This is a genomic window from Williamsia sp. 1138 (genome assembly GCF_002095435.2).
Classification (GTDB): Bacteria; Actinomycetota; Actinomycetes; order Mycobacteriales; family Mycobacteriaceae; genus Williamsia.
Genome location: NZ_MJEJ02000049.1, coordinates 56711 through 113031 on the forward strand (window position 1 = coordinate 56711; position 56321 = coordinate 113031).

The 56321-nt window shown below is 64.2% G+C and carries 60 protein-coding genes (1 of these 60 cut by a window edge); 27 read left to right on the forward strand and 33 right to left on the reverse strand.

Features of this window, described 5'->3' with window-relative positions; all coding sequences use genetic code 11:
* Positions 1-178 precede the first annotated feature (178 nt).
* From BH683_RS19940 to BH683_RS19960, 5 genes are all read right to left on the reverse strand, one after another.
* On the reverse strand, positions 179-1324 hold the full coding sequence (locus BH683_RS19940) for an FAD-dependent oxidoreductase (protein WP_084838020.1): 1146 nt from the start codon (positions 1322-1324) through the stop codon (positions 179-181).
* Positions 1321-2202, reverse strand: a complete 882-nt coding sequence (locus BH683_RS19945) for a DUF1295 domain-containing protein (protein WP_084838021.1) — start codon at positions 2200-2202, stop codon at positions 1321-1323. The genes BH683_RS19940 and BH683_RS19945 overlap by 4 nt, the downstream gene beginning before the upstream one ends.
* A 69-nt stretch (positions 2203-2271) precedes the next feature.
* Positions 2272-2538, reverse strand: coding sequence for a DUF1905 domain-containing protein (locus BH683_RS19950; RefSeq protein WP_084838197.1), 267 nt, complete (start codon positions 2536-2538; stop codon positions 2272-2274).
* Between the two features lie 75 nt (positions 2539-2613).
* Positions 2614-3531: a UbiA family prenyltransferase gene (locus BH683_RS19955; RefSeq protein WP_084838022.1), complete on the reverse strand. Its 918-nt coding sequence runs from the start codon at positions 3529-3531 to the stop codon at positions 2614-2616.
* A 197-nt stretch (positions 3532-3728) separates the two neighbouring features.
* The gene (locus BH683_RS19960) at positions 3729-4415 is read right to left on the reverse strand and encodes a VOC family protein (protein WP_084838023.1); all 687 of its coding nucleotides are present in this window, start codon (positions 4413-4415) and stop codon (positions 3729-3731) included.
* Between the two features lie 44 nt (positions 4416-4459).
* On the opposite strand from BH683_RS19960, the gene BH683_RS19965 reads away from it, so the two are divergent.
* A complete protein-coding gene (locus tag BH683_RS19965) occupies positions 4460-5260 on the forward strand; it encodes a DUF2470 domain-containing protein (RefSeq protein WP_084838024.1) in 801 nt (266 codons plus the stop codon).
* Between the two features lie 10 nt (positions 5261-5270).
* On the opposite strand, the gene BH683_RS19970 is transcribed toward BH683_RS19965, so the two are convergent.
* Entirely contained in the window at positions 5271-5702 is a 432-nt protein-coding gene (locus BH683_RS19970) for a DUF309 domain-containing protein (RefSeq protein ID WP_084838025.1), read from the reverse strand.
* Positions 5703-5996: 294 nt separating this feature from the next.
* Entirely contained in the window at positions 5997-6491 is a 495-nt protein-coding gene (locus BH683_RS19975) for a hypothetical protein (protein ID WP_084838026.1), read from the reverse strand.
* Positions 6492-6919: 428 nt separating this feature from the next.
* Between BH683_RS19975 and BH683_RS19980 the strand changes: the two genes are divergently transcribed.
* The 6 genes from BH683_RS19980 (at position 6920) to BH683_RS20005 (ending at position 12168) form a co-directional block, all read left to right on the forward strand.
* Positions 6920-8014: a dihydrodipicolinate reductase gene (locus tag BH683_RS19980; RefSeq protein ID WP_084838198.1), complete on the forward strand. Its 1095-nt coding sequence runs from the start codon at positions 6920-6922 to the stop codon at positions 8012-8014.
* The gene (locus tag BH683_RS19985) at positions 8011-8490 is read left to right on the forward strand and encodes a carboxymuconolactone decarboxylase family protein (RefSeq protein ID WP_084838027.1); all 480 of its coding nucleotides are present in this window, start codon (positions 8011-8013) and stop codon (positions 8488-8490) included. The genes BH683_RS19980 and BH683_RS19985 overlap by 4 nt, the downstream gene beginning before the upstream one ends.
* A gap of 153 nt (positions 8491-8643) precedes the next feature.
* Positions 8644-10002: a hypothetical protein gene (locus tag BH683_RS19990; RefSeq protein WP_084838028.1), complete on the forward strand. Its 1359-nt coding sequence runs from the start codon at positions 8644-8646 to the stop codon at positions 10000-10002.
* Position 10003: 1 nt separating this feature from the next.
* Complete coding sequence (locus BH683_RS19995) at positions 10004-10393, forward strand: DUF732 domain-containing protein (protein ID WP_084838029.1); 390 nt, start codon at positions 10004-10006, stop codon at positions 10391-10393.
* Positions 10394-10457: 64 nt separating this feature from the next.
* A complete protein-coding gene (locus tag BH683_RS20000; RefSeq protein ID WP_084838030.1) occupies positions 10458-11669 on the forward strand; it encodes a cation:proton antiporter in 1212 nt (403 codons plus the stop codon).
* A 43-nt stretch (positions 11670-11712) separates the two neighbouring features.
* A complete protein-coding gene (locus BH683_RS20005; protein ID WP_084838031.1) occupies positions 11713-12168 on the forward strand; it encodes an SRPBCC family protein in 456 nt (151 codons plus the stop codon).
* 1 nt (position 12169) lies between these two features.
* On the opposite strand, the gene BH683_RS20010 is transcribed toward BH683_RS20005, so the two are convergent.
* From BH683_RS20010 to BH683_RS20025, 4 genes are read right to left on the reverse strand one after another with little or no spacing between them, the layout of a single operon-like run.
* Positions 12170-13012 (reverse strand): hypothetical protein, encoded by an 843-nt coding sequence (locus BH683_RS20010; RefSeq protein ID WP_084838032.1) that lies wholly within the window; start codon positions 13010-13012, stop codon positions 12170-12172.
* Between the two features lie 16 nt (positions 13013-13028).
* Positions 13029-13508 carry a nitroreductase family deazaflavin-dependent oxidoreductase gene (locus BH683_RS20015; RefSeq protein WP_168187087.1) on the reverse strand — a complete coding sequence of 160 codons (480 nt, stop codon included), beginning with the start codon at positions 13506-13508 and terminating at the stop codon, positions 13029-13031.
* Positions 13509-13561: 53 nt separating this feature from the next.
* A complete protein-coding gene (locus tag BH683_RS20020) occupies positions 13562-14839 on the reverse strand; it encodes a low temperature requirement protein A (protein ID WP_084838033.1) in 1278 nt (425 codons plus the stop codon).
* 40 nt (positions 14840-14879) lie between these two features.
* Positions 14880-15341: a DoxX family protein gene (locus BH683_RS20025; RefSeq protein WP_084838034.1), complete on the reverse strand. Its 462-nt coding sequence runs from the start codon at positions 15339-15341 to the stop codon at positions 14880-14882.
* A 114-nt stretch (positions 15342-15455) separates the two neighbouring features.
* Here BH683_RS20025 and BH683_RS20030 point away from each other — a divergent pair, with 114 nt between their 5' ends.
* A complete protein-coding gene (locus tag BH683_RS20030) occupies positions 15456-15926 on the forward strand; it encodes a MarR family transcriptional regulator (RefSeq protein ID WP_084838035.1) in 471 nt (156 codons plus the stop codon).
* 22 nt (positions 15927-15948) lie between these two features.
* On the opposite strand, the gene BH683_RS20035 is transcribed toward BH683_RS20030, so the two are convergent.
* Positions 15949-17064, reverse strand: a complete 1116-nt coding sequence (locus BH683_RS20035; RefSeq protein ID WP_084838036.1) for a hypothetical protein — start codon at positions 17062-17064, stop codon at positions 15949-15951.
* Positions 17061-18197, reverse strand: coding sequence for a phosphotransferase family protein (locus tag BH683_RS20040; protein ID WP_094647609.1), 1137 nt, complete (start codon positions 18195-18197; stop codon positions 17061-17063). Before BH683_RS20040 ends, BH683_RS20035 begins: the two co-directional genes overlap by 4 nt.
* 97 nt (positions 18198-18294) lie before the next feature.
* Between BH683_RS20040 and BH683_RS20045 the strand changes: the two genes are divergently transcribed.
* Positions 18295-18924 carry a TetR/AcrR family transcriptional regulator gene (locus BH683_RS20045; protein ID WP_084838038.1) on the forward strand — a complete coding sequence of 210 codons (630 nt, stop codon included), beginning with the start codon at positions 18295-18297 and terminating at the stop codon, positions 18922-18924.
* Positions 18925-18927: 3 nt separating this feature from the next.
* Complete coding sequence (locus tag BH683_RS20050; RefSeq protein ID WP_084838039.1) at positions 18928-19953, forward strand: LLM class flavin-dependent oxidoreductase; 1026 nt, start codon at positions 18928-18930, stop codon at positions 19951-19953.
* A 70-nt stretch (positions 19954-20023) separates the two neighbouring features.
* Here BH683_RS20050 and BH683_RS20055 read toward each other — a convergent pair whose 3' ends face one another.
* Positions 20024-20965 (reverse strand): WYL domain-containing protein, encoded by a 942-nt coding sequence (locus BH683_RS20055; protein ID WP_084838040.1) that lies wholly within the window; start codon positions 20963-20965, stop codon positions 20024-20026.
* Positions 20966-21026: 61 nt separating this feature from the next.
* Here BH683_RS20055 and BH683_RS20060 point away from each other — a divergent pair, with 61 nt between their 5' ends.
* The 4 genes from BH683_RS20060 to BH683_RS20075 all read left to right on the forward strand — a co-directional run bounded on the left by BH683_RS20060 (position 21027) and on the right by BH683_RS20075 (position 24049).
* Positions 21027-21431 (forward strand): RidA family protein, encoded by a 405-nt coding sequence (locus BH683_RS20060; RefSeq protein WP_084838041.1) that lies wholly within the window; start codon positions 21027-21029, stop codon positions 21429-21431.
* Entirely contained in the window at positions 21428-21853 is a 426-nt protein-coding gene (locus tag BH683_RS20065) for an SRPBCC domain-containing protein (protein WP_084838042.1), read from the forward strand. Before BH683_RS20060 ends, BH683_RS20065 begins: the two co-directional genes overlap by 4 nt.
* A 258-nt stretch (positions 21854-22111) precedes the next feature.
* Entirely contained in the window at positions 22112-23581 is a 1470-nt protein-coding gene (locus tag BH683_RS20070) for an alkaline phosphatase D family protein (protein ID WP_246833504.1), read from the forward strand.
* A gap of 63 nt (positions 23582-23644) precedes the next feature.
* Entirely contained in the window at positions 23645-24049 is a 405-nt protein-coding gene (locus BH683_RS20075) for an SgcJ/EcaC family oxidoreductase (protein ID WP_084838043.1), read from the forward strand.
* A 396-nt stretch (positions 24050-24445) separates the two neighbouring features.
* Here BH683_RS20075 and BH683_RS20085 read toward each other — a convergent pair whose 3' ends face one another.
* From BH683_RS20085 to BH683_RS20100, 4 genes are all read right to left on the reverse strand, one after another.
* Entirely contained in the window at positions 24446-26398 is a 1953-nt protein-coding gene (locus BH683_RS20085) for an ABC transporter ATP-binding protein (RefSeq protein WP_084838045.1), read from the reverse strand.
* Positions 26395-28128 (reverse strand): ABC transporter ATP-binding protein, encoded by a 1734-nt coding sequence (locus BH683_RS20090; protein ID WP_084838046.1) that lies wholly within the window; start codon positions 28126-28128, stop codon positions 26395-26397. The genes BH683_RS20085 and BH683_RS20090 overlap by 4 nt, the downstream gene beginning before the upstream one ends.
* A gap of 96 nt (positions 28129-28224) precedes the next feature.
* Positions 28225-29691, reverse strand: coding sequence for an FAD-binding oxidoreductase (locus tag BH683_RS20095; protein WP_084838047.1), 1467 nt, complete (start codon positions 29689-29691; stop codon positions 28225-28227).
* A gap of 107 nt (positions 29692-29798) precedes the next feature.
* On the reverse strand, positions 29799-30170 hold the full coding sequence (locus tag BH683_RS20100) for a cupin domain-containing protein (RefSeq protein ID WP_084838048.1): 372 nt from the start codon (positions 30168-30170) through the stop codon (positions 29799-29801).
* Positions 30171-30247: 77 nt separating this feature from the next.
* Between BH683_RS20100 and BH683_RS20105 the strand changes: the two genes are divergently transcribed.
* Positions 30248-30691, forward strand: coding sequence for a MarR family winged helix-turn-helix transcriptional regulator (locus tag BH683_RS20105; RefSeq protein WP_084838049.1), 444 nt, complete (start codon positions 30248-30250; stop codon positions 30689-30691).
* A 3-nt stretch (positions 30692-30694) separates the two neighbouring features.
* Here BH683_RS20105 and BH683_RS20110 read toward each other — a convergent pair whose 3' ends face one another.
* The gene (locus BH683_RS20110) at positions 30695-31555 is read right to left on the reverse strand and encodes an alpha/beta fold hydrolase (protein ID WP_084838050.1); all 861 of its coding nucleotides are present in this window, start codon (positions 31553-31555) and stop codon (positions 30695-30697) included.
* A 236-nt stretch (positions 31556-31791) separates the two neighbouring features.
* Here BH683_RS20110 and BH683_RS20115 point away from each other — a divergent pair, with 236 nt between their 5' ends.
* A complete protein-coding gene (locus BH683_RS20115) occupies positions 31792-32076 on the forward strand; it encodes an antibiotic biosynthesis monooxygenase family protein (RefSeq protein ID WP_084838051.1) in 285 nt (94 codons plus the stop codon).
* Between the two features lie 75 nt (positions 32077-32151).
* Here the strand turns inward: BH683_RS20115 and BH683_RS20120 are convergent, their stop codons facing one another.
* The 4 genes from BH683_RS20120 to BH683_RS20135 form a co-directional block, all read right to left on the reverse strand.
* Complete coding sequence (locus BH683_RS20120; RefSeq protein WP_094647623.1) at positions 32152-33699, reverse strand: MDR family MFS transporter; 1548 nt, start codon at positions 33697-33699, stop codon at positions 32152-32154.
* 37 nt (positions 33700-33736) lie between these two features.
* Complete coding sequence (locus BH683_RS20125) at positions 33737-34234, reverse strand: MarR family transcriptional regulator (RefSeq protein ID WP_084838201.1); 498 nt, start codon at positions 34232-34234, stop codon at positions 33737-33739.
* 113 nt (positions 34235-34347) lie between these two features.
* The gene (locus tag BH683_RS20130; protein WP_084838053.1) at positions 34348-34839 is read right to left on the reverse strand and encodes an SRPBCC family protein; all 492 of its coding nucleotides are present in this window, start codon (positions 34837-34839) and stop codon (positions 34348-34350) included.
* 56 nt (positions 34840-34895) lie between these two features.
* Entirely contained in the window at positions 34896-35984 is a 1089-nt protein-coding gene (locus BH683_RS20135) for a beta-mannosidase (protein ID WP_084838054.1), read from the reverse strand.
* 142 nt (positions 35985-36126) lie between these two features.
* Between BH683_RS20135 and BH683_RS20140 the strand changes: the two genes are divergently transcribed.
* Positions 36127-37605, forward strand: coding sequence for an NAD(P)/FAD-dependent oxidoreductase (locus BH683_RS20140; protein ID WP_084838055.1), 1479 nt, complete (start codon positions 36127-36129; stop codon positions 37603-37605).
* A gap of 9 nt (positions 37606-37614) precedes the next feature.
* Here the strand turns inward: BH683_RS20140 and BH683_RS20145 are convergent, their stop codons facing one another.
* Complete coding sequence (locus BH683_RS20145) at positions 37615-38853, reverse strand: alpha/beta hydrolase (protein ID WP_084838056.1); 1239 nt, start codon at positions 38851-38853, stop codon at positions 37615-37617.
* A 112-nt stretch (positions 38854-38965) separates the two neighbouring features.
* On the opposite strand from BH683_RS20145, the gene BH683_RS20150 reads away from it, so the two are divergent.
* The gene (locus BH683_RS20150; protein WP_084838057.1) at positions 38966-40396 is read left to right on the forward strand and encodes an MFS transporter; all 1431 of its coding nucleotides are present in this window, start codon (positions 38966-38968) and stop codon (positions 40394-40396) included.
* 83 nt (positions 40397-40479) lie between these two features.
* The gene (locus BH683_RS20155; protein WP_084838058.1) at positions 40480-40764 is read left to right on the forward strand and encodes a 4a-hydroxytetrahydrobiopterin dehydratase; all 285 of its coding nucleotides are present in this window, start codon (positions 40480-40482) and stop codon (positions 40762-40764) included.
* A 3-nt stretch (positions 40765-40767) separates the two neighbouring features.
* On the opposite strand, the gene BH683_RS20160 is transcribed toward BH683_RS20155, so the two are convergent.
* Both BH683_RS20160 and BH683_RS20165 read right to left on the reverse strand, forming a co-directional pair.
* Positions 40768-41913: an acyl-CoA dehydrogenase family protein gene (locus tag BH683_RS20160; RefSeq protein ID WP_084838059.1), complete on the reverse strand. Its 1146-nt coding sequence runs from the start codon at positions 41911-41913 to the stop codon at positions 40768-40770.
* Entirely contained in the window at positions 41913-43145 is a 1233-nt protein-coding gene (locus BH683_RS20165) for an acyl-CoA dehydrogenase family protein (protein WP_084838202.1), read from the reverse strand. The genes BH683_RS20160 and BH683_RS20165 overlap by 1 nt, the downstream gene beginning before the upstream one ends.
* Positions 43146-43206: 61 nt before the next feature.
* Here BH683_RS20165 and BH683_RS20170 point away from each other — a divergent pair, with 61 nt between their 5' ends.
* The 6 genes from BH683_RS20170 (at position 43207) to BH683_RS20195 (ending at position 47914) form a co-directional block, all read left to right on the forward strand.
* Positions 43207-43824, forward strand: a complete 618-nt coding sequence (locus tag BH683_RS20170; protein WP_084838060.1) for a QsdR family transcriptional regulator — start codon at positions 43207-43209, stop codon at positions 43822-43824.
* A gap of 18 nt (positions 43825-43842) precedes the next feature.
* The gene (locus BH683_RS20175; RefSeq protein ID WP_084838061.1) at positions 43843-44562 is read left to right on the forward strand and encodes a rhomboid-like protein; all 720 of its coding nucleotides are present in this window, start codon (positions 43843-43845) and stop codon (positions 44560-44562) included.
* Positions 44559-45248, forward strand: a complete 690-nt coding sequence (locus tag BH683_RS20180; protein WP_084838062.1) for an HAD family hydrolase — start codon at positions 44559-44561, stop codon at positions 45246-45248. Before BH683_RS20175 ends, BH683_RS20180 begins: the two co-directional genes overlap by 4 nt.
* Before the next feature lie 102 nt (positions 45249-45350).
* Positions 45351-45545: a hypothetical protein gene (locus BH683_RS20185; protein ID WP_084838203.1), complete on the forward strand. Its 195-nt coding sequence runs from the start codon at positions 45351-45353 to the stop codon at positions 45543-45545.
* Between the two features lie 192 nt (positions 45546-45737).
* Positions 45738-46931: a polysaccharide deacetylase gene (locus tag BH683_RS20190; RefSeq protein ID WP_246833490.1), complete on the forward strand. Its 1194-nt coding sequence runs from the start codon at positions 45738-45740 to the stop codon at positions 46929-46931.
* 20 nt (positions 46932-46951) lie between these two features.
* The gene (locus BH683_RS20195; protein ID WP_084838063.1) at positions 46952-47914 is read left to right on the forward strand and encodes an alpha/beta fold hydrolase; all 963 of its coding nucleotides are present in this window, start codon (positions 46952-46954) and stop codon (positions 47912-47914) included.
* 12 nt (positions 47915-47926) lie between these two features.
* Here BH683_RS20195 and BH683_RS20200 read toward each other — a convergent pair whose 3' ends face one another.
* Entirely contained in the window at positions 47927-48748 is an 822-nt protein-coding gene (locus BH683_RS20200) for a class I SAM-dependent methyltransferase (protein ID WP_084838064.1), read from the reverse strand.
* A gap of 167 nt (positions 48749-48915) precedes the next feature.
* Here BH683_RS20200 and BH683_RS20205 point away from each other — a divergent pair, with 167 nt between their 5' ends.
* A complete protein-coding gene (locus BH683_RS20205) occupies positions 48916-49590 on the forward strand; it encodes a helix-turn-helix domain-containing protein (RefSeq protein WP_084838065.1) in 675 nt (224 codons plus the stop codon).
* A 6-nt stretch (positions 49591-49596) separates the two neighbouring features.
* Here BH683_RS20205 and BH683_RS20210 read toward each other — a convergent pair whose 3' ends face one another.
* From BH683_RS20210 to BH683_RS20230, 5 genes are all read right to left on the reverse strand, one after another.
* Positions 49597-50628 carry a phosphotransferase family protein gene (locus BH683_RS20210; RefSeq protein ID WP_084838066.1) on the reverse strand — a complete coding sequence of 344 codons (1032 nt, stop codon included), beginning with the start codon at positions 50626-50628 and terminating at the stop codon, positions 49597-49599.
* Entirely contained in the window at positions 50625-51848 is a 1224-nt protein-coding gene (locus tag BH683_RS20215; RefSeq protein WP_084838067.1) for an acyl-CoA dehydrogenase family protein, read from the reverse strand. The genes BH683_RS20210 and BH683_RS20215 overlap by 4 nt, the downstream gene beginning before the upstream one ends.
* A 39-nt stretch (positions 51849-51887) precedes the next feature.
* On the reverse strand, positions 51888-52706 hold the full coding sequence (locus BH683_RS20220) for an SDR family oxidoreductase (protein WP_084838205.1): 819 nt from the start codon (positions 52704-52706) through the stop codon (positions 51888-51890).
* Between the two features lie 66 nt (positions 52707-52772).
* Positions 52773-53231: a cupin domain-containing protein gene (locus BH683_RS20225; protein WP_084838068.1), complete on the reverse strand. Its 459-nt coding sequence runs from the start codon at positions 53229-53231 to the stop codon at positions 52773-52775.
* Between the two features lie 40 nt (positions 53232-53271).
* Positions 53272-53949 carry a class I SAM-dependent methyltransferase gene (locus tag BH683_RS20230; RefSeq protein WP_084838069.1) on the reverse strand — a complete coding sequence of 226 codons (678 nt, stop codon included), beginning with the start codon at positions 53947-53949 and terminating at the stop codon, positions 53272-53274.
* A 203-nt stretch (positions 53950-54152) separates the two neighbouring features.
* On the opposite strand from BH683_RS20230, the gene BH683_RS20235 reads away from it, so the two are divergent.
* Complete coding sequence (locus BH683_RS20235; RefSeq protein ID WP_246833505.1) at positions 54153-55208, forward strand: hypothetical protein; 1056 nt, start codon at positions 54153-54155, stop codon at positions 55206-55208.
* A gap of 10 nt (positions 55209-55218) precedes the next feature.
* On the opposite strand, the gene BH683_RS20240 is transcribed toward BH683_RS20235, so the two are convergent.
* Positions 55219-56321 carry the 3' portion of an FAD-binding dehydrogenase gene (locus tag BH683_RS20240; RefSeq protein ID WP_084838071.1) on the reverse strand. Its footprint extends 559 nt past the window's final position, so 1103 of the gene's 1662 nt are visible here — the last part of the coding sequence; the start codon falls outside the window, past its right edge; the stop codon is at positions 55219-55221.

Sequence of the window (56321 nt, forward strand, 5' to 3'; positions counted from 1 at the left end):
TTTTCTCAATACGAATCCATGGGCTGTCGAAGTGCTGAGCTTCTTCCTGGCCGGATTGCCGTGACGATCGCCGGGTCGCGGTGACTGCGTGCACCCATCTGCGCGCACGCAGTCACCGTCCCGGCACACCGCCTCGCCATGACGCCGTCCATCGCGGCGTCGTGGCAGGTTTCGTCTCTCACCGCGGTGGTGTGGCTCGTACTCCCCCGTAAATTCCCCATCTCACGATCAGGGGTTGCAGCACGCGCTCGACCGACCACGACGGAAACCGGAACACGCGACCGTTCGGGGCGAATACCTCGAGACCGTCAGCCTGTGCACCGAGCACGGAGCCCCAGAGCGCCTGCCTCCCGCGGTAGTCACGAAGTCGCCGGCCTTCCAGATCTGCCCGTATGTTCCGGGCGAGCAACTTGTCGGCCCGGTTGCGGGCAGACGTCCGGAACTCGTCGGTGGCCGCGACATCTCCGACGGCGAACACGTGTTGATGTCCCCGCACGCGGAGGTCAGCCGAGACACGGACATATCCAGCCTCATCGAGAATGTCGGCGGGTAACCAGCCGGTGTTGGGAACGACGCGGCCTATCGCCCACAGAACAGCGTCTGCCACCGCCGGCTTCTGACCTGTTGTCCACTCCACCGTCCCGCTCGTCAGATGGTCGGCGATCGAGCCACTGCTGCCCGCGGGCGCCGGCCCGGCCCAGGTCACAGCTCGGTGATCCGGATGACAGGTGACTCCGAGGTCGTCCAGCCGTTTCTTCACTCGCTGCCACACCCGGGGGTGATGGCGCGGTAACGCTCTGGCGTGCGGAAAATAGAGGTCGATGCGCTTGTCGGGCCATCGGGCGGCGAGATTGGCCGCGCTGCTCACCGCTGCCGCCCCTCCCCCGACGACGATCACCGACTCGGCGTCGGCCAGTCGATCGTGTGCACAGCGAAGCTCCGCAGCCACCTCTGCCTCGGACTGCATCGTCGGTCGGCGCCAGAACCCGTTGGTCACCCCTGTCGAGATGACCAGGGTGTCGTACTCGAGTGCCGACTCGGAATTGTCGTCGTGCAGGACCTTGACCACCCGCGCCGCGAGATCGACGCCCGTCAGTTCTCCATGAACAATGTGAACTCGATCGAGTCGACGAAAGCGCTCGAACGACGTCCAGTAGTCCCGGCTCCAGTCATCGGGGCGCGACAGCCGGACCCCTAGCTCCTGACCGCTGACGAGCCCGGGTTTGACCGAGATCCCGACGACGTCGGCGTGCCTCGCGAGATGCATCGCAGTGAGTACTCCCGTGTCGCCCAGACCTGCGACCACGACGCGTGCACGTCTCACGCCGTCACCTTGCGCGGCGGCCGGGGCACGAATCGCGACACCCGGTCGATGACCGCCTGGTAGTCGGGCCGACGGTCGAGGCTGCGCTGCTCCATCATCGGGATACTGGCCCCGAGGAACATCGCCAGCATCGCTGCAGCGCCTGCGAACAGCCACCACGCGTCGGCGGGAGCCGCGGCGACCCCGAAGAGCGCCAGGGAGAACCAGAAGCCGAACTCGCCGAAGTAGTTGGGATGACGAGACCAACTCCACAGACCTTGATCCATCACCTGCCCTGGACGTCGATCGCGGACGAACCGATGCATCTGCGCATCGGCGACGTATTCGAGGAGCACGGCCCCCGTCCCGACGACGAAAGCGAGGCCCGCAAGCCAGATCAGCTGATCGCCCGTTCGGGTCACGGCAACGTAGACCGGGAGCATCCCGAGGAACACCTGCAGCGTGGGAATCAGATGGATGGCGGCAAGATCGGTGAGGAACTCCCAGCGCCCGGCACGGTCCCGGAGCATTCCATAGCGCCAGTCCTCGTGATGGAGACCGGGAAAGGCGTACGCCCAGTTCGCCGTCAATCGAACTGCCCACAGGACGACCACGACGAGTATCAACCAGCAGTGCACCGCGTCGAGCCCGACATCGCCGGCCACCCACCAATAGATCATCAGGACCGGTGGCACCACGCTCCAGTACGCATCGTAGAAGCTCGAGTTCTTGTGTAACCGACTGAAAGTGAAGATCACCAGCGTTGCCAGCAGGTCTGCGATGAGGGTGTCGAGCCACAGCCAGGACGTGTCGGGGCCAACCGTCAGCCACACCGCCGCCACGAGAAAGGCCAGGAGGTAGGCGACGCCGACACGGACGAAGGAAGCGTTCTTGGTCACGACTCCTGATACTGCCAGCTGCTCACCGTTTTTCGCGGCGCCTTCGCAGGCGTGCTCGCCGCGGAGGGCTCAGAGCCGTTCCGTCAGATGGACGGTCACCGTAGCTCCGGCCTCCTTGCCGAGTACAGCGCGGAGGTCAGCTCTGATAGGCAGCTTGTGGCGGCCATCCCCCAACGCCATGAACGAACTCGTGAACGGGTGACCATCGACGGTGCCTCGCACCTTCACCAATCCGCGGGTTCCGAAGAAGGCTGCCGAGTCCGGCCAGACGACGTAGGTCCAACCGCCTTTGGCCGGACTCTTCTGCAGCGTCTCGGTGAATGTCTTGTCAAGCATGGTGACCTCCGTATCGAAGCTGGTCTCCATCAGACCACCGGGACCGCCCGATCTAATCGGTCGAGCACACGGGGTTCACGACAGGAGGAGCACGGCGCATCCGACGAGCACAACATGGACGAAGCTGTACAACTTGTACGCCAGCCGATTTCGCGAGTACGTGTCGCGCACACCCGTCAGGACCGCGGTAGGCCAGCAGAGCGCCGCCATGAGAGCGGCCGCGGTGAGGGCGGCCGCGCTCGAGGCCCCGCTGCCCTGGAACAAGAGCAGGTACGCCACGACCGGCCACACTGCCATCATCACGACGAACCAACGTCGGACCGGCGCAGCACCGTAACGCAGCGGATAGGTCACCCGTCCGGACTGTTCATCGCCCGCCATGTCACGCACGTCCTCGATCGGCAGCGGGATGATGAACATCGTCGCGATCACCACCGTCCAGTACCACCCGACATCATCAAGTGGGTGTGCAATGGCCCACGCACCTGCGAGCTGGGCGATCGCCCCGACCCAGGTGGTCACCGGCTTCCAGAATCGATAGTGCCGGGGCCGGAGCAGGTGGTGGGTCACCTGCACAGTCGCCACCCACACGATCGCCGCGATGCAGGTGACCGGACTGAGGAACGCCGACAGCGCCACGAAGATCGCCGAGCTGACATAGCTCCGCCGCCACATACCTTCTGGCGTGACCAGCCCGGACGGAATCGGACGGTACGGCTTGTTGGTGTGATCCTCCTGCGAGCCACCTGCCTGGTTGGCGGTGTCGAAGACGTAGATGAACAGCAGCGACCACACGAGACCTTGCAGCAGCGCGACCGCTAGATCGAATCCCGAGAGTTCGAAACGCAGCGCAGCGGTGAGCGTGAAGAGCAGAGGTGGCAGACTCGCAACCCAGATGTTGTCCGCGTTGAGACGAACCGTGATCGCAACCTCCCGCCGCAGGCTCCAGCGCGGCGTTGCTCCCCGCACCGGACTCCCGTCAAACCGCAACATTCGCTCCCCGTATCGATGTCGAGTTCCGCGCGCAAGTGCGCCGGCCTACCGCACACGTGCACGCAGCCGCCTGCAGACGCGCTGAGTTTACTCGTGGTCCGGTCCGTTGGCGGTATCACTGCACGGCCGGCGACCGGGCGCACACCACGTGGTCAACCAAAGTGCCCGGGGCTCAGGCTCACTCGCCGGCGCCGGCGTCAGCCCAGGACAAGCGTAGGAAGGCCGAACAGCGGTTCCCTGATGGTGAACACGCTGGTACCGGGCTTGCGACCGACTCGGATCTCACTCAGCGACATCCCATCCTCGGACAATCGTCGGTGGGTTTCGCCGATGTCGCTCGATCGCCACGCGATCCCCCACAGCGAGGCCGTCGCCGCCTGATCCTGCCCCGGTGCCCCGATCACCACCTCGACGACCACCTGCGTGCTGCGAAAGAACAGCTGGTGGATTCCGTCGTGAATGGCCTGTTCCAGACGGAAGTCGAGTCCGAGAGTCCCGGCGAACAGCGCAACGGCGGCGTCTCTGTCGGCTGCGTTGAAGACAAGATGGTCGATCGACTCGATGTCGCCCACATCCGATCGGGGTGAGAACTCCGACGCCGCCACCACACCCACGGACGGAACACCTGAGGATGCGGTCCGAGTGGGGGTCAGCTCGTCGACGTCCATCCCTCTACGACGCAGTAGCGTCGTCGTCGCCAGGTGGTCGTCGACGGCGAAGAAGGCCCGGTGTGACCCAGCGGTGCCCGTCAACTCGACGGATCCGTTGCGCACGCGCAGATCACCACCGAGTAGCTGCCGGTAGGCGATGCCCGATTGCTCGACGTCGTCGCAGCCCACGACGAGCACCGACGATCCCAGAACCGTCTTCGCCTGATCAGTCATGAGTTCATCGAACCACGCACGTCCGGTCGAGTACCGTTTCGACCATGTCTCTCGATCACGGCGACCCCGGCGACGCCCCCTCTGTTCCACCGCCCCTGATCGACGTCGACGAGGCCAGACGACCCTCGGCTGCCGAAGAGGCGCGCACCATTGCCGGATCCACCAATATCGGCACCCTCGCGAGCCTGACCTCCGACGGTTCGCCCTGGGCGTCTTTCATCACCTACGGCCTGCTCGAGGGGGCTCCTGTCCTCTGCGTTTCGCATATGGCCGAGCACGGCCGAAACCTGGCAGGCGATGGCCGCGCCAGCATCGCCATCGTCGCCCCGAATGCCGAAGCCGACCCCTTGGCGAGCGCGAGGATCACCCTCGCCGGCCACGTCGAACGGCCGACGGGCGACGAGTTCACGGCCGCCAGGGAAGCTCACCTCGCCGGTGTTCCTGCCGCGAAGTACTACATCGACTTCAGCGACTTCTCGATCTGGGTGCTGCGGGTGGAACGAGTCCGCTGGGTCGGTGGTTACGGACGCATGGACTCGGCGAGCGCCACCGACTATGCATCCGCCGCACCCGATCCTGTGTCGCCCGGTGCTGCTAGTGCGATCGTCCATCTCAACGACGATCATGCTGATTCGCTGCTGGCGATGGCGCGGACTCTCGGTGGCTTCCCGGATACCACCGCGGCCGTGTGCACCGGTGCTGATCGATATGGACTCGACTTGCGGGTCCAGACTCCTCGGGGCATCGCGTATACCCGGGTCGGCTACTCGGAGCCGATCAATGCGTTGGCCGAACTACGTTCGGCGACGGTTGATCTGGCGCGCCGGGCACGCACCCGAGCCTAGTATCCGCGCCTCAGGCGGACTCGGCGCCGATTCGGGCGCGTACGTCAGCGATCACGGCGTCCAGGTCGAGATCGTAGAGCGGCCCCGACGACTCACCGTAGGCGATGAGGTGCCGTTCTCCGCGCGCGAGGAGGCGGGCGGCACCGACCACGTTGCCACGCCCGGCGTGCGTGAGGGCGACACACAATTGCGCGAGCCCCTGCCACAGTGGACGCTCGCCGTCGGGTCCCGTCTTCCAGCGAACCTCGAGGACCTCATGCGCGGAGAAGGGTCGGCCCGCGCGCACCAGATCGCACGCGACCTCGAGGGTCTGCTCGGGCGGTAGTGGTTCCTCCGAGACAGGCTCGACGCCCTTCTCGCCGTACGGCAGGGGTCGACCGAGCGCGTCACGCGGCCTCGCCTGACGCGCCCTGCCTTCATCGTCACGATCTCTGGCGGTCATGATGACTCCCTCCCGAGGCACACCGTACGTAGGTCGCGACGCACCGCCTACAGCCCCACGACGATGAGTCACTCACAAGGGTTTGGCACGGGTGAACTGAACCGTTGTCATTTCGCAGAATCCATCGCCGCCGAGGAAGCCTGGATAAAAAGTGCCGACAGCGGGATGCTGCCAATATTCACGTTGTCAGACTGAATGATCACTATCGTGAATGAATAACCGGTGCGTATTTCGCAATATACTCGTCGCCGTTTAAGCGCTGCCACCACTGGGTCATATGACCCAATTAATCGATCAGTTGAGAGCAGCCGCACGACCCAACAAAGCCGTTCGCACCGTCTGGTAAGCCCGAATATGAGCTGCATTGCGAGACAGCACCGCATCGGAACACGTCAGCAGGGCCATATCCGCGAGCGCAACCCGATGTATTCCCGCGTTCAGCTGGAAATCATCTCGGCGGAGCGCGTACGTCAGCCCGGGGAGCCAGACCGACGGGTCGGCAGGGACCCCGCCATTGAGGAGGCGTGCGGTGTCGATGCACCATTGCACCAGCTCATCGAACCGCTGCCGGGCCAACTCGCGTAGCGCGGCGTCAAATGACTCGGCCCCGAGGTCTGACTCGGCCCCGAGGTCGGCGTCCCCGAAGAGCGAGGACAGTGCAGAGTTCGCGGCACGATCTCCACACCCATGCAGCCATGCCGCGCAGAAGTACAGAGCGTCCACGTCGCCCGCCGCCTGGCACCGGCGCAGGGTGGCGATCAATTCGATTGCTCCCGAATCCGATCTCATCAATGTCGTCCCCCCAACGCCGACCAGCCAATCATGCTCTACGCCCTATGTCTGTCGCTCGATCAAGTGACTGCACAATCTCCGGAACGCATTTCAACCCGTCACCAAAGGTCTTACACGTCGCTGAGTTTCGACCAATAGTTCTTACCTCGGAATAATAACCCATCGGCCGTAAGTCGGAATACGTTCGAAAGGGGAACGTGTTCTATTCAGATGCCTGCTTTATCTGCGACCGGACGGGATCGGTGAGTCAGATTTCGCTTTTTGTCCCGTTGCCGAGTCGCGCGCCAACCTGGTGCTGCTCGAGCCACTCGACCCCCCGGCCTGCTGCAGGGCCTCCACCGGCGGCCCGCCGGGGTGCCTGCGATGTCGAGCGCGAAAATCCGGACTTCCAGCAAAACAAGAACGTGTTCTATATCGTCGGGTGGATGAGCTCAACTTCGATTCGGGTAGTGGTGTGGGGAACCGGCAACGTGGGCCGAGCAGCGATTCGCGCGATCGACGCCCATCCGGATCTCGACCTCGCCGGCGTCATCGTCCATGACGCCGCCAAGGTCGGACGCGATGCCGGCGATCTGTCAGATGTCGGCCGCACGCTGGGAGTCGCCGCGACCGACGACATCTCGCAGGCACTTGCGATCGCCGACGCCGTTGTCTATGCGGCATCCGGTGACATCCGCCCCGACGAGGCACTGACCGACATCACCCGCGCAATCCGGGCGGGGGCCACCGTGGTGAGCCCTTCCCTCTACGCGCTGTACGACCCGACCTCTGCGCCGCCGGAGCTGCGGGACCCGGTCCTCGCGGCGATCGCCGACGGTGGCGGCTCGCTGTTCGTGTCCGGCATCGACCCCGGGTGGGGCAACGACATCCTGCCCATTCTCGCGAGCGGACTCGCCTCGACGGTCGAACAGGTCCGCTGCCAGGAGATCTTCGACTACACCACCTATGACCAACCCGACTCTGTCCGTTACCTCATCGGTATGGGTCAACCGATGGACTACGAGCCGCCGATGGTGGCGCCGTCGGTCCCGACCATGGTGTGGGGTGGGCAGATCAGGCTCATCGCCCGGGCACTCGGCGTCGAGATCGACGAGATCCGCGAGACGCTACTGCGACGCCCTCTCGACACCGGCGTCGACACGGCGCACATGGGTACGTTCGGCGCCGGCACGCAGGGCGCCGTACGGTTCGAGGTGCAGGGAATCGTCGGCGGAGAACCGCTGATCGTCATCGAACACGTCACCCGGATCCATCCATCCTGCGCCCCGGACTGGCCGATGCCTCCAGACGGCGGAGACGGCGCCCACAAGGTGATCATCGAAGGCCGCCCGCGCATCGAGATCTCGGTGGAGGCCACGGATGAGGGCGGCAACCGCGCGGCGGGTGGAAACGCCACCGCGGTCGGGCGTCTGGTCAACTCCATCAGTTGGCTCAGGGCTGCTGGGCCCGGCCTGTATGACGCACTCGACGTACCGCTCGTCCCGGCGGTCGGCAAACTGACGAGGATGGCACCGGCATGATCATCGACGTTCCCGAGGGCAAGGATCCCATCAATTACGTCTGGGGCGAGATGGTCCCCGGCATCGGCGGTGCAGCCGCCAATTTCTCCTTGAAGGTGTACTCCGACAGCACACTCGGCCTCCGTGAGTTCGAGGCAGCACGTCTACGCATCGCGCAGATCAACGGGTGTGTCTTCTGTCAGGACTGGCGGACCGAACGCGACGGGGAGAAGGTCGAGGCGACTTTCGATGAGGCCGTGCAGAATTGGCGGACCACCGACGCGTTCGACGACCGCACGCGACTGGCCGCGGAATACGCCGAGCGTTATGCGCTCGACCACCACGGGCTCGACGCGGATTTCTGGTCACGGATGACTGCCGCTTACAGCCAGACCCACATCGTCGAACTGAGCATGTGCCTGGGGTCCTGGCTGGCGTTCGGGCGCCTGAACCATGTCCTCGGAATCGACTCGGTCTGCGTGCTGCCCGGTCATTGAGCTCGGGCATCCGCTCATCCGGTTCGGATGATGTGGCGACACCGGTCCTGGGTCAGAGTTCATAGGCGCGTTCCCGTGGGGTTCGGCGGGGCCGCCGGATCGGCGACGTCGGCCGCGCGGTGGCGGATCCTACCGATGAGATGAGGCCGACCGATGGTGGCTCCCGACGCCGACGAACCATTGAACCCGACCGAACGTGCCGAGCTCGAACGTCTTCGCCGCGAACTCGCCGAGCGTCAGGCTGCGCCCGGCGACCCGGGTGCGGCGGTGACGCCCAACGAACGGCGTGGACTGCGGTGGACTGCGGCCGGCCTGCTGTTGATCTTGGTTGCGGTGCTGGCGTTCTCGACGGTGCTGGCGCGCTTTGCCCGTAGCGAGGTGCTCGACACCGACCGCTACGTCGCAACCGTGACACCCCTCGCGAGAAACGCTGTTCTGCAGGATGAACTGGCCGATCAGATCACTGTAGAGATCATGGCGCGCGGCGACATCGCGAACGTCACCAAGGAAGCGCTGACAGCGCTGACCCAGAACGCACCCAACGTGCCGCCGGCAGTCATCGGTCTCGCACCGGTACTCACCTCGCAAGCACAGTCGTTCATCCGGCAAGCCGTCACGGCGCTGGTCCGATCCGATCGGTTCGAGACGTTGTGGATCGAGGCGAACAAACGCGCCCATCAACGACTCGCGGCGGTTCTGACCGGGGATACGACCGATGGGATCGCCATCGGCGACGACGGCACGGTCAGCATCGAACTCGGCCCGATCATCGACAATGTTCGAAACGCGTTGAAAGATCGCGGGTTCTCGTTCGCCGACAAGATCCCCGACATCAACAAGTCATTCGTCATCTTCCGGTCGCCCGATCTGGTCAAGGCTCAAAAGGCAGTCTCTGCACTGGACAAGGCATCGACTGTGCTTCCGTTCTTGACACTCCTGGTCGGCGCTGCAGCAATCTGGGCCGCTCCCAGGGGTTCCCGGAGAAAGGCGTTCTCACTCTTCGGGATCGCACTCGCCGTCGCCATGGCGCTGCTGGCCGTCGCGATCAGTATCGGGCGGTCGGTCTACCTCGACGCGGTCCCCGCCGACGTGCTCTCCCCCGCAGCTGCAGAGGTCCTCATCGACACCATCCTCGTACCGCTGCGCACCACGCTGCGTGCGGTCGCCGTCCTTGCTGTCGTGATCGCCGTGGTGGGATACCTCGCCGGGACATCAGGATCCGCCGTCGCGGTGCGTGAGGCATTCGGCCGCGGGCTGAACGCGGCCCGAGGCAATGCCGAGGGGCGGGTTCCTCATCCGATCGAGTCCGCTGCGGCGAGGTACCGGACACCGTTGCGAATTGCTGTGGTCGCCCTGGCGATCATCGTGCTCGTCTTCTGGAACTATCCCTCGGGGCTTGTCGTCATGGTGACGGTGATCGTCGCCGTGCTCGCCCTGCTGGCGATCGACGTCATCGCCCGCCCGGCGATCGCCTATCGTTCTCATGAGTACTCGACGACGAAACGGGATTGACATGAAGAAGCTTGTGGCACTGTTCGCATTCCTTGGCACTGTGCTCTTCGTAGGTGCATGTAGCAGCGAAGACGTACAGAATGCGACCGACCAGGCCCGCAGTAGCGCCGAACAGCTCGTCGACAACGCCTCCACCGCAGCCGGCGACGTGAAGGACAACGGTTACATCCAGGCGCTGGAATCCCAGAACGCCACCTTCGGGAGTCGGGAAGACCAGATCGCCGCAGCGCAGACCGCGTGCGACGAGCTCTCGAACGGCACCAGCCTCAACGACACGGTCACCAAGATCTCCGACGAGACCGGCCTCGACGAATCGAAGTCGCGGACTCTGATCAACATCGGCGTCCCCCTGTATTGCACCAGCAACTCGGCCAAGCTCGCCGGCAACTGACCCGCCTGAGTAACCACATATACGATCGTCGGGTGCTCAGAGGCGACGGAGACGGGTCACCGCCGTGACCACTTCCGTACTCATCGCCTTGGTGGTGATCGTCGGATGGTCGCTTGTTGCCGGGCGCCTGGCGAGGTTCCGCATCTCGGGACCACTGCTGATGGTCACTGCCGGTATCGCCATCGGACTCAGTACCCGCAACGACATCGGTCAGACGCTCAACACCGTTGCCGCCGAAAAGGTCGTGGAACTGATCCTGGCGGTTCTGCTGTTCGTCGATGCCACCGAGGTCAAGGGCGGATATTTTGCAGGGGAACGGCGCACCTCGGTCAGACTGCTGCTCGTCGCGATGCCGTTGTCGATCGGCGCAGCACTGCTCGCCGGGGCGGCATTGCTGCCGAGCCTGTCGATCGGAGTGCTGCTGGTCATCGCCTGCATCGCCATCCCGATCGATCTCGCGCCCACCTCATCGATGGTCCGGGACGCACGCATTCCGGTGCGGGTGCGCAACGTCCTCAACATCGAAAGCGGTTACAACGACGGAATCGTCGCACCACTGTTCATCTTCGCCCTCACCCTCGCCGGCGACCATTCACATGCTGAGGGGCCGGTCGACGCCCTCGAAACCGCGGTGCCGTCAGCGGTGTACGCCATCCTCGCCGGCGGCGTGGTCGGGGTCGTCGCTGCCTGGCTGACCAACCAATCGATGGCGCGGAACTTCGCGACCGCGCAGTCGATCCGCATCAGCCTCGTCATCTTTCCCCTCTTGGCCTACGGGTCTGCAACCGAGTTGCACGGCAACGGTTTCGTCGCTGCATTCATCTGCGGTATCGCCTACAAGGCGGCGCGGTCGACACCGCCGGCCGAGTCGGAGCTCAGTCTCGTGGACGATGTCGGTGTGCTCGCTGCTCTGGCAATGTGGTTCGTGTTCGGGTGCACCGCGGTCCTGGTTCTCGAGTTCGGATTCGTCTGGCAGATCATCGTGCTCGCGGTCGCAGCGCTGACTGTCCTTCGGATCGTGCCGGTCTACCTGTCGTTGCTGGGTACGACGCTGAGCCGGACCGACCGGCTGGTGATCGGCATGCTGGGCCCCCGAGGCACCGCGTCCATCGTGTTCGGGCTGCTGGCCTACAACGCGCTCGATGGCCGGATCGCCAACGACACCCTGTATGCGATGACGGTGACGGTGCTGGGCAGTGTGGTGATCCACGGCATCGGTTCGTCGTTGATCGCCCAGTGGTACGAACGGCGATCGATCCCGAGCTCCGCCCAGTAGAGAGTCGTGTCCGATAAGGAGTTTGAACAGTAGGGTCGAAGATGTGGCGGATCAATACTTGTCGGTGAGCATGGACGTACCGGTGACGCCGTCCGCGGTGTTCAGCGTTCTCACCGATCCGGCGAAGCACGTGGAACTCGACGGCTCCGGAATGCTCCAGCTTGCCCACGCACCACGCCGAATCACCGGTGAGGGAGAGACATTCGCCACTGCGATGCGCGATGAGTCGGGCAGACCCTACGAGGTCGTCAATCACGTCGTGGCGTATGAAGCGGACAAGGTGATCGCCTGGATGCCTGCACGCCCTGATCGGCCGCCTGTCGGGGTGCGTTGGGAGTGGGAGCTGACGGCTACCGAAGACGGAACGCGGGTGACACAGACATGCGATTGGTCGCGCGTCACAGATCCGGACTACCTCGCCCGCCGAAGTCTGCCGAGGGTGTCGGCGGACAAGATGCGCGAGTCCATCACGCAAGTCGCTGCGCGTGCCTGCCGTTGATCTAGTCTTCCAGCGCCTCGAGGTCCCGGCGTGCGTTTCTTGACTCCTCGCGCGCTGAGGTCAGATCCCTCTGCGCTGCCTCGACCTGATCGGTGGCGGATTGGTGAGCCCGGTTCGCGAACTGGCGTTCCTGTTCTGCCTGCGCGAGCTGCTCCCGGAGTTCGTCGACTCGTGTGTCGAGGGCAGCCACCGAATCAGCTGCGTGCTCGGCGTCGGCCCGGGCCGACTCGAGCGCCGCATCGGCCTCGCGCTCGGACTTCTCGGCCGCGGCGACGTGCTCCCGCGCCGCGGTGATCTCCTCCGGGCCCGGCTTCTTCTTTGCGGGTGCGGCTTTCGGCTTCCGAGCGCGTCCCCCGACCACCGCCATCCCGGCCGGTCCCATTCCGCTGTAGCTGACTGCGGTCACCAAGCGCCCCGCACGCACCTGTTCGGCTATGTCGGAGTCGGCCAGAGCTGCGTGCAACGACTGCCCAACCTCTCGGAGCGCGTTCTCACTCGCGGTGTGGCCGTGATCGACGGCCAACTCACCGGCCTGGCGAGCCATCGCTCGAACCACCCTCTGCCGCTGCGTGGTCAACGTACGCAGGTCGTCGCCGGCAAGGTGGCGTTGTGCATCACGCAGTGCCTCACCCAGTGCGAGGAGGTTCTCGACGTCCTCGGAGTGCTCGCGGGCGAGAATGTTCACCATCCACGCGACCGATGTCGGTTTGCGCAGCTGCGAGATCTCCTTCGCCAGCCCTCGATCGCCCTGTGCTCGGGCTTCTTTCACATGGGCGTCACGAACTTTCACGAAATCGCCCGGGTCGAGACCATAGAGCTCATCGGTCACCTCGTTGATGTCCACCGACTGATCCTGCGGCCTACGCCTTGGACGGTCCGGGGGCCAGGAAGAACACGGGGATCAGCCGCTCGGTGCGCTGCTCGTAGATGGCGAAGTTGGGCCAGGTGTCGAGTAGGGTTTGCCACGCCTGCTCGCGCTCCGTCCCGGTGATCTCACGCCACGAGACGGTGAGCGTCTTGCCGCGATGGACCACCTCCGCCGTCTCGCACGCGCGGAGGTTGAGCACCCACACCGGCAGCTTGGGATTGCCGAAGTACGAACCGGCAATCAGCCAGCCACCATCCTGTGGGACGCAGAGCAAGGGCGTCGACCGCACGTTTCCGGTTTTGCGGCCGGGCACCCGCAGGACGATGTTCGGCAGGCCGGCGATGTCGAGAACACTGACCCTGCCCTTGGTCGCGCCCTGAAGCTTCACATCGCACTTCTCTATGAGCGGAAGCATTTTCGGCATCCACGAGACCGCACCTATCTTGACCGCCAGCGGCGTCAGAATACCCACGGCGTCAGGCTACCCACTTCACCCGGTCGCCACGCGGTCAGTGCGTCGATCCATCAGGTCTCGGTGGTCCTCATGGCGCTCTGCCGTCGTCGGACGATCCCGGTGACCACGGCGACGGTGGATCCGATGGCCAGGAAGACGGCAGAGGCGAACGGGAGTGCGTTGTCGATGAACCCGACAGCCACGACAGCCGGGATGGCGACCGCAGGCCAAGGAAACACCGCCCGCCACGTCCGCGCGCTTCCCGCCAGCACCATGCACACCCCGGCGACGAACAGGGCCAGCCCACCGCACAGCGCCCAGCGACCGCCGGAGGTGAGCTCCCCGACGGGATGCAGGACGTACTGCTCGACGCCCACGCCGAGCAGAGCGGCGCCCAGCGTCAACGGCAGGTGACCGTAGATGTACGAGTCCGCCCGGCCGCTGCTGTGTGCATCGTCATCGGACTGCAGCAGCGTCTTGGCCTCGGCCCCACCGATGTCGAAATACATCCACCACATTGCGGCGGCGATCGTGAATCCCAGTGCGGCCACGACGATCGAGGACAGCGCCCAGTGGGTGTCATGCATTCCCAAGACGATCGCGGAGACCGATTCCCCGAGGACCAAGATCACGAAGAGCCCGAACCGCTCCGGTAAGTGGTCGAGGTGCAGCGGAATGTCCGGGCCCCAGCGGGTGGCGGCAACCGGCGCCAACGCCTCGATGAGTATTCCGGTTGCCCACAGTCCGTACGTGATGGGACCGGGGGTGAACAGCGACGTCGTCCACAGCAGTGCGCTGAAGGTCGTGGTCGCGAAATATAGGTTGATCGTCGGCCTGGAGTCGACGATGTGCACCCAGGCCCGTGCGTACAGGACAGCGAGGACGACGCGGGTGGCCACGTAGCCGATCGTGAAGGCCACGACCCCGGATGACGGAACCGATCCCGCGCTGGCCGCCATCACCGCAACCGCGAACGTTGCACTGAGTTTGAGGACTCGATAGATGACGTCGTTGGTGTCGAATCGGTTTGCGTACAACGTCATCGTCACCCACGACCACCACGTGATCGTGAACAGGCCCGCAAACACCGCGGCGCCGTGCCAGGTGAGGTCCTTGGTGAACGCGATCGCGAGCTGATGGATGACCAGCACGTACGCGAGGTCGTAGAAGAGCTCGAGTCTGGACGCGGCCCGGTTGTCGTCAGTGCGGAGCCGCGGAGGTTCGTTGAGCGGGGTCTGCTGTCCCCCCGCGTTGTCGTCGCGATCGCTCGGCGTCTGTTCCTTGCCGTCGACGGACATCAGAAGGTGCCGACGTCTGCCTGCGGATTCATCACCGATTGATACCCACATTTCGGACAACGAAACCCCGCGGCTGCGGCCCCGAACGTGCTCAGCCGGCGTTGACGGTCTCCCGGGTACGGGTGCCGTCGGTGGCGAGCCAGCCGACCTTGGTTTCGAGCACGGCATCGACACTGAAGCGGCCTGCGCCGACGACCGCGAGGAGCAATGCGCCTGCACCCAGGGCCAACACCAATTCGTAGCCGCCATCGGCGACCCACAGGCCTGAATCGATGTGCGCGAAGAAGTAAGCGCCGAGCATGTCCAAGAAGAACAGGATCGCGACGATGGGCGTCAGCAGACCTGCGATCAAGGCGATACCACCCAGGATCTCGAGCCAGGTGACGGCGAACGCCGACACCGGAGCCAGCGGTACATCCATCCCCTCGAAGCTCGCCTTGGTGCCGTCGAACCCGTAGGTGTTGAGCTTCTGCAGGCCATGGGCCAGGAACACGATGCCGAGGCCGATGCGCGCGAGCAGGATTCCGATGCTTCGGATGATGGGGTTGTTCATGTCTCGATTGCCCTTACTCGTGGATTCACTTGATGTGTCAAGTGAAGAGTAAAGACTCGTTACTTGATGCGTCAAATGATGCGTCAAGTGTTTCAGCAGTTATAGACTGCAGTGATGCCGAGCGAGTCCGAGCCGAATTGGCTCGACGACGAAGAGATGGACACCTGGATCCAAGTGGCCATCCTGTTGTCGCGACTCCCCCATGCGCTCGACGCCCAGCTCCTCAAGGACGCGGGTCTCACCCACTTCGAGTACGAGGTGCTCGCTTCGTTGTCCGAAGCCCCCGACCGCACGTTGCGGATGAGCACGCTCGCCGACCTCGCAAACGGCTCCTTGTCGCGCCTGTCACACGTTGTGACACGACTGGAGAAGCGTGACTGGGTGCAGCGCAAACCCTGCCCCGAAGACGGCCGATTCACCAATGCCTCACTCACGGAGGCCGGGTGGGAAAAAGTTGTTGCCACCGCTCCGGGTTATGCAGCCAATGTGCGGAGCCTGGTCATCGACAAGCTGAGTCGAGCACAGCTACGTCAGCTCGCCGCCATCGGCAAGCGGATCAATGGACCGACCCCGAACTCGCGGTGACCGCGTAGACGCCGGCTCGCACTCAGGGCGCGAGGGTGAACCAATCAGCAAAACCCGACGGGTCGTGCCTGCCCAATGCACCGTGCTCGAAGAGCCCGAACCCCTCGACACCGTCGGCTCCGGGCCCATTGCACACGGCCCGGCCGACGTGGTCGATGACGCCGAACATGACCCGACCTGCGTTCGCCTCGTCGGTGACGTCATAGGTGCGCCGTTCGGTGAACTTCTCCCCCTTCCAGGTGCCGTGAATCCAATCGGGGTCGCCGCCGTAACCACCGCCGAGGTGTATCGGCACCGCAAGCCTGGATTCGACCTCGAGCAGCAGAGGCGACCCATCTGGTGTCGTGCACTCGATGGTCGCGCCGGTCGGGACCCTGGTACCGGAGGCATAGCGGATCGTGACCTTCGGCCACCCCAATTGTTCGAGCCGGCCGCCGGGCCAGACGCGGGTGCAGTCGTTGAGGATCCGAAAACCATTCGGGTCCTCCTGCATGATCAAGACGATCGCGAACTCGTCGAAACGCATCGGCACGTACAGCCACCACATGCCCTCGAACGGCGGGTCCGACGGCCTCCCGGCGGGTTCGGGCTCACCGACAGGGCGGATCCCCCAGGATCGATCGCGTGTCCCGACCCAGGTCGACGGGTCCACCGCGATGTCGCTCCCGTCGACGGACACGACCCCGCTCCAGGTGCCCACCTGCGCAAATCGCTGTGCCTGCAGCGTAATCCTGCTGCCTGTTCGCATGATGTGGGGTTGCTCCTGCAGAACGTCGAACGATCCCTGCCAGGTCATGTCCATGGCAATGCCCTCGGTCTCTTCCAGGATCAATCTGAGTGTCTGGAGTGGTTCGACGACCTCGATACGGTATCCGTTGACGCGTTGGTTGAGGCGGTCTGAATCGATCGCGTCGCCGAGGTGCACAGCCGTCTGGACGTCGCCGCGGCGCACGAGCACGAAAGCATCTTTGGTGCCCAGGTTCGGGTAGTAGCCGGCACCGGTGATCACGAAGATGTCGCCGGTGCGGTCATGGGCGTTGAAATAGCTGCGATCGTAGAAGTTTCGATCGCTCGAATCGACCAGACCGATCGGCAACGGCGCTTGGTGGATGGGGTATTCGTCCAACGGTCCGATCACGTGGCATCTCCCTCGCCGGCGGTGAAGACAGCGTTTCCTGCGATGAGTTCTTCCAGCAATGCTCGGTGGTGGAACAATCCGTCGACCTCGTCGGGCATCTCGATCTCGCCGAAGTGCACCTGTCGCGTTCCGGTGCGCATGAACACACAACCCCAGATCACCGCAGCGTAGACATAGAACCAGCTGAGGTCGCCGACTTCGGCCCCGGTGAGTTCGGTATATGTCGCGACGACATCTTCCTCGCGAAGGACATCGGGCATCCCCGGCAATCCCATCAGAGTCGCGATTTGCTGAAACACTCGATGCGAGAAAATCATCCAGGCCACATCGAGTTCTCGGGGCCCGAGTGCGGTCATCTCCCAGTCGAGAACCGCAACCGGCTCGAAATCCTGATAGAGGGTGTTGCCGAATCGCGCATCGCCCCAGAGCAGGACCGGGTCAGCCGAATCGGCTCTCGTCGGCCAGTTGTCGTCCAGCCACCCGAACGCGCGATCCAGCAACGGTGATCTACCGATGCCGGGTACCGCGAACTCGTACCAGGACTTGCACCATTTCACGTTGCGGCGCAGCGCGGTATCACCTCCGGCACCGTCGCCCAGAAAGGCGAAGGTCTCGGACGCGTTCGGGATCGAGTGCAAACCTGCGAGGATCTCGACCGTGGCATCCTGCAGTCGCCGTTGCCGTTCACGGTCGGCATCATGGAACCAGTTGTCGCCGAACGTGTACGGCAGCACGTCGGGCGGCACGAGCCCTTCGACGTGATCCATCAGGAAGAACGGCGTCCCGAGCACATCACCCGTCGGTTCCATCCAGTGCACCTGCGGCACGGGGATGTCGGTCAACTCGCCGACCAAGCGCATCACCTCGAATTGGTGGTCCAGCCGATATGTCGGGAAGACGGGGATGTCTTCCGCTGCCGGGGTGACCCGAGCGACATAGCGGTGGGTGGTGGTCTCCGCGCCGGTGTCCCAGGTGGCGGCGAGCACGATGGTCTCCGACGACATGCCGTTGGAGTCGATCCCGCTGTCCACCACGACGTCGGGAACCACACCGCCCGGCAGCACCGTCGACAGCCACGCCGCAAGACGATCTGGAAGAGTGGTGACGTCCCGACTCGTACGTTGGAGTTTCATGTCGGCGAGCGGTTGTTCAGTGGCCACGATGCCCTTCCGGAAGCCTGCACACCCACAGGAGAAGTGTGACGCAAATTACGATACGGTTGGTAGCGTAATGAAAGCAGAGACCCCACCTGATGACAAGACCCCCGCTGGGCGCCCGCGCGACCGCGGCATTGATGAAGCGATCCTGCGGGCCACCGCGGAACTCCTCGTCTCGGTCGGCTATGCGGCGCTGACACTCGCCGCGGTGGCCCAACGTGCCGGCACCACGAAGACAGCCCTCTACCGTCGTTGGTCCAGCAAGGCGCAGCTGGTCCACGAGGCTGCGTTTCCGGCCCCCGTGACCACGCTCATCCCGGAGTCGGGCGATCTCACCACAGACATCCGTGCGCTCATCGCGGGTTCCCGGTCGATCTTCACCGATCCGGTGACCCGAGCTGCGCTGCCGGGACTCCTGGGCGAGGTCGGTGCCGATCCGGTGCTCAACAAGCTTGTCATGCAACGCTTTCAAGACGGTGTGTTCGCGGCGATGCGTCTTCGGCTCCACCGAGCCGTGGAGCGTGGTGAGGTCAGGGCAGGCATCGACCCTGACCGACTGCTCGAGGTCATCGGTGGGACCACCATCCTGCGGTTGCTGCTCCGCCCGGATGAGGACCTCGACGATGATTGGGTCGAGCAGACGACGACTATCGTCTTACACGGAATCGCGGGCCATCCGGATTCGACGCATGCCGGAGGTTGAAACATGCCACAGCCAGGTCAGACCCTAGACAAGCTCGGTTTTCTCACGATCGGGCGCTTCGACCCAGCGGACCCCCGAACCGGACACGAGGAGACGCTGCGCACCATCGAACTGGCCGAAGAACTCGGCTTCGACAGCGTGTGGCTGCGACACCGACACCTGCAATACGGGATCTCATCTCCGGTGGCGGTGATGGCGGCTGCCACCCAGCGCACCAAGCGGATCGAACTCGGCACGGCGGTCATCCCTCTCGGACTCGAAAACCCCCTGCGATTGGCCGAGGACCTCGCGACAGTCGACCTGCTCTCCGGCGGCCGGATCAATCCCGGCGTATCGGTGGGCACCCCGATGCGATACGACGATTTCAAGACAAAGCTGTACCCGGAATCGTACGACCTGGAGAACTTCAGCAAAGACCGCGTGCTCCGGCTGATGGACAACATCCGAGGGGTTCCTGTCAGTGACTTCGAGGGCACGGTGGGTATCGAACAGTTCTCCCGGATCGTGCAGCCCCACTCCCCTGGTCTGATAGACAGGCTCTGGTACGGCGGCATGCTCTCGTCGGCGATCTGGGCGGGACAACAAGGGCTCAATTATCTGACGAGTTCAGTGGTCAACACCGAGGGGACCGACTCGCGCGACTTCGCGACGATCCAAGGCGAGCACATCGACGCGTATCGGGCCCATCATCCCCATCCCGAAAAAGCGCGCGTCTCACAGGGTCTGGTGGTCATACCCACGGATTCGGCAACGGCAGAACAGGTCCGAAAGTACAAGGAGTACGCGGCGGCCCGCTTCGACCGCACGTTGTCGCCGCAAGGACCGCGACAGATGATGTTCGCAGCCGACGTCGTCGGCTCGTCCGACGAAATCGCCGACATCCTCTACTCCCACGCAGGGTTTCTGCGCGCACAGGAGGTCGCCTTCGCACTGCCGTTCTCTTTCGAGGAGGCCGACTACCTCCAGATCATCACGGACATGGCCGTCCACCTTGGGCCCAAGCTGGGGTGGACACCAAAAGTCAACTGACACAGAAGCACACGCTCCGGTCAGACGCACACGGTGCAACCGGTGATTGTGACTCGAGTGTGTGTTTCTGTCACCGGTAGCGGGCAGCGACCCAGGTACCCAGAGCGTGCAGTCGGTCGATGAGTTCAGCGGGTTCCAACACGTCGAAGTCGACGTTGAGATACACCAGCCACCGGGCTGCCCAGTCGAGGTCGTCCGCGCCGAGGGAGAGGATGCAGTCGTCACCCTCGTCGGTGATCGAACCGACCGACGGGCGGACCATCTTTCGCACTTCGTCCCCCGAGAGGTACACCCGCACGCGGACACTGTGGCGCCATCCATGGGCAAGTCCTTCGGCCACGAAGGCCGCTGCATCGTGTGGCGGAGGCGGCGCCTTGAATCTCGTACCCAGCGGCCGGACTTCGCTGATGCGATCGAGAGCATAGGCCTGCCAGCGGTCAGTCCCCCGCTCGTTGCCGACGAGATACCACCGCCCTCCGCTGCGGACCAGTTGCGCCGGCTGGACATCGCGGGCACGCCCGGGTTCGTCAGATCGCCTGCGATGTCGCAGACGCACACCCTCGCCCGCACGACAGGCCAGTGCCAGCGCAACCAGAACCCCCGCGTCCGCCGACCGCGCCTCGTCGCCGTCTACCGTTTCTGCCGCCGCGACTGCCTCGAATCGCCCACGCAGGCGCGCAGGCATCGCCTCGGTGAGTTTGGCCAGTGCAGTCACCGCAGCGGGCGCCAAACCCCCGACCCCGACCGAAGAATGCAGGCCAAGAGCCACCGCGAGAGATTCGTCGGCGTCGAGCACCAGCGGCGGGCTCGCCGTGCCCGACGACAGGGTGTATCCACCGAAGCGGCCGGCTTCGGCATCGATGCGATACCCGAGCTCCCGAAGATGTTCCACGTCACGGCGCGCGGTGCGCTCGGTGACGCTCAGACGCTCGGCGAGCCTGCCCGCACTGATGCCCGGGTTCGACTGCAAGATCGCCAACGTTTGGAGGCGGCGACCGGTAGGACTGGACATTACTCAAATATGATGCCAAACCCTGACAGTTCTTGGCAGGGTATTCATTTACGGTCGGACCATGGACACAATAAAGTTGCTCAAACCGGAAGGGCTGGTCAACAGCCCAGCATTCAGTCACGTCGCAGTCATCCCGCCTGGCGCGACAACCATCCTCGTCGGCGGACAGAACGCGGTCGACTCGAACGGCTCGCTCGTGGGCGGCAACGACGTGGGCGCCCAAACGGCTCAGGTCATGGCCAACCTGAAGACTGCCCTGGCAGCCGCAGGCGCCGACATGTCCGATGTGGTCAGTCTGACGCTCTACGCGGTCGACGGGATCGACATCACGGCCGGATACACCGTCGCGGCTCAGTCCCTGGACCCGAACAGCGATCCACCGTTGATCACGGCAGCGATGGTGCCGGCGCTGGGGGTACCAGGCGCACTGGTCGAGTTGGCCGCAGTCGCCGCGGTACTACGGTGACGAACAGACAGACCGGGCACACCCGAGACGCCGGCTGGCAGATCGGTGTCTCGAAGACGGTTCATCATCCACTTGAAGTGGTCTGGGACTTCCTCACCGCCGAAGCAGGTACCGCGGCCTGGCTCGGCCACGGCGTCCGACTGCAACGCGAAAAGGGCGGACAGTACGAAACCACCGATGGAACCACCGGCGAGACCAGGAGTTTTCACCGCGAGGATCGCATCCGGCTCACCTGGCAGCCGGCGGATTGGAGCCACGAGACGATCGTTCAGGTGACGGTGACCCCGGAGGGCGACCACAAGACCGTCATCCGCTTCCACCAGGAACGTCTCATCAGCGCCGATGAACGAGAGCTCCAACGCACGCACTGGCGTGCCGTGATGGCCGCCGTTGTCGCCGGACTGGACTCCGCAGGCCGATGATCTGCAGTGCTGCTGTGTCGTCGACCTGCGATGACATCCGGTGGTCGGGCAGCTTTTGACTCCCCTTCACCCCGATGTCTCGGCGATGACAGGTCGCGCTGATCTGCTGCGCCTGTGCCGAACACGCTTCGAATCAGTCCCGACAAGACACTGCGATCCGGAATCTCTCGCCGCAAGTTCCTCACTTGGACCGGCGTCGCCAGCGCGCTGGCGTTCACCCCTGGCCTGATCGAGGCCCCCGCCGCCTACCCAGCGCCGATGAACCACGGCGATCACCTGTTCACCCTGGGGGTCGCATCGGGCGACCCACTTCCTGATGCCGTTGTCCTGTGGACCCGGCTGGCCTCTGCGCCCCTTGCACCCCACGGTGGGATGACCGACATCCCGGTACCGGTGGAGTGGGAATTGGCCCAAGACAGCAATTTCCGCCAGATCCTGCGACGCGGGTTCGAGTTGGCTACGTCCGCGGACGGGCACAGCATCCATGTCGACGTCCGGGGACTGGAACCATCGACGGACTACTTCTATCGTTTCCGGGCAGCAGGCCACTACTCCGATGTCGGTCGAACCCGAACGGCGCCGACGACACTGGCCGCCACGAGAGCCATGACATTTGCCTGGGCATCGTGCCAATCGTGGGGTGACGGGTTCTTCAATGCCTACGCAGACATGGCGGCAGCTGCGCCCGATGTGGTTTTCCACCTGGGTGATTATGTGTACGAGAAAGCAATTCCCGCACGGGGCGGGCAGCGGAACACCACCGCGATGCCTCGCTCGGCCCTCACCGAGATGATGAGCCTCGACGACTACCGCGAGCGATACGCGCTGTACAAACTCGATCCACACCTGCAGCAGGCACACAGGACATCGCCGTTCATCATCACCATGGATGACCACGAGGTGGAGAACAACTGGGCAGCTGCCATTTCCGAGGACGACGTTCCCGTCCCAGACTTCCTTTACCGTCGTGCTGCCGCATTCAAGGCCTGGTGGGAGAACACGCCGGTCCGCGCTGAACTCCGACCGAACGGCGCGGATATGCGTATCTACCGTCGCTTCACGTTCGGGGACATCGCACAGTTCAGCGTGCTGGACACCCGCCAATACCGCAGCGATCAGGTGAACGGCGACACCGACGGACCGCAGAACGACCTCACGGCCCGCTCCGACCGGACGATCACCGGTGCCGCCCAGCAGCAATGGCTGCTCGACGGTCTCGCATCGAGCACCACCCGCTGGAACGTGCTGGCCCACCAGACGACGATCGCCGACCTCGCGCGTAACAAAAACGGGGAACGCGCGGTGAGCATGGACGGCTGGAGTGGTTACGAGGCTTCTCGTTCGCGGATCCTCGACGGTGCGCGCGAACGGGGCGTCTCCTCCAATCTGGTGTCGATTGTCGGCGACATCCACCGGTCGGTGGTGTCCGAGCTGAAGTCGACCTACACCCGCCCGGCGCCCACGGTGGGTGTCGAGCTGGCGGGGACCTCGATCTCGTCGGGTGGAACCGGCGCGGACAGTGATGAGAGCGACATGTTGCTCAAAGCCGCGTCACCGCATGTCAAGTTCGGCAACGCGCAGCGCGGGTACGTTTTGAACCGGCTGACCCAGCAGGAATGGCAGGCGGAGTTTCGGGTCGCGGACACGGTTGCGGACCCGAATGCAGGACTGCGGCGTCGCGCCACCATCACCATCCCTGCAGGACGACCGGAGATCGGAGTCAACTGAGCTCTCGGCGATGAGCGATCGACGTGGGCGAAGTCTGTATTGGTTGAGACGAAAGGACAACCGATGCGACACGTAGATCACGGTGCGTACATCCGCTCATTGATCGAGACCTGGGCGCAGGCCGTTCACAACGGCGATCTGGACACGGTGATGGCAGATCATGCCACCGATATCGTGATGTTCGACGTACCGCCGCCCGAACGCGGCGTCCGCGGAACCGACGAGTATCGCGATTGCTGGCCACCGTTCTTCGACTTCCAGGCTAGCGGAGGCTCGTTCGACATAGATGAACTCGAGGTCGTCGCGGGAGAAGAGGTCGCTTACGCGTACGCGTTGCTGCAATGCGACACTCCGGAGGGCCGGGCCGCACATCCCGATCGGAAGCTCCGATTGACCCTCGGCCTACGCAGGGAAGACGATCGCTGGGTCGTTGCGCACGAACATCATTCCTTCACACTTGCCCCCTAGCCCAATCGAGACTGCCGCTACGAAGCCATCGGCCGAGTAGGTCACTTCATTGCCGCAGTCTCGCCGCCGTCGAGTCTGGTGTGAACGTGACCGTGGGCATCTCGGAACTTGATCTGCGTCTCGGGACGAGGGAGTCCCGACCTGATGAGCAGCAACCTGGTTCGGGTTTCTCGGGGCGACTCGGCCTCTGCGTCGACCAGCGACAGCACCGTGCGCAGTTGGCGGAACCCTCGAGGCCCCGGGTGACGATCAACGATCGCCTCGTGTGTGGTGAGCATCCCAGCGCGGGCCGCGTCCCGACCGCGGGGATTCCCCTGCGCCGAGACTGCGAACGTGTAGCTATCGGCCGAGTAGACCTCTGCGCAGCCGCAGTCTCGAACGCAAAAGCGGGTGCCGTCAGCTCGTGGAGAACTCGGGGTCACCGAGTTCGTCGACATCCATGGGTCCCGCGAACTGGCTGTTGTACAGCCGGTAGTACGGGCCGTGGTTGTCGAGCAATTCATCGTGCGAACCCTGTTCCACGATCCGCCCGGCCTCCATCACAAGGATGGTGTCCGCATCCCTGACCGTCGAGAGTCGGTGCGCGATGACGAAACTGGTCCTGTCGGTACGCAGCGCAGCCATCGCCTTCTGGATGAGAAGCTCGGTTCTGGTATCCACCGAACTGGTCGCTTCGTCGAGGATCAGCAGTGTGGGCTTGGCGAGGAACGCCCTGGCTATGGTGATGAGCTGCTTTTCGCCGGCACTGACGCCGCCGCCTTCTTCGTCGATGACGGTGTCGTAACCATCCGGCAGGATCCGCACGAAGTGATCGACGTGGCTCACGCGCGCAGCTTCGAGAATCGCATCGTCATCTGCGTCGGGGTCGCCGTAGGCGATGTTGTCGCGAATCGACCCGCCGAACAGCCAGGAATCCTGTAGCACCATTCCTGTGCGTTCCCGGAGGTCGTCCCGCGTCATCGTCGAGGTGTCGACGCCGTCGAGACTGATCGTGCCGGAGTCGAGATCGTAGAAGCGCATGATCAGGTTCACCAACGTCGTCTTCCCCGCGCCGGTCGGCCCGACGATCGCCACCATGTGCCCTGGCTTGGCGACCAGCGACAGTTGCTCGATCAGCGGTCGATCCGGGCTGTACCGGAACGAGACGTCGTCGAAGGTGATGAGGCCCTTGTCCGAGTCCGGGCTTCGAGGCGAATCGGGGTCGGGCACCTCCTCTTTCGCATCGAGGATGTCGAAGATTCTCTCCGCCGAGGCCACCCCGCTCTGCATCAGGTTGAACATCGACCCGATCTGGGTGAGCGGCTGGGTGAATTGCCGGGAGTACTGGATGAACGCCTGCACGTCACCGAGGCTCAGCGAACCCGACGCCACCCGTAGCCCACCGACAACGGCCACCGCGACGTAGTTGAGGTTTCCGAGAAACATGATGGAAGGCATGATGATCCCGGAGATGAACTGTGCGCGCCAACTTGATTCGTACAGCTTCTCGTTGCGCTCGTCGAACCGCGCCTCCACGTCCGCCTGCATGCCGAACGCCTTGATGACCTCGTGCCCGGTGAAGGCTTCCTCCACCTGACCGTTGAGCCGACCTGTACTCGACCACTGCGCGAGAAAATGCGGCTTCGACCGTTTCGCGACCTGCGCTGTCACGAACACCGCCAGCGGAATGGTCACGATCGCGATCAACGACAGCAGTGGCGAGATGTAGATCATCATCACGAGAATCGCGACAACCGTGAGCACCGAGTTCAGCAACTGCGCGATGGTCTGCTGCAGGCTTTGCGAGACATTGTCCAGGTCGTTGGTGACCCGGCTCAGCAGATCGCCGCGCTGAGTGCCGTCGAAGTAGCTCAGCGGCAGTCGGTGGATCTTGTTCTCGACGTCAGCGCGCATCTCCCGCACCGTGCGCTGGGTGATCACATTGAGGAGCCGACCCATCAACCAGCTCAGCACAGAAGACCCGATGTAGAGCGCGAGCACAAAGATCAGCACTCGACCGACCTCGTCGAAATCGATACCGACACCGGGCGTCACGTCCATGGACGAGACCATGTCGGCGAAGGTGTTGTCGCCCTGCTGCCGCAGGCCTGCGACAGCTTGGTCCTTCGTGTCGCCGGCGGGCAACCGATCGCCGACCACACCGTTGAAGATCAGGTCCGTGGCGTGTCCCAGGATGAGGGGCCCGACAGCGTTGAGGACAACTGCCACCACCGCACACACCAGCACCAGCAGGAGTGTGGTGCGGCGGGTCGAGAGCAGCACCACCACCCGCTTCACCGACGGCCCGAATGCGCGGGCCTTTTCTCCTGGCACCGCGGCATTCGGCGGTCCGCCTCCCGGCCGCGTCATGCCCGACCCTCCACCGAGAGTTGGGATTCGACGATCTCGGTGTACGTCGGGCACCTCGACAACAGCTCGTCGTGGGTACCGATACCGACGACGGCACCGCGATCGAGGACGACGATCTGGTCTGCGTCGGCGATGGTGGTGATGCGCTGGGCCACGATGATGACGCACGCCTCACGGGTGGCCGGACGCAGTGCGGCTCGCAGGCGGGCATCGGTGTGCAGATCCAACGCCGAGAACGAATCATCGAACAGGTAGATGTTCGGCTTCCTGATCAGCGCACGGGCGATGGCAAGTCGTTGCCGCTGTCCACCGGAGACCGTCGTGCCGCCTTGCGCCACCGGTGTCTGTAACTGCTCCGGCATTGCCCGCACGAAGTCTGCCGCCTGCGCAACGGTGAGCGCTGCCCACATCTCTTCTTCGGTGGCATCGAGTTTCCCGTACCGGAGGTTGGAGGCGATCGTGCCGGAGAACAGATACGGCTTCTGCGGCACGAAACCGATCTCGCTGCGCAGCGCTGCCGGATCGAGGTCACGGATGTCGACGCCCCCCAGGAGGACTTCCCCACCAGTGACGTCGATCAGCCGGGGCAGCAAAGCCACCAGAGTGGTCTTGCCCGACCCCGTCGACCCGACGATTGCGGTGGTCGTACCCGGTTCGGCACGAAAGCTGATGTCGCGCAGGACGGGGTCATCGGCACCCGGGTACTGGAAACGCGCGGCCCGCATCTCGACGGCTGCGGAAGTCCCGTTCAGGATGACGGGTTTTTCGGTGGACACCACGGACGTCTCGGTGTCGAGGACCTCGTAGATGCGTTCCGCACACACTGACGCTCGCGGCGCCATCATCGCGAGGAACGAGGCCATCATCACCGCCATCAGGATCTGCATCACGTAGGCGATCATCGCGGTCAGTGCGCCGATCTCTACTTCTCCGTCTTCGATCAGATGCCCGCCGAACCAGATGATGAACACAATGGTGACGTTGCTGATCAGCAGAACCGAAGGGAACATCAGCGCAAGCAATCTACCCACGCGCAGCGCGGCGTCGGTGAGGTCGTTGTTGGCCCGTTCGAACCTGCGACGTTCATGGCGCTCGCGAACGAACGCTCGGACCACGCGGATACCCGTGATCTGTTCTCGCAGCACCCGATTGACGATGTCGATCCGGGCCTGCATGGCCCGGAAGCCCGGCATCATTCGGTAGATGATCACGGCCATGGTCACCCCGAGGATGGGCACCGCGACGACCAGCACCCAGGCCAGCGTGCCGCCGACGCCGATGCCGAGGACGATGCCGCCGATGCACATGATCGGAGCCGTCACCAGGATCGTGCAGGCCATCACCCCCAGCATCTGCACCTGTTGGACGTCGTTGGTGGTGCGGGTGATCAGAGACGGTGCGCCGAAGACCCCGACCTCGCGCGCGGAGAAGCTGTCGACGCGGTGCAGCAGGTCGTGCCGGATGTCGCGGCCTGCTCCGAGCGCTGCGCGGGCACCGAAGTACATCGAGGCGATCGATCCGACAACCTGTACGAGCGAGACGACCAACATCCAGAAGCCGACCTCGAGGATGTAAGACGTGTCGCCTTGGGCGACCCCGTTGTCGATGATGTCGGCGTTGAGGGTTGGCAGGTACAGCATCGCCGCGGTCGCGATGAGTTGCAGTACGACGACGCCGATCAGTTCGCGTCGGTAGCGACCCATGTAGGTGCGGAGCAGGCGGATCAGCATGGGGCAGTCACACAGATGACGTTAGCAACAGTCACCGACGATGAGCGCATGGTTGTTCCGGCGACAGCGCTGGTGACTGGATTGCCCGGCCCTGGGTCAGATGTCCACGCCTGAGTAGAGGGTCCGTGCCGGGTCGTACTTCGCGCGAATGGTCCGCAGCCTCGGTAGGTTTGCGCCGAAGTACCGTGCCGTCGCGACGCCTGCCTCGAGGTAGTTGACGTACGCGCCGGCCGAGGCCTTACCGATCGTCCGGTGGGCGCTCGACACCCAGGACGTCGCCGAGGAGTAGGAGCCTCCCGGTGCGACATCGATGAACCACTGCAGACTGGCGGCGTGTGCGCGCCAGGGAAAGGCGGTCCCGCCTGCGGGGATGTCGGCGATGGCGCCATCGAGTGGATCGATGATCACCAGTCCACCTCCACCGGCACGGGATCGATTCCGCACTGCCGTGACAATCGAGTTCGCAACCGCATCCGTGACCTGTCCGACGATGTCGGAGCCGGCGACGAAGCCGTGCCGGGGAGGGGTCGCGCCTCCGGACAGCCGGAGAAAAGCCGCCATGGGATCGAGCGTCTGGTAGTCGGCGCCGGTCGGGGTCATGCCGACCGCGGCGGCGATGTCGGCTGCGATCCGGCGTCCGGTGCCGCCGCCACAGACCAACAGCACCCCGACCGTCACCCCACCTCGCCGATCGGACCCGATGTTGACGTTCGCCCACGCAGATCGCTCCGCGGCGGCCAGCCACCGGCGCCAACCAGAGATGACTGTCGCGGCAGCTGCGGGTGGGAAACTCAACGAAACGATGTCCCTGTCCACGGCCGGCGCGGTCCGGTAGGTCAATGAGGTGACGATCCCGAAATTGCCACCCCCACCACCTCGGAGCGCCCAGAAGAGATCGTCGTTGCTACCCGGAGATGCGGTGACCACGTCTCCGCTGGGCAAGACCACGGTCGCCGCGGTCAGGGTGTCGCAGGTGAGCCCAAACTGCCGGGAATCGACGCCGAGCCCGCCGCCGAGCGTCAGCCCCGCGGCGCCAACCGTCGCGCACGTCCCGACAGGTAACGCCCGACCCTGTTGCGCGAGACCATTCGCGACGCCGTACAGGGTGGCCGCAGGCGGCACTGTGACGAGACCGGTTCCTGCGTCGACGCTGAGCCCGCCATCCAGTGTGCGCAGGTCCAGGACCATCGTGCGGTTGGCAGCAGACGCGCCGGTGTACGAATGGCCGCCGCTTCGTCCGGCGACCTTCAGTCTGTGTTTGACCGCAAACGCCATCGCGCGCTGCACATCCGACACGTTCCTGGGCGCCACCACGGCCACCGGCGTCGAACCGTCGTATCGGGTGTTGAAGATCTGTTTGGCCGTGGTGAAGGCCGGTTTGTGCGCGGGCAGGATCACCTGACCGGTCAGCGCTGCCGCCAATGCCGTCCAGTCGGCGGCGCGGGGCGCTGCATGCGCAAAACCCGCCCCACCCGAGAGGGCGACGGCAATGCCGCCGACGAGTGTTCCCTGCAGGAGTCGCCGGCGCGTGAGATGCGGGACCGGCTGATCGCCAGGTGTCATGTGCTGCTGTGTCCTTTGGGTCGCCCGACGACTGTCCAGAGCGTAACTGCGAGCCGCCTACAGATATCGCAGAATCACTGATCGAGCGCGCCGACGAGGGTGTCGGGTCACTGTGCCCACGGGGGTGAGAGGACTGCTCCATCGGCTGTCGTCGCCTGCAAGCCGGGTGTGGTTGTCACCCATGCGCTCGAATCAGCCGCTCCGCCATCAATTTTCACCTCCGCGCCCGCAGGGATGACAACGACGGCACCGGTTCCCGCTTCCTGCATCACGCCGTCCAGGGACACGGACAGGGAGCCGTCGAGCATCAGCAGGACTTCCTCGTTGCTCGGCCGGTGAGCAACACCGATCTGCCCGGCAGGAACGGTCAACTTCCACGCACACAGCTCGTGTGCGCCGCGCCTCGGACTGACATAGGAGGCGAATGTGCTGCCGTGCGCAACGAACTGCTGCGCTTCGTGGGGTCGGATGATGGGCATGGAACCTCCTGGTGAACTAGACAAGTGACTTGACCATATAGACAAGCGGCTTGTCTGTCCATGGCATACTCATTCCCGTGGACGACAAGGATTGGCAGACCGCAACGAGCGTTCTTCGCTTGTCGACCCAGTTGGTCGACGGCATCCAAGCAGGAATGGTCGAGAGGGGGTTTGCCGATGTGCGGCCGGTGCACGGTTTCGTGTTCAGCGCGTTGACGCAGGGAACGAACACCGCGTCCGGGCTCGCAGCCCGCCTGGAGATCACCAAACAAGCTGCAGCTCAGCTGGTCTCCTATCTGGTCGACCGCGGCTACGTCACCAGAGAGGCCGACCCCTCAGACGGCCGGGCCCAGCTGGTGACCTTGACACGGCGAGGAGTCTCGGCCACGTCGGCGGCCCGGGAAGCGGCCGAGCAGCATGTGGACACCTGGCGACGGGAGTTGTCCGCAGCACAGTTCGACGCGTTGGCCGACGCCCTGAACGCCCTCGGCACTCCTGGCAGGTTGCGTCCGAACTGGTGACGATCAGCTCAACTTGCGCACTTCCGCCGCCGCCACATCAAGAAAGTCGTCGATGATCGTCACCACGGCAGCGGGCGCCTCCGCGTGTGGATAGTGGCCGATGCCCTCCAAGACTTCGAGGCGACTGCCCGGGATCGCCTCGTGCGCCGCGTAACCGTGCGCCACCGGGATGATCTTGTCGTGGTCTCCCCAGATGAGCAGAGTGGGCATCTCGGAGTTGAGATAGAGCCGGTTCATCGCGGATACGGCTTGGCCGCGGTAGTCGACCACAGAACGCAGAGTCCGCAAGAAGGCCTGTCTGGTCTCCCGATCCGACAGCGACGAGTACGAGCGCCAGGTCTCGTCGGCCCGCGGAGAATGCACACCCGCCGAACTCAGCCACGACCGGATCTTGTTGCCGACATCGAGGACTGGTCGGGGCGCGATGATCGGCAACACCAACTCGGCGCCGGGGGCCGACAACAGCCGTAGCGTCCAGTTCACGTCTGGACCGAGGCCGCCACTACCGATGAGGATCAGCCGCTCGCAGTACTCGGGGTGCTGGTAGGTGAACTGCATCGCGACACCGCCGCCCAGCGATTGTCCGACGATCGTCGCCGACTCGACGTCGAGTTCGCGCAGCAGATCGCGGAGGAACGCCGCGAAGGCGCCGAGCGAGTAGTCGCCGCGCGGCTTGGCCGAATCACCATGTCCCGGCAGATCCGGTGCGATGACTCGGTACTTCTTCGCGAGCTCGGGCAATACCGCGTCCCAGGTTCGCGAACTGCCCGCCATACCGTGGATCAGCAGTAGTACAGGGCCTGTGCCCTCGTCCCGATAGGCGACGTGATCTCCGTGTAGATCCATGTGACTGAACTCGTTCATGTGACGTCACTCCCCTGTCGTCATCCGATCCCGCCGGTTGGGCTTCAACCTACGCGCATGCGAGCGCCGTGCATGCGCCCCAGCGGACCGGAATACGCGAGAACACACCTTCATGGGCAGGGCCGACTCGATCACAACGGCCACGCGGCGGTCAAGCCCCACCACCGAACCGGCGATGAACTTGTGATCCCGCCGAAGTCTGTTCCTACAGATCGCCAACTCCGAGGAGACCCACCATGATCATCGTCGCCGGTTCACTGTCCGTGGCACCCGGGCGTCGCGCCGCATACCTGGACGACTGTCGGGACGTGATCGCGGCCGCCCGCTCGAGCGAAGGTTGCCTCGACTTCCATATGTCGGCCGACCCGCTCGAGGACGGGCGGATCAACATATACGAGCGGTGGTCCGGCAGGACCGAACTCGACGCGTTCCGGGGCGAGGGCACCGGTGATGATCAGAGTGCGCAGATTCTGGGGGCCGACGTCCGCGAGTACATCTGCGACCGGGAGATCCGGCTCTGAGCTGCACCCGCCCCCGATACACGAAGACGCCCCACGTGAGGTGGGGCGTCTTCGCCGGAAGGGTAAGTCGGTCGATCAGACCCCGACCGTGTCGCGGTCCGGATCCGCCTTCATGGGATCGAGATCGGGTTCGATGTCGATCGTCCGGCGCAGCGGCCGGTTCGGCAGCAATGCGACCGCGATGAGGGCCACCACCGCGGCGGCGGCAGCTATCAGGAAGATTCGGCCAGTCGCATCGCCGTACGACGCGCGGATGATCTCCTGGACCGGCCCGGGAAGCGCTCCGATGTCGAGGCTCCCACCCGACGACGTTCCGGTGATCCCGAGCTTGGCCAGACCGCCCGACGACAGATCCGCCACGCGGGTCGCCAGCACCGAACCGAGAACGGACACCCCGATGGCACCGCCGAACGTGCGGAAGAACGCCACGTTGCTCGATGCTGCGCCGATGTTGTGGACACTCACGGTGTTCTGCACGACAAGAACGAGGTTCTGCATCAGCATGCCCACTCCGAGTCCGACGACCAGGGTGAATCCGCCGACGAGCCACAGATTGGTCGCGTGGTCGATGGTCCCGAGCATGCCGAATCCCAGGATCAGCAGAATTGCACCGGTGATCACGAACGGCTTCCACTTACCGAAGCGGCTGATCAGTTGGCCCGAGCCGACCGACGCGATCAGCATGCCGACCACGAGCGGAATCGACAGCACACCGGCGATTGTCGGAGAGAATCCCCGCGCGGTCTGGAAGTACTGACCAAGGAAGGTCGTCGATCCGAACATTCCCATGCCGACCGCGATGGAGGCGATGATCGCCAGACCCGTGGTGCGCTCGGTGACGATCTTGAGCGGGATGATCGGCGACTTGACCTTCGATTCGACGAACACGGTTGCGAGCAGGAGCAGCAGCCCGCCTCCGACGTACAGTGCCGATTCCTTGGAGAACCAGCCGTAGTATCCAGCCTTGCCGGCAAACGAGACCCAGATCAGCAGCACAGAGATGCCCGCGGTCATGAGGGTGGCGCCGAGCCAGTCGATGGACACGTTCGCCTGGCGTTCTGTCTTGATCTTGAGGGTCTTCTGCAGCAGGAAGAGGGCGATCACGGCCAGCGGCACGCACACGAAGAAGCACCAGCGCCAGCCGAGCGGGCTGTCGACGATCACGCCGCCGAGGATCGGTCCACCCGACATCGACACCGCCATGGTGGCACCCATGTAGCCCGAGTAGCGGCCACGTTCGCGCGGCGAGACGATGCTGCCGATGATGGCCACCACCAGCGCGGTCAGACCACCCATGCCGACGCCCTGGATCACGCGAGCCGCCAGCAGGATCGGAACGTTGTGCGCGAATCCGGCGATGATCGATCCGATCACGAAGATCACGATGGCCGACTGAACCAGCACCTTCTTGTTGAAGATGTCGGCGAGCTTGCCCCAGATGGGCGTCGACGCGGCGTTCGCGAGGAGGGCGGTGGTGATGACCCACGCGTAAGCGGTCTGCGAGCCCTTGAGGTCGCCGATGATCGTCGGCAACGCGGTGGCCACGATCGTCGTGCTCAACAGTGCCGTGAAGAGCGCGGCGAGCAAACCGACCATCGACTCCAGAATTTGGCGGTGGGTCATCGCCAGTGGATCACGCTTTTCCACCACCATTGTTGAACTAGACATGTACTTCCTGACTTTCTTTGAGATTCGGCATGTGCTCCGGCTCTGCGGAGCGATGCGCGTGCCTTGTCAATGACTGCTTGAGTTTGTGGATCGTGTGGTGCGCTGCGCGGGCGTCGGACTCTGTCCAGTCGGCGAGCACCGCCTGCAGTTCCAGAGCCATGGCCGCCCTGGTTCGTTCGAGCAGCGCCATCCCCTCGTCGGTGACCTTGATCTGGGTTGCGCGCCCGTCTCCGGGGTCTGGTCGCCTGTCGGCGAACCCTGCCTGCACCAGGTCGGTGATGTGCCTGCTCAGCGCGGACTGGCTGATGCACAGGTCCGCAGCCAACTCGTTCTGGCGGCAGTGGCCTTTGCTCTCGAGGGCTACGAGCACTCCGAGCCCACCAGGGTGCAGAGCACTGTAATCGGGAGATACCAGGGCTCCACGGAGTACGCGACCGACGAGGTGCAGGTCCTCGACGAGCTCTTGTGCCGTTTGCGGTGACACCGACATGAACGCCACCTCACTTCCACTTAATTGATTGCGCTATGCAACTATATATTAGTTACATGCACTAATCAACTAAGTGGGAGCAACAGCTATTCCCCCAGCCGCGGACCGGAAAACTATCTGGCTGCTGCCAGCGGGTATCCCCGCCGAACCGTCCGGTCCAGGATGCCCAGGGTTGCACGCAGGGACTCCTCGGCGATCACCGGGAAGATCCCCTTCTCGCGCCACTCCTCATGAATCTCCGACCAGTCATAGAACGACGTGACCGTCGTGGTGCCATCGCCGGCGGGCTCCAGCCGGTATCCGTAGACATGACCGATCTGCGGGCGTACGCGACCGAGAATTGTCCAGGAGATCTCTTGATCGGGTACGAGCGTCTTGATGGTGACCGTGACGTCGTACTTGCCCATCGGGAAGTCGCCGAGGGCTTCTCGGTCCATGTGGACGACGAATGTGTCGCCCGCCGCCCTGACCCGCTCACCGGTGGCGTCCATCAGCATGCCCGACGCGTCGATCGCGACGTGACCTTGCGGATCGCTCAGCACGGCGAAGATGTCGGAGGGGCTGGCGGCGATCACGCGCTGGACGTCCAAGCGATCATTGGTCATACCGGCAGGCTAGCCGTCCCGGCGCGACGCCACACGCGGTCGTCGCCGCGGACACGTCAGTTCGAGACGGTGTTGAGGTCTTCGACGAGGTCGAATGCCGGGTCGTCGGGTCCGATGTCGAAGGTGCACTCCCCCGGACGCGGATCGGGTACGAACGCCCAGAACAACGCTCCCGCAGTTCCCGCCTGCCGCTGCCCGTCGACCTTCGTCTCGAAGTCGGCCGCCCGCCCTGTCACCGAGCCGCACGATCCGGCGTTCTGTCCGATCTCCGCCACCACCAACGGCTTACCCAGCAGTTCCGCTTGCAGAATGTGCGTCTGCAGTCCATTCCACACGTCACCGGGAAGCGGCACCGCGTCCGCGCCGTAGTCGTGGTATTCGAGGACGTCCACGGCAGCAGAAGCATTGACCAGCCGGTAGTCGTCTCCCGCCGATCCGCACTGCCCACCACCGATCAGGCCCGCCCAGATCGGTGTGGACTGGTCGATTCCGCGGATCCGCGCACCGGCCTCGTCGAAGAAGGTACGCAACACTGCGCCGGAGTCGGCTGGACAACTTCTCGTCTGCCATGAACATCCGGCGGCGGAACACAGACCCGGCTCCGGTTCTCCGACCAGCTCCCACCCGGCGAGCGCCGGTGAGGATTTCCACCGATTGACCGCGGTCTGCACCCACTGATCGAATCGGACCGGCGATCCCACCGGAACGGCCGTCTCCCAGCCGCTTTGATACCACAGCCGGTCCTTGAACGCCTCGTCCTCGCAGGCGCCGTCGCCGGCGGAGAGCACCGGCACCAGCAATTGATCATGCCTTGCCGCCGCGGCGAACACCGCGTCCATGGGTCCGAAATCGAGTTGTCCGGTGTACTTGTTGACGGCCAGTCGCTGGAATGCGTTGAACCGGGTCAACGACTGTGGCTCGAGGGATCCGAAGTAGTCGTCGAGGTCCACCATCGCGCCACATCCGGCGTTGACCGACCAATCCGTTGCGAGCTGGTACGCGTTGAATCCACTCGGCCACCAATCGTGGCCGTCGAGGGTGAGCCCCGTCGGCGTGGCCTGCACGCGCGCCGGGCCAGGGTCGGCCCCTGCGGCACCCGCGCCCGCCAGAGAAGCCGCAAGCACCACGAACATCGCCAGCAACATCGTGGCCGCTCGTCGAGCCGTGAATGTTCTCATCATCTGCCCTTCAGCCGACCGTGTGACCATGTGACCGTGACTGTGACGCTCATATTTGCACAGCTGGACAGAAAAGTCGTCCAGATGGCACTCGCCTAAGCTCGAGAGCGTGCCGAACACGCCAGATCATGTCGACGTCCTGATCATCGGTGCCGGTCTGTCCGGCATCGGTGCCGCCTGCCATATACGGAAGAAGTTCCCCACTCGCAGCATCGCGATTCTCGAAGCCAGGTCGGCCTCAGGCGGGACGTGGGACCTTTTCCGGTACCCCGGGATCAGATCGGACTCCGACATGTTCACCCTCGGATACCGCTTCCGCCCGTGGTCGGGCGACAAAGCCATCGCCGACGGACCGTCGATTCTGCAGTACGTGCGCGACACCGCCGACGAGTACGGCATCGACAACGACATCCGATACAACAGCCGTGCTGTCCGGGCCGAATGGTTCACCACGTCGCAGTCCTGGACCGTGACGGTAGAGCACACCGACACAGGTGAAACCTCCTCTCTCACTGCGGGATTCGTGATGTCATGCAGCGGTTACTACCGATACGACGAGGGTTACACGCCGGAATTCGCCGGCGTCGAGGACTTCGAGGGCACCATCGTCCATCCTCAGCACTGGCCCGACGACCTCGACTACACCGACAAGCAGGTCGTGATCATCGGCAGCGGTGCCACAGCTGTCACCCTGGCGCCGTCGATGGCCGCGGACGCGGCGCACGTGACCCTGCTGCAGCGGTCACCGTCGTACATCATCTCGGTTCCGGCCGAGGACGCCCTGGCCAACCGGTTGCGCCGTGTGCTCCCTGCGCCCATCGCGTACTCGGTCTCCCGTGGCAAGGCGATCGCGGTGTCGACCGCGCTGTATCAACTCTGCCGGAGATTCCCGAACTTCATGCGTGCCCGCATCCGCGACATGCAGATACGTCAACTGCCGGATGTCGATGTCGACACCCACTTCAACCCGCGGTACAACCCTTGGGATCAGCGACTCTGCCTCGTCCCGAACAGCGATCTCTTCCGGGCGATCCGCCGCGGTTCGGTGTCGATGGCAACCGACACGATCTCGAGGTTCACCCCTGGCGGGATCGATCTGGAATCGGGACAAAAGCTGTCGGCCGACGTCATCGTCACCGCGACCGGACTCAACCTGCTCGCGCTCGGTGGCCTGACTTTCGTCGTCGACGGCGATGAGGTCATCCTCCCCGAGACGATGACCTACAAGGGGTTGATGCTCAGCGGCATCCCGAACTTCGCCTACATCGTCGGCTACACCAACGCGTCCTGGACCTTGAAGGCAGATCTGGTGTGCGACTACGTGTGCCGACTGCTCCGGCACATGGACACAGGCGGGTACGGCAGCGTGGTCGCCAGGAGAGATCCGTCGGTGAAAGAAGAACCCTTCCTCGATTTCGCTGCCGGTTACGTGCTGAGGTCGGTGAACACCTTCCCGCACCAGGGTTCACGGGCACCGTGGCGTCTCCGGATGAACTACTACCGCGACGTGTTCACGCTGCGCCGGGGTTCCGTTGCGGACGGCGCCGTCGAATTCGCACCGAAGCGGGCCGAGCTGACGGACGCCTGAGGAGCGCCCTCAGGACCCTGTCAGACGTCGCACCAACCAGGTGTAGACGGCGTCGCTGTTGAGCAGGGTGAAGTGATGTGCCGAGGCGAGGTGCATGCCGGCATCTTCGGCAAACCCGATGTTGCGGCGCCGATCTCGGCCACCGGCGCTGCCGTGGAGGACGAGCCCGTCGCCGATCACCCGACCGAGGGGGTGGCTCGGGCTCCTGGTGATGGTTGCCGACACGAAACTGTGCTGGGCACCGACATGCAGGGGCACCTCGGCGATCGCCGCCTGGCGCAAGGCGTCGAGATCCCGATCATGCCAGTCCTCGTCCACCAGCGACCCGGCGTGCAGATCACGGATACCGCCGCTGCGGCGATGGAGCAGGTTGCCCAGCGGCCGTGCCTCGGGGATGCGCCGGAGCGCCGCCGTCGCGAGATGAACAGTCTGCGCCAGAGGTGCGCCCAGGTGCGGCGACCCGAGGCAGACGATGTGACGGACCTTGGTCGCCCACTCGTGGTCCGCCAGAGCAGCTTGATGACATGCACTGCGTGCCACCAGACCGCCCATCGAATGACCCACCAGAACGATCTGATCCACCGGAACCGGCCAGTTCGCCACCACCTCGGCAATGAGCCGCCCCAGGTCCGCCCCGTTTTCCGAGATATGCCTACCCGTGTTGTAACGGATTTGCAGGTCCGTGCACTCCAGGTCGCTCGCCAGCCGGTTGCCGTAGGTCGGGGTTCCACCGATCTCCCAGGCGAACTCCGTCTCCATCAGTCCGTGGAGGAAGAAGACGAGATCGGGGGTCGCATCCGGGTGGTCACGCGCCAACGACTCCCGGTCCGGTCGGCAGGCCTTGCCGTCAATCCTCAGCGACATCTCCTGGGCGAGTGGCGACTGCGCGTCGGCAAGGGCGTCCCCGATCAACCCGGTCAGCGCACCCAATGCGACCGCACCTCGCTTGGTCTCCGACAACGCCGAACCATGCCCGTCTATGGTCCGCGATGCGACCCCTGCGGCGAGCGAACAGCCTGCGGCGATCGAACGGTAGGTTCCCCCGGCGATGGTGTTGTGCATCAGCTGCGTCGGTGCGGCGAACCCACCCACTCCCAATCGGACCGCGGAGAACACCCGATCGGCGATGGCCCGGTGCATCGCGCCTATTCCCCGAGTTGCCTTGCCGACCTCGGTGAACGCCAGTTCCGCGAGAGCCCGGACCTCGTCGGCCTCGACGTCCCGTCTTGTATCGATGACACCAACCATGAATCTCAGTGTACAGTCGTACACTCGATTGTCATGTGCGATGGTGGCAGCGAGCCCCGCGGAAGTACCACCGAGCAACCCTGCGAGGCCGATCCGGGGTTACCGTCGCCTCATGGGAACTGCCGCGGTCGGACGCTCCTCGACCACACTCGTGATGGTCGTCGCCATCCTCGCGTCGTTCGTTGCGTTCTTGGACGGGTCGGTGGTCAATCTGGCCCTGCCGGCGATCTCCGAGGACCTGGGCGGCGGGCTGGCAACCCAGCAGTGGGTCGTAGACGCCTACCTGCTCACGCTCGGGGCCTTGATACTCGTTGCCGGAGCGATTTCTGATGCGTTCGGGCGGCTGCCGGTACTGCGTATAGGTCTGATCGTGTTCGGACTGGCGTCGCTCGCCTGCACCCTCGCCCCCACGGCGGGGGTCCTCATCGCCGCTCGTGGGTTCCAGGGGGTCGGTGCGGCACTCCTGGTCCCGAGTTCGCTTGCGCTGATCAACTCCGGCGTCGGACCAGACGAGCAACCAAAGGCCATCGGCACGTGGACCGCATGGACGGGGACAGCCTTCGTCGTGGGCCCACTCCTGGGCGGAGTCCTGGTGGACACCCTCAACTGGCGCTGGATCTTTGCGGTCAACGTCGTGCCGGTCGTCGTGACGCTCATTCTGTCCAAGCGGCTAGTCGAGCCGCCGCGGACGGCGACACGACCCCGCATCGACGTGCCCGGCGCAGTCCTCGCCGCCGCGGGTCTGGCGGGAACCGTGTACGCACTCATCGAAGGGCAGCGATTGGGACTCGCCGAACCCCTTGTGGCCGTTGCCCTCGGCATCGGTGTCGCGTGTCTGCTCGGACTGGCGTGGCGCGAGACGCACACCGATCACCCCATGATCCCGCTGCGAATGTTCACGGTCAGGAACTTCGGGGTCGGGAACCTGGCCACCACCTTCATCTACGCGGGGGTGTCGATGGGGATGCTCGTCGTCGCCTTGTTCCTGCAAGAGGTCGCGGGATTCTCAGCGCTGACTGCAGGTCTGGCGACCCTGCCGGTGCCCGTGCTCTCGTTTGTCATCGCACGCCCGGTCGGCGTGCTCGCGGGGAGGTACGGCCCGCACCTGTTCATGGCTGTCGGACCCATCGTCGCCGGGGTCGGCTTCCTGCTGATGCTCACCACAGGACCGGACTTCCAATTCTGGACTCAGATGTTCCCGGGACTCGTCCTGTTCGGCATCGGCCTCTCGGTCACCGTCACCCCACTCACCTCGGCAATACTCGCGGCCGTCGATCGAGAACAGAGCGGGATCGGTTCCGCCATCAACAACGCGATCTCCAGGGTCGCCGGTCTGGTGGCCGTGGCCTGCACAGGAATCGTCGTGAGTGGTCAGCTCGACTACTCAGGTTTTCGCCGGGTCGCGCTGGTGACCGCACTGCTGTTCATCGCCGGCGGCGTCGTCTCCGCGGTGGGGATACGGAACGGCGAACACCATCCCGACCGCGTCACCCCGGAGGCCGCGGCCGCCTGCTGCGACAAGGTCACCGCCCCACCCCGATGATGGGTTGTTTCGGCGAACATAACCCCAGGTCAGCTTCGCCAAAACAACACATTTTGGGGTGGCCGGGTGGAAACATCGGATCAATGGCCCACCTGTTGAACGAATCCGAGATAACCCAGGCACTCGCCGATCTGGCGAGCTGGACCCGCGAGGGAGACTCCCTCACCCGGACCGTCGACTGCCCCGACTTTCCGGCAGCCATTGCGTTCGTGGTCCGGGTGGCCGATGCCGCCGAAGCGGCCGACCACCACCCGGACATCGACATCCGTTGGCGCAAGGTCACCTTCACCCTGAGCACCCACTCCGAGGGCGGAATCACCGGTAAGGACACCCAGCTTGCGCACCAGATCGACGACCTGGAGCCCTAGAGCTCACCTGGTCAGTGCGGCGTACCTGGCGATGTGCTGATCAGCGGAACCGAACTCGTACTCGATTGCCGTCAGCCGCTTGAAGTAGTGCCCGATCGCCAGTTCCTCGGTCATACCCATTCCGCCGTGCAGCTGCACCGCATTCTGGCCGATGAAGCGTGCTGAGCGACCGATCGTCGCCTTTGCGGCCGACACTGCCAGGGCGCGATCCACTCGCTCGCCGTCGAGGTTGAGAACGGCCAGGTACACCGCCGCCGTCGATTGCTCCAGCTCCATGTACATGTCGACCATTCGATGTTGCAGGGCCTGGAAGCTACCGATCGCCTGGCCGAACTGCTGGCGCTGTTTGGCGTATTCGACGGTGTCGTTCAACACCTTCCGCATCAGTCCGACAGCCTCGGACGAGACAGCGGTAGTCGCCTCGTCGACGGCGCGGTCGATGGACTCCCACGCCTGCCCTTCCGCACCGATCAATGCGTCGGCAGGGACTCGGACATCGGTGAACGTCAGGTCGGACGCCTGCCGGTCATCGATGGTGCGATAGGAATGGACTTCCAGCCCGGCCTCGGGCGCGGCGGCGTCGAACTCGACAAGGAACAAAGAGATACCGTCGGTGTCACGCTGCCCACCGCCCGTGCGGGCGGTCACCAGTAGGTGGTTCGCCAGCGGCGCGCTGCTCACAACCACCTTGGCGCCGTTGATGATCCACGAGTCGCCGTCTTTTCGGGCAGTGGTGCTGATGTCGGAATAATTGTGACCCGACGTGGGCTCGGTCGCTGCGAATGCAGTGATGGCCTCACCCGCGACGATCTGTTCGAGTACGGCGTTGGCTCGCTCGCCGCCGCCACGTTGTAACAGCCCGGCGCCGAACACCACGGTGTCGACGAATGGTTCGACCACGAGGGCATGACCCAGCGCTTCGGTAACGATCATCAGTTCGACCGGCCCGCCACCGATCCCACCGTCGGATTCGGGAAGGGTGGCACCCAGGATGCCCAGTTCTTCTGCGAAGCTGCGCCAGATCTTCGGTTGCCAGCCCGCACCTGTCTTCGCGGCAGCACGACTCGATGCGAGGTCGTAGCGGCCGGCCAAGAACTTGGCGAGTCCGTCGCGCAGCAGTTCCTGTTCTTTGGTGAGTGTGAAGTCCATCAGAGCCCCAATGCTGCTTTGGCGAGTATGTTTCGCTGAATCTCGTTGCTACCGGCGTAGATCGAGCCGGCTCGATCGTTGAAGTAGCGCAGCGGTGCCACCGCCTCCCACGACTCGCCACTGACGTACCCGTCCTCCGGGGCCGTGAACTCGGCGATGGGTCCGCCCGGTGCCGCGGCGTGGGGCTGGTAGACCCGGCCGCGGGGCCCGGCGGCCTCGAGGGTCAGCTCTGTCAGCTTCTGACTGAGTTCGGTCGCAAGCACTTTGAGCATCGACGACGCGGGCCCCGGGTTCTTTCCCGCAGCCATCGCCGAGAGAGTCCGATACTCCAGGATCTCCAGCACCTTGGTGCGGATCCTCGCTTCCGCGAGCTTGTTCGCGAACGCCGGATCGTCGAGCAACGCGCCGCCGTTCGGGCCCGATTGCTCTGCCGCCGCCGTGGCCAGCGACTCCGCCATCACCTGCAGCGCAGGCGCAGCCGCACCCCCACCACGTTCGAAGACGAGCAAGTACTTCGCGACTGTCCAGCCGTCGTCGATCTTGCCGAGCACGTTCGCCTTCGGAACCCTGACATTGTCGAAGAAAACCTGATTCTGAACCTGCTCCCCCGACGTCATCACCAGGGGACGAACCTCGATACCCGGTGACGTCATGTCGATGAGCACAAACGTGATCCCGACCTGCTTCTTCTCCTGACGCGAGGTCCGGACGAGCGCGAACATCCAATTGGCCTCGGTCGCATGGGTGGTCCAGATCTTGCTGCCGGTGCAGACGAGGTGGTCGCCATCGTCGACTGCCGCCATCGACAGCGACGCGAGGTCGGATCCCGCCTCGGGCTCGGAATATCCCTGACAGAAAAAGACATCGCCGGTGAGAATTCCCGGCAGAAAGTAGTTCTTCTGCTCTTCGGTACCGAAGGCTGTGATCGCGTGCGAGACCATCCTGATGCCCATCGGCGACAGCGACGGAGCTCCGGCGAGAATCGATTCGCGGCTGAAGATGTAGTGCTGGGTGAGGCTCCAGTCGCACCCACCGTGCTCGACCGGCCACGCCGGTGCGGCCCAGCCGCGCTCGTGGAGGATGCGCTGCCATTCCATGCTGGCCTCGTGGTCCGAGTACACGCTCGTCATCAAACGGCCCGCGCGCCGTAGATCCGGTGTCAGTTTCTCGTCGAGAAACGACCTGACTTCGTCCCTGAAGGCCAAGTCGTCCGCTGACCAGTCCAAATCCATCTGCGCTCCCTGCATGTGACACCCGATTGACCGATCGATCAGTCAGAGACAAAATCTACTTATGTCTCATGAGGCCGTCAACAGTCCCCCGCGGCGGGCCCGCATCGCGCAGAGCGATGTGATCGATGTGGCGTACGACTGGTTTCGGACCGGGCAGCGGGTCGATGTCGGTCGTCTCGCCCGGGAACTCGGTATCGGCCGGGCCACGGTCTACCGATGGTGGTCCGGACGGGAGGTGATCCTGGGCGAAGTGGTCTGGAGGATCCTGATCGAGGCCATCGATCGGGTGGAGGCGAGAAGAACCGGTACCGATGCCGGGCATTTCGTCGAGAACTTCGGCCGGATGGCCGAGATGGTCCGCACCTACGAACCTCTCGAACGATTCGTCGCAGACGATCCCGAGTACGCCCTACGGGTGCTGACCTCCCGCTACAGCGTTGTTCAGGGCAGGTTGATCGAGTGGACCGTCGACCGATTGGGCCGCATTCCTGAAATCAGATCTCACACCGACGTCGACGACCTGGCGTATGCGATTGTCCGCGTTGGCGAGTCGTTCATCTGGAGCGACATGATCACAGGACAGCCTCCGCAGCCAGACAAGGCGACCGCGATGGTCAGACTTCTCGTCGCAGGTGCCTGCTCTCCATTACCATTGCCTGGTGGCCCCCACGTCCGTTGACGAGCGACAGGGCCCCGCGTGAGCGACTGGCACGCCGGTGGCCGTCTCTGGAACTCGAGGCCGTCGCGATACATACGCAGTGCGCCGGGCACCTTCATCTGGCTGGCGGTGTTGCTGGCGACCACCATCATTCAGCATTCGGTGACACCCGAACGTCTGCAGAAGATCCTGGGCGCTCAGTCGACCAACATCCGTCACCTCGGCGACGATCCGGTGCACGTCCTGATCACCAGCCTGTTCTGGCTCGACGGATACTATTGGTTGCCGTACCTGTTGTTGTATTGCATCTTTCACGTTCCGGCCGAGCGTTGGCTGGGCACTCGACTCTGGCTCGCCGTCGGCCTCATCGCCCACGTGTGTGCAACGTTCGTCAGCGAGGGTGTGTTGTATTGGGCCATCGAGCACGACCGGGCGTCGGAAACTCTGGTGAATGTCAGAGACATCGGGGTCAGCTACTTTCTCGCCGGGATCGTCGGCGTGTTGACTTTCCACATCGCGAGACCGTGGCGATGGTTGTATCTCTCCGTGATGCTCGCCCTGTTCTGTGCACCGTTGCTGGCGGATGTGACCTTCACCGGTATCGGTCACCTCAGTTCACTACTGATAGGCCTGGCCTGCTATCCGCTGATCAAGTCCCGCCCGCAGGTCCAGTGGTCGCCTGCGGAGTCGCTTGCGCGCTTTCGCACTCAGGCGCGACCGACGGTAGGGTCGACACCAGCAGAGGAGGACGAGCTGTGACCGAAATACGTTGGGCCACATTCGATTGTTACGGAACTCTGATCGACTGGCGACACGGGATCGCCACCGGGATCGAGCTGATCTTTCCCGGGCGAGGGCGCGAACTACTCGAGACGTTCAATCGGCACGAACCTGCAATACAGGCCGAAACTCCTACGCTGCGGTACCGCGACGTTCTCACCGAGGCGTTTCGGCGCACCGCGGACGAGGCGGGGCTCACCTTGCTCGCAGACGACGCTGACGTACTGGCGGCGTCCATTCCGTACTGGCCCGCATTCGACGACACCGCGGCAGAATTGCAGCGCCTCCGGGACGCGGGGTGGCGATTGGCGTTGTTGACCAACTGTGATCGCGACATCATCGGAGCAGCGCAGCGACGACTGCGAACACCCGTCGATGCGATCGTCACAGCCGAAGACGTGGGCGCCTACAAGCCCGATCACAGACACTTCCAGCGGTTCGCCGAGACCTTCGACACCCAACCTGGAAACTGGGTCCATGTGGCGCAGAGCTACTTCCATGACATGGTGCCCGCGGCTGCGCTCGGGATACCGCGGGTGTGGGTCAATCGCCGCGCCGAGGACGATGACCCGACGATCGCCGACGCCGTGGTCGCCGACCTGAGCCGGCTCACCGAAACAGTGATCGAGGTCGGAGACGCAGCGCAGCGGAGCTCGACCAGCTGAGGTGACGCGACGTCGCGCGGATGTGTAGTCCACGGAAGTGCCGGGTACTCGCCGTCAGACGCCGAAGCGCACCGCTCTCGACGAGATGAACGAAAGGCGATGATGACTCAGTATCGAGTACTCAATCCCGATGAAGAAGTAATCGACACCAAAGACTTCAACAACGCCGAGGATGCTTACCACTGGTTCGCCGAGAAAGAGGTCCCGTCCGGTGAGCTCGGGTACCGGATGGAAGTGAACTCGGACGGCAACTGGAAGATGTTCGACCAGACCGACGGAACACGCTCACGCGACTGATCTGGTCCACGGCGGCGCCAACACTGACCTGAGGGTCGGGGGTTGGCGCCGCCGGCGTTTTCCCTTTCCCGGACAACACGAGTCCTCAGCAGACCCCATGTCACTGCCGTCGGAATTCGTTTTCGTTTGTTAAGCTCTCGGCGAGCACAGGGCGGCGTTTGGCACGGCCTGGCGGCCGAAAGGGTCAAACAGTTGCTATCCCGACGTCGTCGGCGCAATGCGGTGCGCGGGATGGTGATGGCGCTGACTGCGGCCACTCTCGCCGCCTGCGGCGCCGAAAGACCCGAAGTTCTCCTGGGCATCACCCAGGCCAATCAGACCATCGAGACCTCGGACCCTCCGCCAGAAAAGAAGGATGATTCCGGCCCCCAGCGGACCGCCGGCAATGTCCCGATGGAGGTCTTGGCCCCGGGCGAGAAGCCTCCGCAATTCGTGCTCTTCTCGTTCGACGGTGTCGGGGTCTCCGAGAACTGGGATCTGTTCCTCGAAACGGCCAAGAGTTCGGATTCGCGCTTCACCGCGTTGATGACCGGGTTGTATTTCCTCGCCGACGACCACAAGAAGGAGTACCAGGGTCCCGGATACCAACCCGGCGAATCCTCCCTGGCATTCGGTGGCAGCAAGGCCGAGGTCGTCGAGCAGGTCGAATACCTCAATCGCACCTGGTACGACGGACACGAGATGGGCACCCACTACGTCGGGCACTTCTGCGCTGGAACGAAGAATCCCGGCAAGGACTGGAGCACGGCCGAGTGGAATCACGAACTCGACCAGTTCTTCCGCCTGATGACCGACTGGAAGAGCATCAACAACCTTCTTGACGCCCCGGATCTCGCGTTCGGCGCAGACGTCGTGAAGGGCGGTCGCACCCCGTGCCTCGAAGGCGGGATGGGCCAGCTGTTTCCTGCGCTGGGTCAGCACAACATGACGTGGGATTCCTCGAAGTCTGCGCGTCAACCCGGAATTTACTGGCCGACGAAGGTCGGCAGCATCTGGGAGTTCCCGATCCCGTACACCTGGTCGCCGCCGCTGAACCATCGGCAAACCGCGCTGGATTACAACTACTGGTACACGTTCAACCAGGCCAAGGACGCTCCCGGCAAAGCGCCACAGATACGCAAGATCGTCAAAGAATCCTATGACTACATGTTCATGCGCGCCTACGAGGGCAACAGGGCGCCGTTGGTGATCGCCAACCACTTCAACGACTGGAGTGGCAACGCCTTCAATCCCGCCACCGCCGACTTCATGAGTGAGGTCTGCGTGAAGCCCGAAACCATCTGCGCGACGTACCAGGACGTGATCGCATGGATGGAACTCCAGGATCCGCAGGTTCTCGGAGTCTGGGAAGACATGCCTCCGGTGGCCGTTGATGCGGACAGCTGAAAACAGAAAGGTGCCCGCCGATGCGTCGTCGTAGCGCTCAGATCTTCACCTCCTTTGCGACCGTAGGTCTCGTACTGGTGGCCGGATGCTCGGACGATGGCGGGGCCTCGTCGGAGCAGACCACCTCGGCGTCCGTCCAGGACGACGCCAAGGTCACGTCGCTGTCCGAGGTCACCGTGCAGCGGATCGACTACCCGACGCTCGATGGCACCGACCCCGAACAGAATTGGGGCGATCTCTATCTGCCTGCGGGCCCGCAGAACGTCGATTCGATCCCGCTGGTGGTCTTGATCCACGGTGGCGCCTGGCAATCCCAGCTCGGGGCCAACATGTTCGACCCCTTTGCGCGAGATCTCGCCGCCAAGGGCATGGCGGTCTACAACATCGAGTACCGGCGGGTCGGCTCCGGCGGTGGATGGCCGACGACGTTCGAAGACGTTTCTCAGGCACTCGACAACGTCGTCGCGATCGACAAGAAGTTCCCTCAACTCGAAACCACCGACGCGCTCGTCGTCGGCCACAGCGCCGGCGCGCAACTCGCGGTCTGGGGCGGGACCAGGCACAAACTGGAGTCCGACGAGGTGGGCAGCAACCCGAAGTTCCGGCCTACCAAGGTGATCTCGCTGGCCGGCCCCCTCGACATGGTGCAGGCGGTGAAGAACGGCGACGATCGCATCGTGACCGCGCTCGGAGGTACGCCGGAACAGGTACCGGACCGCTACAAGTCCGTTGATCCGATCCAGAACATCGACCCCGGCACCCCGGTCATCGCGGTTCACGGCACGGCCGACACGGTGGTGTTGCCGTCGCTGTCGCAGCGTTATGTCGACGCGGTCGACAAGCAGAACGGCACGGGCAGGGTCGTTCTGCTCGAGGGCGAGGATCACGGGTCGATCGTCACGTCCACCAAACCCGTCTACGGCCAGGTGATCGACATCATCACCGATGCCTCGAGCAAGAAGGCAGCAGACCTCGACGAATGAGACGGCGACCGGTCAGCGGCGGATGCCGGTGACCATGAGGTACTCCCACTTCATGACCCCGTTGTGCAGGGCGTCCTCGGCCAGATCGGCCAGCGCCTGGTCGAGAGCCGCGGTTGCTTCGGCATCACCACCGATGTTTCGGTAGACGGAGATCGTCGGACCGTAGGTGGTCTTGAAGAAGTCCCTGAACTCCTGGCCGGATTCGAACCGGTCGACTTCGAGAGTCCGGTGCACCACGGACAATTGATCGACTCGGCCGGCGAACAACGTACGCAGGTGCTCCTCGTCGCCCCACAGCGGCGGTGGCTGTGCGCCCGGCGGCGGGGCGGGCGCGTACGGCTTCATGGCGGCGAACATACGACCGATGAAGCCTGCCGGTGTCCAGTTGATGAGCCCGACCCGACCACCGATCCGACACACACGGATCAACTCGTCGGCCGACGCTTGGTGATGTGGCGCGAACATCACACCCACGCAGGACATGACGACATCGAAGCTCCTGTCGGCGAAGGGTAGTGATTGGGCGTCGGCCTCTCGCCAGCTGAGCTGGACGTGCTCTTCCGCGGCGAGTTGGCGCCCCGCCTCGAAGAGCTCGGGCGTGAGGTCGGATGCCACCACGTCGGCGCCTTTTCGGGCAGCTGGTATCGAGGCGTTCCCGCTTCCTGCCGCGATGTCGAGGACGTACTCACCCGCACGGATTCCGATGGCCTCGACCAACGTCGGTCCCAGGGCTGCGATCACCTGCGTCGCGACGGCCGGATAGTCACCGGACGCCCACATCGCGCGATGCCTGACCAACAGGTCGCCGGCGAAGTCTACGGTCTTGTCCGTCATGAACTTTCTCCTCTGCTGTCTGCGGCGGCCCGGCGGCCGGCCGTTTTCAGCATGGGCCGTCCCCACGCGTGGGAACCAGTGCCAGATCTGTACTGCCGCCGCTTTCGAATCTGTACTGGTCGTACTCCCCCGAGCAGTGTGTACTGGGTGGAGATCAAGGAGTCGCAATGTCCGGATACGGTCAGTTCTGCCCCGTCGCCAAGGCCATGGAAGTGCTCGACGAGCGTTGGACGCTGTTGGTGGTGCGCGAACTCCTCGCCGGTAGTTCTCATTTCAACGAGTTGCGGCGCGGGGTCCCCAAGATGTCACCGGCGCTGTTGTCGAAACGCCTCCGAACACTGGAACGGGCCGGTGTGATCGACCGCCGGCTCGACGGCGGCCGAACCCGCTACGAGCTGACCGACAGTGGGCGCGAACTGTCGACGGTCGTGGAGGCGCTGAACGCCTGGGGTGTGCGGTGGATCGGCGGATTGGGTGATGCCGACCTCGATCCTCATCTGCTGATGTGGGACATGCGCCGCAACGTGGATGTCGCACGGTGGCCGCGCTCGCGTACCGTCGTCACGTTTGAGCTCAGCGGGGTTCAGTCGGCAGTGTCGAGATGGTGGCTGGTCGTCTCCGACGGCGACGCCGACATCTGCGACTATGACCCCGGCTTCGACGTCACCGCCACAGTGACATCGAGCCTGCGCGAGCTCACCGCGATCTGGCGAGGGGACGTGAGCTGGGCCGGTGCCCTGCGCAGCGGTGGCGTACAGATCATCGCCGGCCGCGAGATCAGCACAAGCGTCCCGGAGTGGCTGGGACAGGGGCGCATGGCGCAGATCCCGCGCCCGGGTTGAATCTCGTTACAGCAGGCCGGCTTCTGAACCGACCTGGAGCGTGCGCTCGGACAAATTGTCGATCAGCGCAGCGGTGGGTCCGCCGTCGCGCGAGGCATTGCGTGGGTCGTTCATCAACCGCCGCAGGATGCCTTCCGCGATGATCGTCAGCCGCCACAGGCCCATGGTGTGCCAGTAGCCCGCGGCGCTCACGTCGCGTCCCGTTGCCGAGGCATAGGCATCGATGACCTCTGCTCGGGCCGGAAATCCCGGCAGCGTGGGAACGGTCGACAGCGCGGCAACCGGATCGGTGGATTGCGGCCAGAATGCCAACAGGTTGCCCAGATCGGCGAGTGGGTCGCCCAGGGTGCACAGTTCCCAATCCACGACGCCGATCACCTCGCCATCCGAGGACGACGTGATCACGTTGCTCAGATGATAATCACCGTGCACGAGGGTCAGCTCGGTCTGTTCGGGTGCATGCTTCGCGAGCGCTTCGGCGACGCGCGTAACCGCCTGGACGTCTCGGGTTTTCGACTTTTCCCATTGACCGGTCCACCGTTTGAGCAATCGTGCCGCGTACGGTTTGTGGCTGGCCAGATCGTTCAGCCCGACGGACTCGAGATCGATCGCATGGATTGTTCCGAGCGCCTTCGGCAGCGACAGGCCGATGCGTCGCCGGTGCTCCTCGGTCAGCGTCTCGGCAACGGCCCGGTCGTCGATCACCGCGCCGTCGATAAAACTCATCAAAACCAGTGGGGCATCGGTGATATCGGGATCATCCGTTGTGGCGATCATCCGCGGTACCGGGACCGGTGTGTCCTGCAGGGCGGACATGATGCGGTGTTCGCGTAGAACGTCGTGCGCGGAGGCGAGCAAGGTGCCCAGCGGTGGTCGACGCAGCACCCACTTGTTGCCGTCGGCGTCGGAGACCAGGAACGTCAGGTTCGATTGGCCGTTACCGATCCGCTGAAACGACAGTGGCGGTGCAGCAGACACCCCTGAGCCGACGATCCAGTTGGTGACCGCCTCGGTGTCGATCCCGACCGGGGCGTTCATGCCGACTTTCCGGTGGTGCGGTACCGACCGAGTTCCTGTCGGGCAATACTGCGTTTGTGCACCTCGTCGGGTCCATCGGCCAGGCGCAGCGTGCGCAGGTGCGCGTACATACTGGCAAGTGGGAAGTCATCGGACACCCCTCCGCCTCCATGCACCTGGATGGCACGATCGACGATCTTGAGCGCCATGTTGGGAGCTGCGACCTTGATCGCGGAGATCTCAGTGCGCGCCTGCTTGTTTCCCACCGTGTCCATGAGCCACGCTGCCTTCAGCGTGAGCAATCGGGTCATCTCGATCTCGATCCGGGCCTCGGCAACCCAATCCTGGATGTTGGCCTGCGCGGCCAGCGGCTTGCCGAACGCAACCCGCGACGAGGCGCGCTCACACAGCAGTTCGAGAGCCCGTTCCGCCATCCCGATCGCGCGCATACAGTGATGGATGCGGCCGGGACCGAGCCTGGCCTGCCCGATCATGAAACCGGCACCTGCACCGGCAAGGACGTCGGCGTCCGGGACACGCACATTCTCGAACACCACCTCCGCATGCCCTTCGCGATCCTGGTAGCCGAAGACGGGAAGGTTGCGGATCAACTGCACGCCGGGCGCGTCGATCGGAACGACCATCATCGACTGCTGTGCATGAGCGGCCGCGTCCGGATCGGTTTTGCCCATCACGATGAGCACCGCGCAATTGGGATGCAAAGCGCCTGACGTCCACCACTTTCGACCGTTGAGTACCCAGTCGTCGCCGTCGCGGACCATGGACATCTGGATGTTCGTCGCGTCGGAACTGGCGACATCAGGTTCGGTCATCGCAAATGCCGACCGAATGGTCCCGTCCAACAGTGGCTGCAGAAAGCGTTCCTTGTGCTCATCGGTCCCGAACAGCGAGAACACCTCCATGTTCCCGGTGTCGGGGGCAGAGCAGTTGGTGGCCTCAGGCGCCAAACCGGCGCTGCGGCCCATGATCTCGGCCAGTGGCGCGTACTCGGAGTTCGTCAGGCCCGCTCCGTACTGCGGGTCGGGGTGGAAGAGATTCCACAGGCCTCTGGACTTCGCTTCGGCCTTCAGTTCTTCGATGATCGGTGGGTCGAAGTGCGGGTCACCCGATTCCGCCATCTGCTGGGCATAGGTGGCCTCCGCCGGGTAGACGTGGGCGTCCATGAAGTCGAGAAGACGATCCTGAAACTCGAGACAGCGGGGCGAGTAAGCGAAATCCATTGACAATAACCAGCTTTCAGTTGAACGAAAGAGCGGTGATCACGGGTTCGACATCAAGTGTCTTTGGTAGCGGCGCATCCCACCTATCCATCGGTCGTAGTCCGAACCCTTGTTACGGTAGAAGTCGAGCACCTCCGGGTGCGGGAGAATCAAGAACTTCTCCTCCTCCATCGCGGCGAGGACGGCGGTCGCGACCTCGGCCGGACTCAACACGGCGCCTGCGCTCGTCACCGCGCTCGCGGCGACGGACGCGCCCGGTTGATCGGTCTGGAAGCCAGATCTGAGGAGCTTGGTCTCGACGCCCATCGGGCACAGGCAACTCACGGCCACCCCTTGGTCTCCGTACGTCACCGACAGCCATTCAGCGAACCCGACTGCCGCATGTTTGGAGACCGAATACGTAGCGGACCCGATCTGGGTGAGCAAACCCGCGGCGGATGCGGTCGACACGAAGTACCCGCCCCCGCGCTCGACCCACTTCGGAACCAGGATCCGGGCAGCACGCACATGCGCCAGCACATTGACACCCAGAGCGATGTCCCATTGGGAATCGGGGGTGTCGAGGCCGAGTCCTGCGGTGGTTCCGGCATTGGCGAAGAAGATGTCGACAGGCCCGAGCTCGGCTTCGGCGCGACCGATGATCTCCTCCAGCACTTCGGGATCCGAGACATCGCCCCCGAACGACAGAGCTCTGGTAGATCCTGCCGCCGAGATCTGCGCGGCTACCGAAGCCGCCGATTCGGCATCGAGGTCGGCGACCACTACGGAGGCACCCGCTTCGGAGAGTGCGTGGGCGAGGGCGGCGCCGATACCGGCTCCCCCTCCGGTGACTACGGCGACTTTCTCTGCGATCTGCACCACATCGATGTTAGGGGGTCGGTCCGCACCTGCGGTTCGAGGTGGCGAAACGACTTCCCCGGACGGCTACGTCTTGTCACACGGTGGTGCCGGCGTGACGTCCTCGAAGAGCGGCGCGCCGATCGGTTCGAGGTACACCACGTCCAGGATTACCGGCTCCTTGCCGAGGTTGCGACCGACGTGGGTATTCGACTTACCGCTCGGTTCGTTGATGAACGCACCGGTGTCGAAGATGACCGGTTTGCAGTCCGACCCCGGATGCGTCAGCGTCCCCGCTTGGACGATCCCGAGCACCGGGCCGTCGTGGTAGTGCCAGCCGGTGGTGCCACCAGGGGCGATCGTGATCTGCTTCGCCACCACGTGAGCCCCGTCAGGAATGAACGGCAGCAATTCGGCGGGGATCTCGATGTCCAGCAACGTCACTCCGCTGATTCCTTCACCGGGCGTAGCCTGTGCGGTCGCCGGGAGCAGTAGTCCGGCCGATAGTGCGACGACAGCCCCGACAGCACTCAGGATTCTCTTCATTGGCAGAGGGTATCCCGCAACGTCGCAGCTCACAGGATGTTCAACGAAAGGGCGTTACCGTCGGTCCGGACTTTCCCGGTACGACTGACCGGCGTCGCTGAAGCCGAACCACGACATCGTGAATCGTGGTGGGCGTACCCGATGTGTCGACGCCGCGGCGAGCGACTACCCGATTGGTTTCCATCGACCAGGCCGCCGCGTCGACCTGCGCGATGATCTCCTCGCCGGTGAAGTAGAGACCGGGATGCCCTGGCCTCGACACACCGGTCTGCAGGTCTGAACGGTCGTGGCCGATCAGCAACAGGTGCCCACCTGGCAGTACGGACGCCGCAGCCCTGTGCACCAGCGTCGCCCGCAGGTCTGCGGGAACGTGCAGGAATTGAGCGCACACGAGGTCGTAGTGATCCGGGGACGGCGTCCACTCGGAGAGGTCGGCCTCGATGGTGGTGATACGTGCTGCGATCTCTGGACCGGCCTGCGCGGCGTACTCGGACACCCGAGTCAACGCGACCGCCGAGAAATCCACGGCATCGACCTTCCAGCCCTGTTGCGCCAGCCAGATCGCGTCGGCGCCTTCTCCGCATCCCAGTTCCGCCGCATGCCCGGCGGGCAGACCTGTTGCCTCCGAACGGAGCAGGGCAGTGGGAAGTCCGCTCCACACCCGATCGCTGCCGCGATACCGCCGGTCCCAGAAGTCTGCGTCGAACCGGCTGCCCATGGTGATCCCTTCTCTGCGTGTGTCTGCGACGATGTCCGGGGAGAAGCGGTGATTCGAGACACTGGTCCCAAGTACACTTCATTCACCGTGGAGCGCCAGCTCCGCCTGCGTCTAGGAGCGATGTGAGACCGTCCGGCACCCGACCGCCCAGACTCGGGCCGTTCACCCGAAATGCGATCGGCACCAGTTCGGCAGAAGCCTTCATGATCATCGCGATCGCCACCATCCTCGTGACCAGGGGCTATCTGTGGGCGACGGACTATCCGCAGGTGGGTGGAGGCTCACTACACATCGCACACGCCCTGTACGGCGGCGCACTCATGATGCTGGCGTTGCTGGTGAGTTGGTGGATGCTCGGATACGGCGCCCGGCTATTTTGTGTTGTGTTCGGCGGCATCGGTTTTGGACTCTTCCTCGACGAGGTCGGCAAGTTCGTGACCAAGGACAACGACTACTTCTACGGCCCCTCGGCCGAGATCATGTATGTGCTGGTCGTGGTCGTGTTGATCCTGGGCAGAATCATGCGGGAGATCCGGCCACTGAGCGCCCACGAGGAGCTCGCCACCGCCGCCGCCATGGCTGCGGACGGGGTCGCGCGGGGCCTACAACCACACCGTCGCGAACTCGGTTTGCGCCTGGTCGAACGCGCAGAAGAAAAGGGCGCCGATCCCGAGACCGCGCAGCACGTACGGAGTCTGCTCATCGGTGCACCCTCGGCGTCTGCACGGTTGTACGCATTGCAGCAGTGGGCACCTCGGCTCATCCCATCCTTCTTTCGCAGCCCCCGCTGGCTACCGATCGTCGGCTGGTCCCTGGTCGTCATCTCCCTCGCCGCGTTGGTGTCCGGTGTCATCGGCATCTGGCTCGACAATCCTTACTACGCGGACGACAACCTCCAGGTCGAACTGGCAGGGGCGGGAGTGGCGGCCTATATCTTGGTCGCCAGCGCCGCCATCACGCTCGCGTTTTCACTGCCTGCGATGATCGCGCGCACACGCACCGCCAAGATCTGGCCATTACAATTTCTGCGGTACGGGGCCCTGACGTTCGCCCTGCTCAACGCCCTTGTCGACTTCGCCACCGAGGGATTCGGAGCGCTTCTCAACCTCACGGTCGGGTTGTTCGCGCTCGCAATCATCTCTTATCAGATCGATGTACGGATCCGCGAGGCCCGGCCGCGGGCGCATGCCGAAGCGATCGCCGCGGAGGCAGCACACGAAGCCGAGGCGAAGGCGCCCGCGCCGGCCCCGACTCACTGAACGCGAACGCTCATCCGAGGTCGCGGGCCAACGCCCGGCCCGCAGCGCGGCCCGAGAAGATGCAGCCGCCGAGGAATGTCCCCTCGAGAGCGTTGTACCCGTGCACTCCGCCCCCGCCGAAGCCCGCGATCTCCCCCGCCGCGTACAGGCCGTCGAATGCGCTTCCGTCGGCCCGGATCACCTGGGAGTCGAGATTGGTCTCGAGCCCACCCAGCGTCTTCCTGGTCACCAGATGCAATCGCACCGCGATCATCGGACCGTATTTCGGATCCTGCAGGCGGTGCGGCTTCGCCACGCGGATGATCTTGTCACTCAGATAATTCCGTGCATTGCGGATCGCCATGATCTGCAGGTCCTTGGTGTATTTGTTCTCCAGTTGCCGATCACGGGCCACGACCTCTGCTTCGATCTGTTCGAAGTCGAGCGTCGGTCCAGTCGTGATCTCGTTCATCCCGGCGACCAGATCACGCAGATTGTCACGGACGACGAAGTCGACACCGTGTGACTTGAACGCCTCCACCGGGCCGGTGGCGCCCTTCTTCACCCGCTGCAGCAGCAGCTTGACGTCCTTGCCGGTGAAGTCGGGGTTCTGCTCTGACCCGGACAGCGCGAACTCCTTCTCGATGATCGCCTGCGTGAGGATGAACCACGTGAAATCGTGACCGCCCCTGGTGATGGTCCCGAGCGTTCCCAGCGAGTCGAATCCCGGGAAGTTGGGCACCGGAAGCCGTTTGCCGGTCGCATCCAGCCACAGCGACGAGGGTCCGGGGATGATGCGAATGGCGTGGTTCGGCCAGATCGGATCCCAGTTCTTGATGCCTTCGGTGTAGTGCCACATCCGATCCCGGTTCACGATGTTGCCGCCCGCACTTTCGGTGATACCCAGCATCCGTCCGTCGACGTGTGCGGGTACCCCGCTGATCATGTGGGCCGGGGCCGGACCGAGACGCTCGGTGGGCCAATTCTTCTTGATCAGCTCGAGATTTCCACCGATTCCGCCGGCCGTGATGACCACCGCCTGCGCTCGCAACTCGAACTCGCCGGCCGCCTCCCGCGTCGATTCCGCGCCGCGCCGCTGCGTGGCGGGCGCCAGCACCGTGCCACGCACGCCCA

Coding starts and splice junctions, on each gene's coding strand:
- BH683_RS20225 (WP_084838068.1), bottom strand. CDS start 53,231: ATGAAGAGAATCCTGAGTGCTGTCGGGGCTGTCGTCGCACTATCGGCC.
- BH683_RS19985 (WP_084838027.1), top strand. CDS start 8,011: ATGATCATCGACGTTCCCGAGGGCAAGGATCCCATCAATTACGTCTGG.
- BH683_RS20120 (WP_094647623.1), bottom strand. CDS start 33,699: ATGACCCACCGCCAAATTCTGGAGTCGATGGTCGGTTTGCTCGCCGCG.
- BH683_RS20045 (WP_084838038.1), top strand. CDS start 18,295: ATGAAAGCAGAGACCCCACCTGATGACAAGACCCCCGCTGGGCGCCCG.
- BH683_RS19970 (WP_084838025.1), bottom strand. CDS start 5,702: ATGACCGCCAGAGATCGTGACGATGAAGGCAGGGCGCGTCAGGCGAGG.
- BH683_RS19975 (WP_084838026.1), bottom strand. CDS start 6,491: ATGAGATCGGATTCGGGAGCAATCGAATTGATCGCCACCCTGCGCCGG.
- BH683_RS19950 (WP_084838197.1), bottom strand. CDS start 2,538: ATGCTTGACAAGACATTCACCGAGACGCTGCAGAAGAGTCCGGCCAAA.
- BH683_RS20235 (WP_246833505.1), top strand. CDS start 54,153: ATGATCATCGCGATCGCCACCATCCTCGTGACCAGGGGCTATCTGTGG.
- BH683_RS20125 (WP_084838201.1), bottom strand. CDS start 34,234: ATGTCGGTGTCACCGCAAACGGCACAAGAGCTCGTCGAGGACCTGCAC.
- BH683_RS20040 (WP_094647609.1), bottom strand. CDS start 18,197: ATGAAACTCCAACGTACGAGTCGGGACGTCACCACTCTTCCAGATCGT.
- BH683_RS20205 (WP_084838065.1), top strand. CDS start 48,916: ATGTCCGGATACGGTCAGTTCTGCCCCGTCGCCAAGGCCATGGAAGTG.
- BH683_RS20115 (WP_084838051.1), top strand. CDS start 31,792: ATGATCATCGTCGCCGGTTCACTGTCCGTGGCACCCGGGCGTCGCGCC.
- BH683_RS20145 (WP_084838056.1), bottom strand. CDS start 38,853: ATGGTTGGTGTCATCGATACAAGACGGGACGTCGAGGCCGACGAGGTC.
- BH683_RS19965 (WP_084838024.1), top strand. CDS start 4,460: ATGTCTCTCGATCACGGCGACCCCGGCGACGCCCCCTCTGTTCCACCG.
- BH683_RS20215 (WP_084838067.1), bottom strand. CDS start 51,848: ATGGATTTCGCTTACTCGCCCCGCTGTCTCGAGTTTCAGGATCGTCTT.
- BH683_RS20095 (WP_084838047.1), bottom strand. CDS start 29,691: ATGACACCTGGCGATCAGCCGGTCCCGCATCTCACGCGCCGGCGACTC.
- BH683_RS20100 (WP_084838048.1), bottom strand. CDS start 30,170: ATGCCCATCATCCGACCCCACGAAGCGCAGCAGTTCGTTGCGCACGGC.
- BH683_RS20135 (WP_084838054.1), bottom strand. CDS start 35,984: ATGTTGCTGGCGATGTTCGTGGTGCTTGCGGCTTCTCTGGCGGGCGCG.
- BH683_RS20050 (WP_084838039.1), top strand. CDS start 18,928: ATGCCACAGCCAGGTCAGACCCTAGACAAGCTCGGTTTTCTCACGATC.
- BH683_RS20090 (WP_084838046.1), bottom strand. CDS start 28,128: ATGCTGATCCGCCTGCTCCGCACCTACATGGGTCGCTACCGACGCGAA.
- BH683_RS20200 (WP_084838064.1), bottom strand. CDS start 48,748: ATGACGGACAAGACCGTAGACTTCGCCGGCGACCTGTTGGTCAGGCAT.
- BH683_RS20075 (WP_084838043.1), top strand. CDS start 23,645: ATGCGACACGTAGATCACGGTGCGTACATCCGCTCATTGATCGAGACC.
- BH683_RS19955 (WP_084838022.1), bottom strand. CDS start 3,531: ATGTTGCGGTTTGACGGGAGTCCGGTGCGGGGAGCAACGCCGCGCTGG.
- BH683_RS20150 (WP_084838057.1), top strand. CDS start 38,966: ATGGGAACTGCCGCGGTCGGACGCTCCTCGACCACACTCGTGATGGTC.
- BH683_RS20030 (WP_084838035.1), top strand. CDS start 15,456: ATGCCGAGCGAGTCCGAGCCGAATTGGCTCGACGACGAAGAGATGGAC.
- BH683_RS19980 (WP_084838198.1), top strand. CDS start 6,920: ATGAGCTCAACTTCGATTCGGGTAGTGGTGTGGGGAACCGGCAACGTG.
- BH683_RS20165 (WP_084838202.1), bottom strand. CDS start 43,145: ATGGATTTGGACTGGTCAGCGGACGACTTGGCCTTCAGGGACGAAGTC.
- BH683_RS20170 (WP_084838060.1), top strand. CDS start 43,207: ATGTCTCATGAGGCCGTCAACAGTCCCCCGCGGCGGGCCCGCATCGCG.
- BH683_RS20160 (WP_084838059.1), bottom strand. CDS start 41,913: ATGGACTTCACACTCACCAAAGAACAGGAACTGCTGCGCGACGGACTC.
- BH683_RS20085 (WP_084838045.1), bottom strand. CDS start 26,398: ATGACGCGGCCGGGAGGCGGACCGCCGAATGCCGCGGTGCCAGGAGAA.
- BH683_RS20130 (WP_084838053.1), bottom strand. CDS start 34,839: ATGACCAATGATCGCTTGGACGTCCAGCGCGTGATCGCCGCCAGCCCC.
- BH683_RS20230 (WP_084838069.1), bottom strand. CDS start 53,949: ATGGGCAGCCGGTTCGACGCAGACTTCTGGGACCGGCGGTATCGCGGC.
- BH683_RS20210 (WP_084838066.1), bottom strand. CDS start 50,628: ATGAACGCCCCGGTCGGGATCGACACCGAGGCGGTCACCAACTGGATC.
- BH683_RS20195 (WP_084838063.1), top strand. CDS start 46,952: ATGCGTCGTCGTAGCGCTCAGATCTTCACCTCCTTTGCGACCGTAGGT.
- BH683_RS20070 (WP_246833504.1), top strand. CDS start 22,112: ATGAACCACGGCGATCACCTGTTCACCCTGGGGGTCGCATCGGGCGAC.
- BH683_RS20055 (WP_084838040.1), bottom strand. CDS start 20,965: ATGTCCAGTCCTACCGGTCGCCGCCTCCAAACGTTGGCGATCTTGCAG.
- BH683_RS20025 (WP_084838034.1), bottom strand. CDS start 15,341: ATGAACAACCCCATCATCCGAAGCATCGGAATCCTGCTCGCGCGCATC.
- BH683_RS20185 (WP_084838203.1), top strand. CDS start 45,351: ATGACTCAGTATCGAGTACTCAATCCCGATGAAGAAGTAATCGACACC.
- BH683_RS20060 (WP_084838041.1), top strand. CDS start 21,027: ATGGACACAATAAAGTTGCTCAAACCGGAAGGGCTGGTCAACAGCCCA.
- BH683_RS20020 (WP_084838033.1), bottom strand. CDS start 14,839: ATGTGGGTATCAATCGGTGATGAATCCGCAGGCAGACGTCGGCACCTT.
- BH683_RS20155 (WP_084838058.1), top strand. CDS start 40,480: ATGGCCCACCTGTTGAACGAATCCGAGATAACCCAGGCACTCGCCGAT.
- BH683_RS19995 (WP_084838029.1), top strand. CDS start 10,004: ATGAAGAAGCTTGTGGCACTGTTCGCATTCCTTGGCACTGTGCTCTTC.
- BH683_RS19990 (WP_084838028.1), top strand. CDS start 8,644: ATGGTGGCTCCCGACGCCGACGAACCATTGAACCCGACCGAACGTGCC.
- BH683_RS19960 (WP_084838023.1), bottom strand. CDS start 4,415: ATGACTGATCAGGCGAAGACGGTTCTGGGATCGTCGGTGCTCGTCGTG.
- BH683_RS20110 (WP_084838050.1), bottom strand. CDS start 31,555: ATGAACGAGTTCAGTCACATGGATCTACACGGAGATCACGTCGCCTAT.